General features: G+C 64.8%; 57 protein-coding genes and 3 tRNA genes. 10 read left to right on the plus strand and 50 right to left on the minus strand.

The genetic code is table 11. The features are described 5' to 3' along the window. Positions 1-75 precede the first annotated feature (75 nt). The 42 genes from RBB39_RS18310 to RBB39_RS18515 all read right to left on the minus strand — a co-directional run bounded on the left by RBB39_RS18310 (position 76) and on the right by RBB39_RS18515 (position 35,933). A complete protein-coding gene (locus tag RBB39_RS18310) occupies positions 76-822 on the minus strand; it encodes a hypothetical protein (RefSeq protein WP_306169254.1) in 747 nt (248 codons plus the stop codon). 144 nt (positions 823-966) lie between these two features. Then, positions 967-1,890 carry a nucleotidyl transferase AbiEii/AbiGii toxin family protein gene (locus RBB39_RS18315; RefSeq protein ID WP_045994699.1) on the minus strand — a complete coding sequence of 308 codons (924 nt, stop codon included), beginning with the start codon at positions 1,888-1,890 and terminating at the stop codon, positions 967-969. Continuing rightward, positions 1,880-2,665, minus strand: a complete 786-nt coding sequence (locus tag RBB39_RS18320; RefSeq protein ID WP_045994698.1) for a type IV toxin-antitoxin system AbiEi family antitoxin domain-containing protein — start codon at positions 2,663-2,665, stop codon at positions 1,880-1,882. Before RBB39_RS18320 ends, RBB39_RS18315 begins: the two co-directional genes overlap by 11 nt. 109 nt (positions 2,666-2,774) lie before the next feature. After that, a complete protein-coding gene (locus tag RBB39_RS18325; RefSeq protein WP_052704516.1) occupies positions 2,775-5,702 on the minus strand; it encodes a conjugative transfer ATPase in 2,928 nt (975 codons plus the stop codon). After that, positions 5,702-6,169 carry a TIGR03751 family conjugal transfer lipoprotein gene (locus RBB39_RS18330; RefSeq protein ID WP_371931880.1) on the minus strand — a complete coding sequence of 156 codons (468 nt, stop codon included), beginning with the start codon at positions 6,167-6,169 and terminating at the stop codon, positions 5,702-5,704. Before RBB39_RS18330 ends, RBB39_RS18325 begins: the two co-directional genes overlap by 1 nt. Beyond that, the gene (locus RBB39_RS18335) at positions 6,132-7,574 is read right to left on the minus strand and encodes a TIGR03752 family integrating conjugative element protein (protein ID WP_045994697.1); all 1,443 of its coding nucleotides are present in this window, start codon (positions 7,572-7,574) and stop codon (positions 6,132-6,134) included. Before RBB39_RS18335 ends, RBB39_RS18330 begins: the two co-directional genes overlap by 38 nt. Beyond that, a complete protein-coding gene (locus RBB39_RS18340; protein ID WP_045994696.1) occupies positions 7,571-8,443 on the minus strand; it encodes a TIGR03749 family integrating conjugative element protein in 873 nt (290 codons plus the stop codon). The genes RBB39_RS18335 and RBB39_RS18340 overlap by 4 nt, the downstream gene beginning before the upstream one ends. Then, positions 8,440-9,087 carry a PFL_4703 family integrating conjugative element protein gene (locus RBB39_RS18345; RefSeq protein WP_253028367.1) on the minus strand — a complete coding sequence of 216 codons (648 nt, stop codon included), beginning with the start codon at positions 9,085-9,087 and terminating at the stop codon, positions 8,440-8,442. Before RBB39_RS18345 ends, RBB39_RS18340 begins: the two co-directional genes overlap by 4 nt. Continuing rightward, on the minus strand, positions 9,084-9,467 hold the full coding sequence (locus RBB39_RS18350) for a TIGR03750 family conjugal transfer protein (protein WP_253028366.1): 384 nt from the start codon (positions 9,465-9,467) through the stop codon (positions 9,084-9,086). The genes RBB39_RS18345 and RBB39_RS18350 overlap by 4 nt, the downstream gene beginning before the upstream one ends. Next, positions 9,467-9,826 carry a TIGR03745 family integrating conjugative element membrane protein gene (locus tag RBB39_RS18355; RefSeq protein WP_071211154.1) on the minus strand — a complete coding sequence of 120 codons (360 nt, stop codon included), beginning with the start codon at positions 9,824-9,826 and terminating at the stop codon, positions 9,467-9,469. Before RBB39_RS18355 ends, RBB39_RS18350 begins: the two co-directional genes overlap by 1 nt. 59 nt (positions 9,827-9,885) lie before the next feature. Then, on the minus strand, positions 9,886-10,101 hold the full coding sequence (locus tag RBB39_RS18360) for a TIGR03758 family integrating conjugative element protein (protein ID WP_045994693.1): 216 nt from the start codon (positions 10,099-10,101) through the stop codon (positions 9,886-9,888). Then, positions 10,101-10,454 (minus strand): RAQPRD family integrative conjugative element protein, encoded by a 354-nt coding sequence (locus tag RBB39_RS18365; RefSeq protein WP_052704515.1) that lies wholly within the window; start codon positions 10,452-10,454, stop codon positions 10,101-10,103. The genes RBB39_RS18360 and RBB39_RS18365 overlap by 1 nt, the downstream gene beginning before the upstream one ends. Before the next feature lie 180 nt (positions 10,455-10,634). After that, the gene (locus tag RBB39_RS18370) at positions 10,635-11,327 is read right to left on the minus strand and encodes a TIGR03747 family integrating conjugative element membrane protein (protein WP_045994692.1); all 693 of its coding nucleotides are present in this window, start codon (positions 11,325-11,327) and stop codon (positions 10,635-10,637) included. Position 11,328: 1 nt separating this feature from the next. After that, positions 11,329-11,619: a hypothetical protein gene (locus RBB39_RS18375; protein WP_045994691.1), complete on the minus strand. Its 291-nt coding sequence runs from the start codon at positions 11,617-11,619 to the stop codon at positions 11,329-11,331. Continuing rightward, entirely contained in the window at positions 11,588-13,822 is a 2,235-nt protein-coding gene (gene traD, locus RBB39_RS18380; protein ID WP_045994690.1) for a type IV conjugative transfer system coupling protein TraD, read from the minus strand. The genes RBB39_RS18375 and traD overlap by 32 nt, the downstream gene beginning before the upstream one ends. A 9-nt stretch (positions 13,823-13,831) precedes the next feature. Then, a complete protein-coding gene (locus RBB39_RS18385; RefSeq protein ID WP_306169255.1) occupies positions 13,832-14,308 on the minus strand; it encodes an integrating conjugative element protein in 477 nt (158 codons plus the stop codon). A 273-nt stretch (positions 14,309-14,581) separates the two neighbouring features. Beyond that, on the minus strand, positions 14,582-15,166 hold the full coding sequence (locus RBB39_RS18390; RefSeq protein ID WP_052704514.1) for a transglycosylase SLT domain-containing protein: 585 nt from the start codon (positions 15,164-15,166) through the stop codon (positions 14,582-14,584). A 10-nt stretch (positions 15,167-15,176) separates the two neighbouring features. Continuing rightward, complete coding sequence (locus RBB39_RS18395) at positions 15,177-15,875, minus strand: TIGR03759 family integrating conjugative element protein (protein WP_162197847.1); 699 nt, start codon at positions 15,873-15,875, stop codon at positions 15,177-15,179. 70 nt (positions 15,876-15,945) lie between these two features. Continuing rightward, positions 15,946-16,698: a hypothetical protein gene (locus RBB39_RS18400; protein ID WP_045994688.1), complete on the minus strand. Its 753-nt coding sequence runs from the start codon at positions 16,696-16,698 to the stop codon at positions 15,946-15,948. Then, positions 16,691-17,332: a PilL N-terminal domain-containing protein gene (locus RBB39_RS18405; RefSeq protein ID WP_045994687.1), complete on the minus strand. Its 642-nt coding sequence runs from the start codon at positions 17,330-17,332 to the stop codon at positions 16,691-16,693. Before RBB39_RS18405 ends, RBB39_RS18400 begins: the two co-directional genes overlap by 8 nt. Positions 17,333-17,473: 141 nt before the next feature. Further along, positions 17,474-18,010 (minus strand): hypothetical protein, encoded by a 537-nt coding sequence (locus tag RBB39_RS18410; RefSeq protein ID WP_045994686.1) that lies wholly within the window; start codon positions 18,008-18,010, stop codon positions 17,474-17,476. Between the two features lie 91 nt (positions 18,011-18,101). After that, positions 18,102-18,635, minus strand: coding sequence for an STY4534 family ICE replication protein (locus RBB39_RS18415; RefSeq protein WP_045994685.1), 534 nt, complete (start codon positions 18,633-18,635; stop codon positions 18,102-18,104). 105 nt (positions 18,636-18,740) lie between these two features. After that, positions 18,741-19,016, minus strand: a complete 276-nt coding sequence (locus RBB39_RS18420; protein WP_045994684.1) for a hypothetical protein — start codon at positions 19,014-19,016, stop codon at positions 18,741-18,743. A gap of 811 nt (positions 19,017-19,827) precedes the next feature. Further along, positions 19,828-21,720, minus strand: a complete 1,893-nt coding sequence (locus RBB39_RS18425) for a DNA topoisomerase III (RefSeq protein WP_045994683.1) — start codon at positions 21,718-21,720, stop codon at positions 19,828-19,830. Positions 21,721-21,822: 102 nt separating this feature from the next. After that, positions 21,823-22,047, minus strand: coding sequence for a hypothetical protein (locus RBB39_RS18430; RefSeq protein ID WP_306169256.1), 225 nt, complete (start codon positions 22,045-22,047; stop codon positions 21,823-21,825). A gap of 47 nt (positions 22,048-22,094) precedes the next feature. After that, positions 22,095-22,526 carry a single-stranded DNA-binding protein gene (locus tag RBB39_RS18435; RefSeq protein WP_045994681.1) on the minus strand — a complete coding sequence of 144 codons (432 nt, stop codon included), beginning with the start codon at positions 22,524-22,526 and terminating at the stop codon, positions 22,095-22,097. Between the two features lie 18 nt (positions 22,527-22,544). After that, positions 22,545-23,000, minus strand: coding sequence for a DUF3158 family protein (locus tag RBB39_RS18440; RefSeq protein ID WP_083970629.1), 456 nt, complete (start codon positions 22,998-23,000; stop codon positions 22,545-22,547). 284 nt (positions 23,001-23,284) lie between these two features. Beyond that, positions 23,285-24,034, minus strand: a complete 750-nt coding sequence (locus RBB39_RS18445) for a PFL_4669 family integrating conjugative element protein (protein WP_045994679.1) — start codon at positions 24,032-24,034, stop codon at positions 23,285-23,287. Between the two features lie 82 nt (positions 24,035-24,116). Continuing rightward, positions 24,117-25,475, minus strand: coding sequence for an STY4528 family pathogenicity island replication protein (locus tag RBB39_RS18450; protein ID WP_045994678.1), 1,359 nt, complete (start codon positions 25,473-25,475; stop codon positions 24,117-24,119). Beyond that, on the minus strand, positions 25,475-26,077 hold the full coding sequence (locus RBB39_RS18455) for a DUF2857 domain-containing protein (protein ID WP_023004696.1): 603 nt from the start codon (positions 26,075-26,077) through the stop codon (positions 25,475-25,477). Before RBB39_RS18455 ends, RBB39_RS18450 begins: the two co-directional genes overlap by 1 nt. Then, positions 26,074-27,978 (minus strand): ParB family protein, encoded by a 1,905-nt coding sequence (locus tag RBB39_RS18460; protein ID WP_045994677.1) that lies wholly within the window; start codon positions 27,976-27,978, stop codon positions 26,074-26,076. The genes RBB39_RS18455 and RBB39_RS18460 overlap by 4 nt, the downstream gene beginning before the upstream one ends. Before the next feature lie 75 nt (positions 27,979-28,053). Next, on the minus strand, positions 28,054-28,290 hold the full coding sequence (locus RBB39_RS18465) for a hypothetical protein (RefSeq protein WP_045994676.1): 237 nt from the start codon (positions 28,288-28,290) through the stop codon (positions 28,054-28,056). Next, on the minus strand, positions 28,283-28,663 hold the full coding sequence (locus tag RBB39_RS18470; protein WP_253028365.1) for a hypothetical protein: 381 nt from the start codon (positions 28,661-28,663) through the stop codon (positions 28,283-28,285). The genes RBB39_RS18465 and RBB39_RS18470 overlap by 8 nt, the downstream gene beginning before the upstream one ends. Then, positions 28,660-30,063, minus strand: a complete 1,404-nt coding sequence (dnaB, locus tag RBB39_RS18475; RefSeq protein WP_045994675.1) for a replicative DNA helicase — start codon at positions 30,061-30,063, stop codon at positions 28,660-28,662. The genes RBB39_RS18470 and dnaB overlap by 4 nt, the downstream gene beginning before the upstream one ends. Beyond that, positions 30,050-30,916, minus strand: a complete 867-nt coding sequence (locus tag RBB39_RS18480) for a ParA family protein (protein ID WP_045994674.1) — start codon at positions 30,914-30,916, stop codon at positions 30,050-30,052. Before RBB39_RS18480 ends, dnaB begins: the two co-directional genes overlap by 14 nt. A 138-nt stretch (positions 30,917-31,054) precedes the next feature. After that, positions 31,055-31,130 (minus strand) — tRNA-Thr (locus tag RBB39_RS18485). Positions 31,131-31,202: 72 nt separating this feature from the next. After that, a tRNA-Gln gene (locus tag RBB39_RS18490) sits at positions 31,203-31,277 on the minus strand. Positions 31,278-31,284: 7 nt separating this feature from the next. Continuing rightward, positions 31,285-31,360: transfer RNA gene (locus RBB39_RS18495), tRNA-Phe, on the minus strand. Between the two features lie 95 nt (positions 31,361-31,455). Further along, positions 31,456-31,728 carry an oxidative damage protection protein gene (locus RBB39_RS18500; protein WP_045994673.1) on the minus strand — a complete coding sequence of 91 codons (273 nt, stop codon included), beginning with the start codon at positions 31,726-31,728 and terminating at the stop codon, positions 31,456-31,458. A gap of 164 nt (positions 31,729-31,892) precedes the next feature. Beyond that, on the minus strand, positions 31,893-32,972 hold the full coding sequence (gene mutY, locus RBB39_RS18505) for an A/G-specific adenine glycosylase (protein WP_306169257.1): 1,080 nt from the start codon (positions 32,970-32,972) through the stop codon (positions 31,893-31,895). Between the two features lie 154 nt (positions 32,973-33,126). Continuing rightward, positions 33,127-35,487: an AsmA family protein gene (locus RBB39_RS18510; RefSeq protein WP_222568444.1), complete on the minus strand. Its 2,361-nt coding sequence runs from the start codon at positions 35,485-35,487 to the stop codon at positions 33,127-33,129. After that, on the minus strand, positions 35,484-35,933 hold the full coding sequence (locus RBB39_RS18515) for an acetyl-CoA sensor PanZ family protein (RefSeq protein ID WP_045994670.1): 450 nt from the start codon (positions 35,931-35,933) through the stop codon (positions 35,484-35,486). The genes RBB39_RS18510 and RBB39_RS18515 overlap by 4 nt, the downstream gene beginning before the upstream one ends. A 173-nt stretch (positions 35,934-36,106) precedes the next feature. On the opposite strand from RBB39_RS18515, the gene hisB reads away from it, so the two are divergent. The 4 genes from hisB (at position 36,107) to hisF (ending at position 39,100) form a co-directional block, all read left to right on the plus strand. Then, positions 36,107-36,700: an imidazoleglycerol-phosphate dehydratase HisB gene (hisB, locus tag RBB39_RS18520; protein ID WP_045994669.1), complete on the plus strand. Its 594-nt coding sequence runs from the start codon at positions 36,107-36,109 to the stop codon at positions 36,698-36,700. A gap of 100 nt (positions 36,701-36,800) precedes the next feature. Further along, positions 36,801-37,442, plus strand: coding sequence for an imidazole glycerol phosphate synthase subunit HisH (hisH, locus tag RBB39_RS18525; RefSeq protein WP_045994668.1), 642 nt, complete (start codon positions 36,801-36,803; stop codon positions 37,440-37,442). Positions 37,443-37,576: 134 nt separating this feature from the next. Continuing rightward, positions 37,577-38,317 (plus strand): 1-(5-phosphoribosyl)-5-[(5-phosphoribosylamino)methylideneamino]imidazole-4-carboxamide isomerase, encoded by a 741-nt coding sequence (hisA, locus tag RBB39_RS18530; protein WP_108131090.1) that lies wholly within the window; start codon positions 37,577-37,579, stop codon positions 38,315-38,317. A 9-nt stretch (positions 38,318-38,326) separates the two neighbouring features. Next, positions 38,327-39,100, plus strand: coding sequence for an imidazole glycerol phosphate synthase subunit HisF (gene hisF, locus RBB39_RS18535; protein WP_045994666.1), 774 nt, complete (start codon positions 38,327-38,329; stop codon positions 39,098-39,100). Between the two features lie 107 nt (positions 39,101-39,207). Here hisF and RBB39_RS18540 read toward each other — a convergent pair whose 3' ends face one another. Both RBB39_RS18540 and RBB39_RS18545 read right to left on the minus strand, forming a co-directional pair. After that, on the minus strand, positions 39,208-39,792 hold the full coding sequence (locus RBB39_RS18540; RefSeq protein WP_045994665.1) for a YjaG family protein: 585 nt from the start codon (positions 39,790-39,792) through the stop codon (positions 39,208-39,210). A 124-nt stretch (positions 39,793-39,916) separates the two neighbouring features. Beyond that, positions 39,917-40,210: an MGMT family protein gene (locus tag RBB39_RS18545; RefSeq protein WP_045994664.1), complete on the minus strand. Its 294-nt coding sequence runs from the start codon at positions 40,208-40,210 to the stop codon at positions 39,917-39,919. A 71-nt stretch (positions 40,211-40,281) separates the two neighbouring features. On the opposite strand from RBB39_RS18545, the gene RBB39_RS18550 reads away from it, so the two are divergent. Then, on the plus strand, positions 40,282-40,971 hold the full coding sequence (locus RBB39_RS18550; RefSeq protein ID WP_108131591.1) for a type 1 glutamine amidotransferase: 690 nt from the start codon (positions 40,282-40,284) through the stop codon (positions 40,969-40,971). Here RBB39_RS18550 and mnmH read toward each other — a convergent pair. From mnmH to RBB39_RS18570, 4 genes are all read right to left on the minus strand, one after another. Beyond that, positions 40,968-42,074 (minus strand): tRNA 2-selenouridine(34) synthase MnmH, encoded by a 1,107-nt coding sequence (mnmH, locus tag RBB39_RS18555; RefSeq protein ID WP_306169258.1) that lies wholly within the window; start codon positions 42,072-42,074, stop codon positions 40,968-40,970. The two genes, RBB39_RS18550 and mnmH, sit on opposite strands and share 4 nt — an antisense overlap. After that, positions 42,071-43,108 carry a selenide, water dikinase SelD gene (selD, locus tag RBB39_RS18560; protein WP_045994662.1) on the minus strand — a complete coding sequence of 346 codons (1,038 nt, stop codon included), beginning with the start codon at positions 43,106-43,108 and terminating at the stop codon, positions 42,071-42,073. The genes mnmH and selD overlap by 4 nt, the downstream gene beginning before the upstream one ends. Positions 43,109-43,259: 151 nt before the next feature. Further along, a complete protein-coding gene (gene radA, locus RBB39_RS18565) occupies positions 43,260-44,636 on the minus strand; it encodes a DNA repair protein RadA (RefSeq protein ID WP_045994661.1) in 1,377 nt (458 codons plus the stop codon). A gap of 46 nt (positions 44,637-44,682) precedes the next feature. Then, positions 44,683-45,459: a helix-turn-helix transcriptional regulator gene (locus RBB39_RS18570; RefSeq protein ID WP_213230837.1), complete on the minus strand. Its 777-nt coding sequence runs from the start codon at positions 45,457-45,459 to the stop codon at positions 44,683-44,685. 190 nt (positions 45,460-45,649) lie between these two features. On the opposite strand from RBB39_RS18570, the gene RBB39_RS18575 reads away from it, so the two are divergent. Continuing rightward, positions 45,650-45,919, plus strand: coding sequence for a YiaA/YiaB family inner membrane protein (locus RBB39_RS18575; protein ID WP_045994659.1), 270 nt, complete (start codon positions 45,650-45,652; stop codon positions 45,917-45,919). Between the two features lie 5 nt (positions 45,920-45,924). Then, entirely contained in the window at positions 45,925-46,650 is a 726-nt protein-coding gene (locus tag RBB39_RS18580; RefSeq protein ID WP_108131086.1) for a PspA/IM30 family protein, read from the plus strand. A gap of 152 nt (positions 46,651-46,802) precedes the next feature. Here RBB39_RS18580 and RBB39_RS18585 read toward each other — a convergent pair whose 3' ends face one another. Next, complete coding sequence (locus RBB39_RS18585) at positions 46,803-47,258, minus strand: copper resistance protein NlpE N-terminal domain-containing protein (protein WP_108448385.1); 456 nt, start codon at positions 47,256-47,258, stop codon at positions 46,803-46,805. A gap of 101 nt (positions 47,259-47,359) precedes the next feature. Next, positions 47,360-48,256 (minus strand): AEC family transporter, encoded by an 897-nt coding sequence (locus RBB39_RS18590; protein WP_045994656.1) that lies wholly within the window; start codon positions 48,254-48,256, stop codon positions 47,360-47,362. A 136-nt stretch (positions 48,257-48,392) separates the two neighbouring features. Here RBB39_RS18590 and hisC point away from each other — a divergent pair, with 136 nt between their 5' ends. From hisC to RBB39_RS18605, 3 genes are all read left to right on the plus strand, one after another. After that, positions 48,393-49,448, plus strand: coding sequence for a histidinol-phosphate transaminase (gene hisC, locus RBB39_RS18595; protein WP_306169259.1), 1,056 nt, complete (start codon positions 48,393-48,395; stop codon positions 49,446-49,448). Positions 49,449-49,497: 49 nt separating this feature from the next. Continuing rightward, positions 49,498-49,902, plus strand: a complete 405-nt coding sequence (locus RBB39_RS18600) for a VOC family protein (protein WP_306169260.1) — start codon at positions 49,498-49,500, stop codon at positions 49,900-49,902. Positions 49,903-49,968: 66 nt separating this feature from the next. Continuing rightward, entirely contained in the window at positions 49,969-50,961 is a 993-nt protein-coding gene (locus RBB39_RS18605) for a 2-hydroxyacid dehydrogenase (protein ID WP_306169261.1), read from the plus strand. Positions 50,962-51,446 lie beyond the last annotated feature (485 nt).

The raw sequence follows: 51,446 nt of genomic DNA on the forward strand, positions 1-51,446 counted from the left end.
GCGGAGGTTCTCCAGAAATCAGTGCCCGGATCTCCGGCACTCCAATAGTGTTGCGCTTGTAGGTTGAGACCGCCCCTACAGTGACCCGGTTGTAAGAAATCCCAATGCTTTACCTATTGGGCCAGAAAGCACTTTGTGAAGTCGCAAAGCTCTCGCGGTAAACGCATCCAGCTTCTCTACGAGAGAACCCAGCTTCCTTAGCATAGCTGGGTTCTTTTCCCCTGCTTCGGAAAGGGCATCTTTGTTAACGACAACTGCACCAAGTAGAGACTGTAACGCCTCCTTTACACCCCGACCTCCTTTTATTCGATAAATCGCCAAAGATCTTCGTATCTTTTCGAGCTCTTCTAGAAGCGCCATCCTCAAGGGGATCTCAATATCACCTTGTGATATGGTGGTGAAAAGCTCAGAGATTAGACTATCTACCTCCGCTAAATCCTCATCACTTAACGTCTCCTCCGAGTAATGCCGACCAAGCTCTTCAGCACAAAATTGCAAGCGCGCGAGAAGGTCATCGGAAAGAGCTTGCTGCTGCCCCTGCCAACTTGAGTTCAAGTTCAACGGAAAAATAGCTTTATCAATTCTCTCGTAAGATTTTAGATAAAGTTCATGATTCAGGTCTGGCAACAACTCGATGAGACCCTTCACCTCCTTAGACAAACTGTAAACCTCCACTACACGGCGAGATATCTCAGCGTCATCATTCTCATCACAATCAAGAGCTTTCGCCCACACCTGCCGGACTTTTTGATTTTGTGGTTGAGATTTTGCTTCACCCAGAATACGATATAGTCGCCCGGCCGGATTAGTTTCATCGATCATAATTCATACCCCCGTTTCGATTGCATAATAACAGCTGAACGAACACGCTGCTTTTCCGCCGTGCCCGCTTTTGCCCGACAGAGGCCAGCATAAAAAACTCAATATACACTAACTATTGATTAGCATGCTGTCCAGTGAAAAAACCTACTCATCTCTTAAATCAAACAGCGACTGTCCCAGAGCCTCTAACGATATTTTATTTTTCTCTTCCTCCATCTTCCTGATATTGGCAAGCTTCCACATTACAGCGGGCAGCTGGTCTACATCCGCGATGGGAAATAGCGACCAGTCAGGCTTTCCCTGTTTAAACGAAAGTAGAAAGCGAACATCATCATCGGTGATCAATTGACCCAGCTGTTCCAGCAGCTTATGGCGCACATCCTCCAGCTGCGATAGCGGAATGTCGGTTATGGCCATGCCGACAAACTCCTTGCGGTAAATGGCCTCGAGCAACTTCATCCTCGGGTTGATGACTTCGTTCATGGGCCTTGGGTGCCCGAGCAGGTAGACCAGAAAGCCCTCGAAGACGCTGCGATCCAGGCCGCCTTGATCCAGCAACAGTTTCACATCGAAAAGATCCCGGGGATGCTGACGATCCAGCGCAGCACAGAGCTTGCCGCCATAGAGGTCCGGCAGCGACACAACCTGCACCGAGGCGAAGCCATACTCATCCTCCACCGCCTCGACCACGTCGAGCTGCTGAGGCGGATGCACAGTGCCGCGCAGTACCGGTGATACCTCCACCTTCACTTGGGTGCGGCCGCGACACACCAGGATCCTCAGCTCATCGCGGCGGTTATCCTGGAGCTCGGCCTTAACCCCAGGCAATTGGGTGCCGATGGCCTGTGATAGCCGCTGCAGCGCCTGGCGACAGTGGTGCAGGGCCTCGTCACGTGGCTCCAGCGGCAGGTAGGCGAGGTCGATATCGACAGACAGCCGCGGGAAGGGCTGGACGAAGAGGTTGATGGCCGTGCCGCCCTTGAGGGCAAAGCAGGGCTCGTCGTTCAGAAAGGGCAACAGCGCGACCAGCAGGCGCACCTGTTCGTGATAGCGGGCATCAATGCTCATCCGTGAACGCCTCCGGGACCGTGACCTGATATTCCTTGTCCAACCGCCCTCCCTTGCAGAGCTGCCGCTTGCCCTTCCCCAGGTCGAGGGCATGGGTCTCCAGTCGATGGTACCAGGCGTGGCCGGCATGGCGGGCCAACACCAGGAAAGCGCGCTTGGTCTTCACCGAGTGGCATCCTGCCAGCAATGCCTGTAGCCGGCGCGGGCGCAGCGTATTGAGCCCGGTGAAGGTATCCACCAGCTCGCTGCTGAACAGAAGCTCGTTGGGCGTAATGGCGATCCACTCAAGGATGGCGCGCTCCGGCGTCGAGACCCGAAGGGAAAAACCCACCCTAGGCGGGTTGTAGTCCGTGAAGCTGCCAGGCAGATCCATCGGCAGCCCTTTATCTTGGTGCAGATCGATAGCCCCGGCCCACTCGGCTTTCTCCAGCCATAGTGGCAGCTGGGAGCGGCGCTCCGCCCCATGCAGGTGGATGGTGTCGTGCCCCATCGGCAGGTAGTGGGCAAAGCCCTGCAGGGCCAGGGCGGTCTGGCCACCCGGCCAGAACGGCGGTACCGCGGGGTCGCTGAGCGCCTGCAGCGCGAAGAGTCCGCTCTCCCAGGTCAGCGGGTCGCCCGCCCGGCAGTAGGCACCTCGCCCGAGACGCTTCAACCAGCGGGCCTCTGCGAGCTTGGCAGCATGGTTGGCGCTGATGCCGTGGGACTCCAGCCACGCCGTGGTGACCACGGCGCCGTGGGGGATCTGCTGCCACAGCTGGTTTACTTTCGTCGCCATAGATTGCCCAATCTGCCAACTATGACACTCATCTTAAACCAAAGCGGTTTAATTTTAACGTCTGAAATGGAAGATTAGGCCAATTTTAGCAACTTTTCTAAACCGATATCTACGTCTCGTGCCCGATCCCCCGAGCCTCGTCTAGCCGCTGGGCGATTTCCAACGTGGCCTCGAGCTCCGAACAGCCCTGCTCGCGCATTACCCGCATGCGCTCTGCCTTCTCCTCGCCCTCCGTGCCGGCCAGGGCCAGATAGAGGCTGGGAGGCACCACCCGGAACAGCGCTTCCAGCCGGCCTGACAGCACTACCCCTTCGGTGTACTTCTTCGAGACCTTGGTGGCGGAGGCCATCAGCTTGCGCTGGGTGGCAGTGAGCTCCTTGAAGCGGCTGACCTGCTCGATCTCGTCCGGCGGCATGTAGAGGCACAGCCAGAACTCGATCATGTTGAGCAGCTTGCGGGCTGCGTCCGGGAAGTCCTCGAGGTTCTGGGTGGCCATCCAGATCCAGTGGGAGAGCTTGCGTCCCATCTTGCCCACCTTGACCAGGTAGGGACTGAGCAGCGGGTTGACGGTGAGCAGGTGGCACTCGTCAATGACCTGGACGATGGGCCGCCCGCTGTACTGGTCGCGCTCGGCCAAGTTGGTGATCATGTTGGTCACGCTGATCACCGCCAGGGCGAGCTGGGCCTCGTAGCCCTCCCGGGCGAAGTGGGCCAGGTCGATGATGGTCACGTCGCACTCGGGCCATGCGGTGCCGGGGCGGTTGAACACCTCACCGTCGAAGCCGTCGCAGAACAGCCCCATCGCCTCGCCCATGTCGTAGGCGCGGCGCTGCCGTTCCTCGGGGATCTCCGTGTCGTGTGAGATCCCATAGAGCGCTTCGCGCACGTCCTGGGTCATGCAGTCGCGGCCTTCATCCCTGCAGCGCTCCGCCGCCCGGTAGATGGCGTCGCGCACCATGCGCCGGTCGGCGCGGCGAAACTCCCGCTCCTCCTTGGGGTCGCCGCCGGTGATCATCAGCCGGGCGGTGATCTCCATCTCACCCAGCAGATCACGCTCCTCGTCGGGCTGCTCCTCTTCCTCCTCCAGGGGGGCCTCCTCGAAGGGGTTGGCGTCCTCGACGTCTCGGGCCAGGCGTCGCTCCTCCACCTCGTTCTCCAGCAGCCGCGTGGCCGCTGCGAACGGCGGCAGCCTGGCCCCGCAGCCCGGCGACAGCTTGACCTGGTTGACGCTCATCCCCTTGCGCTCGAAATACTGGCCCAGCAGTCCGAAGCTGTTGCCCACCTCGATGATGAAGAGCCGAGGGCGATGCATGGCCATGACCTGGCTCAGCACACCATTCAGGGTGGCCGACTTGCCGGCACCGGTGGGGCCGAACACCAGCATGTGGGCGTTGGCCGAGCGGTCCTCGAGGCTCAGCGGATCGAAGCTGAAGGACTCGCCACCGCGGTTGAAGAAGGTCATCCCGGGGCGCCCGGTCCCGCGGCCGCGCCCGAACACCGGCGCCAGGTTGGCCAGGTGGTGGACGTAGTTGAACTGGGTGTACCAGCGGTTCTTGCGGTCCTGCTCCGGATCGAAGTTCATCGGCAACCAGCGCAGATAGGTGTTCAGGCCCGCCACCTCGTCTTCGGGGTCCACCGGCGAGAGGTTGACCTGTAGCAGCTGAGTGGCCAGCGCCATACTGCGCTGCTGGAGATCCTGCTCGTCCTTGCCCATCAGGGTGAAGGCCAGGGTGCTCTGGTAGAGCTTGTGGTTCTGTCCCAGATAGCGGCGGGCGGTCTCGCAGTCTTCGCGAACCTGCCGAGCCAGCACGCTGTCGCCTACTGCCTTGCTGTGCAAGCTGTTGATGTGGTCCTCCAGGGGCTCCTGGGGCGTGGCCACGATGGTCAGCACCGCCTCGGTACCCTCGGGCAGCTTGTCCATCAGGGCGTTGCTGGCCTGGCCGTCCGAACGTCGCACCTCACCGGTGAGGTGGCCCACCACCGGCGCCCGGCGCATCTCCTCCACCACCACACAGCACTGGGGCAGACCATCGAACCACCAATACCCGGTCTCGACATCCCCCCGGGGCGAGTTGAAGAGCATTCCCTCGGCCAGGTCATAGTTCCAGGCCACTTCCTCTGCATTCTCGGGGTAGTCGCACAGGGCGTAGAAGCGCGCCGGGTCATCGGGGGCCAGCCGTGGGCGGGGGTTGAAGCGAGGTAGCAGCCAGCGGTGAAAGGCGCGTCCGTCATAACGTTCCAGGCGCAGGCCCGCACCGCTCAGGGCCGCGGCCAGCCGTTCATAGACCTGGTTCGCGGCCTGCTCGGGGGAGAGCCCTCGCTGGCGTTCCCCGGCCTTGCGTTTCTTGCCGAGCCAACGGTAGAGCACCAGGCGCGTGCGGCGGGTCTGGCCCCGCCAGCGGGTCTGGGTCACGCCGTCATCCTGGAATAGCCCGCCGGGCTTGGAGATGGCCTTGAGGTGGGCGGCCATGCTCGCAAGCCAGTCCTGGGTGAACTCGGTTTCCCGGGCTCGCGGCCGCACGTAGTCGCGCATGCGCTCCAGGTCGGGGCGAGGGTCGACCTCATCCTTGACGAAGAGCTGCACCACCCAGGGGTGCTGCTCATACTCGGGCAGGCTGTCCTGAAAGGCGGCCTCGACCTGGTCGCGAATCGCTTCCAGGGACTCCGGTGCGCGCCCCTCGGTGGCGATGGGAAAGACCTCGGCTACCACCCCCACCGAGACCCCATCCTCGAGCAGGAAGCAGCCCGACTCGGGCAGGTACTCCACCCAGGGCAGGTAGTTGCTGAACGACGGTGCCCGACGGAAGTGGGAGCGAAGCTCGGCAACGGAGGGCGCCTTGCCCCGGGGCAGAGCCAACGGCCGCCCCTGGATATCATGGCTCAGGGCAGCGAGGGCATCGGGCTCGATCGACGGGGCCTCATGGTCTCGTGCCTGGGGCGGCGCCGATAGCAGTTCATCCAGCCCCCTCGCCTGGTTGCTGTCATCGGCCTTGGCGCTGCCGAATAGGCGATTCATCAGCGCATCGAACTGGGACATCAGAGGGTCCTCCCGTCGACCCAGTCCGCGGTGGCTCGTGCACTCTCACCGGGCATGGCGTACTGGATGCGTTGGTAGAGGGGAAACACCGTCGAGTAGCCGGGTACCGGCACTTGCTCCGTGCCTGCCAGGTGGGGAAAGACGTACATCACCAGGTCCGGGTTGGGCAGACGGCGGAACTGGCTGTAGATCTCGTTGCCCACATCGCGGCTGTAGCGCAGCTGCTCCGTGACCATATCGTCACTCTTCAGCGGACGGCGCAGCTCGCTGCGCACATCCAGCAGGCGGCGCTCACCGGTGCTGTGGCCGGCCTGGTGCTGCCAGATCTCCATCATGGTGGTGTCGCCCACCGGCATCAGCTCCTCCTGGGAGGTCGCACACCCGGTCATCGTCAGGCTGGTGAACAAGGCCGCCATCGACATGGTGGCGCTACGGCAGATCGAGATTGGCCGCACTCGAGCGGTCATATCGCACCCTCCTTCCTTGGGTTTCATAGTCGATGGGCAGCTCACGCTCGATATGAATGGCGACCGGCTGCCCCGGCGGGACGTAAACGGCGTCGAAGGTCTGGCCGAAACGCTCCTGAACCCACTGGCGCACGTCCGACACACCGCCGGCCAGGGCCTGGCTGGCGGCATAGCGGCCCGAGTCGCCGGTCAGGCCACTCACCACTCCGCCACTGTCCACACTGGTGGTGACCTCGTTCATTGCCATGGCATCGGCCCCGGCCTCGGCAGCGCCCAGGATGAAGCTGGTCAGCAGGAACTGCTGGGCATTGGTCTTGCGATCCCCAGGAATGCAAGGCAGTCCCCGAGGGTCGGAGAGCCAGCCGAGGGTGGTGCGGTTTGAGCCCTCATCCGAGTTGACGTCTTCAGGGGCCGGCAGGGTACGCACGGTGCCGTCCTCGAAGACGAAGGTCATCGAGTTGACCTGGCCGCGCACGCAGGAGAGGGTCCAGTCACCGGTGGCCGTGCCGCTGACAATGGCGCTCTCCACCTCCGGCAAGGTGACACCGTTGGCGGTGAGATTCTCGCGGCCGATCACCACCTTGAACGGATAGGGGTCGTTGACCGTGCCATCGATCGGCACCCGGCCCAGCAGCGCCGTCATGGCCACCGAGCCCATCAAGGTGGAGTTCTCCGGCAGGGTGTAGACGGGCTCCACGGTGGATTCATCGGGACGCCCCGTCACCCGGCTCTCCACCGCGCTGGTGGCACGCTGTGCCGACTCGCTCAGCTCGCCAGCAGCTTCGCCGAAGCGGGTTGGAAAGGTCATCTCGCCCCGCCCACGTTCGTCCTCTTGAGCATCCAGGGGCTCGACCCAGGTCAGCGCATGCTCCGAGCCAGGGCCCGAGTAGGATGTCCCATCAGGGCCACTACCTCCCTCAAGACCCAGGCCGATGGGCAGGTCATCATCACGCTGCCCATCCACCTGGCGGCGCAGTTGGTCCAACTGACGCTGCAAGGTGCCCAGCATGGAACTGTCCGGCTTGGACCGGGCGATCTCCTGACGCAGCCGTTCGCGTTCACGGCGCAGTGCCTCGTCGATGGCACCGTCCACGTCCTTGTGGCGGCTCATCAGCTGCTCGTTCTGATCACGCAGCGCCTGAGTTTCCGCTTGAGCCTGCTCCAGGTCACGGCGCATGGCCTGGACGTGCCCCACCAGGGTGGCCACGGTATCCCTCGGAGTATCGCCCTCGATGCCGAGCGCCTTCAGCTCGTCGTCATTCAAGGTCAGCGTCGGGTCTGCCTCGGCCATCTCGGCATCCGTGCCGGCATTGTCGCCGCTAAGGCCGCGTACCAGGATCAGCAGCACGATCACCAGCAGCGCCGGGACCAGCACCTTCAGTAGGGTATTGCTGCGCAGCGTCATGAGGTGCCCTCCTCGGTCTCCTCCGGCGCCTCCAGCGGGATCAGCGCCCTGTCCAGACCGCCACGCCGAGTGACCAGGAAGACCGTAGTGGTGTCCTCCGTGGAGCCCCGCGGTGCCAGATAGGGGTGCATGAAGGTTGCCGAGTAGAAGTCTCCCTGTAGCCAGCGCGGATCCAGCTCGAAGGCTCGGCGCCGATCGTTGTTCTCCAGCTTGACCGCGGTGACCGTCCAACCATCGAGCCGCCAGGCGCCCAGGGGCGTAGCAGTCACCGGCAGTGACGGCAGCAGGGTGCTCAGCGACTCGGGCAGCCGCATGGGCACGCGAGTCGCTCCGCGCAGGGGCTCGATGGTCCGCTGCGGTGCGTAGAGGGACTGGGCCGCATGCCGGGTCAGCAGCACCGGCACCGGCGTGGAGGAGGCCTGTTGGGCGTCACCTCCAGGCGATTGCGCCGACGATGGCGGGGTCGACACCGTCTTCGCCCCGCCGCTGCCCGAGGAAGCGCTGGTCGGGGATGCCTTTCGGCTATCCACCACCAGGATCTCCTCGCTACTCACTCCCTCCCCGGCCGACAGGTCCAGCAGCAGCACATCCCCGCTCTCCACGTCCTGCACCCGCACACGCTGCGTCTCGAAGGCGTCAAAGGCCTTCAGGTAGAGCACGCCACCGGCGCTCTGGACGCGCAGCACGTCGGGGTTGGCCAGCGCTGGCGGCAGCCCCACGCGCACGTTGCGGTCCAGGGTGACGATGCGCTCTTCATTAACCGGCAGCGGTATCTCCAGGGGGCGTCGCTCCCAGTGCATGACCTCCACTGCCATGGCCTGACTGATGAGTAACACACTCGCCAAGCCCGCCAGTATCACCCGCTTCATGAGGAGCCTCCTTGCGTCACGGTTTCTGGGACCGATAGGCGCTGGGGAATGCCATCGAAGCAGTCCACCTGAAGTCCCCAGGGGTTGCGCTGTGGATCCACGTCGGCCCTCACCACCCGCAGTGGGTAGCGAATGAACAGATCGCGAACCGGCGTGCCGGCGTACTGCTCGTCGATGGCCATATCCAGGGTGACTACCCAGGCGTCGCGACTGAGGATCTCCACGGCTTCGGGACGGTAGCCCCTGCCGGGAATCTCATAGATGCCGCGCACCCTGCCGGAAAGCTCCTGACGACGGTCGCGATCCTCGTAATCCTTGGCCAGATAGCGTTGACAGGAGGGGGTGAGAAAGGCGGAGTAGGCCCGCAGGTTGCGGCGGTAATCGGCCTGGCCATCGGCGGGCCAACGATTGATCTGCTGCCAGACATAGAACCCGAAGGCGTAGACGCTCGACGGGTCGACCTCCCACCAGGCGCGAGTACTGCCCGAGCGCAGATCAGGCGGGTTGTGGATGGTCAGATTCTCCGGGGCGGACTTCCAGCCCCACCATAGGCCGGCGCAGAGCAGGGCCAGCACCGCGATGACCAGGCGCAGAGTGGTGATATGGGCATCTCGGGCGCTCAGGGCGTGACGAAAGCGACTCATGGCCGACCTCCTGGCTGATGCCGCATCCGGCGCCGCGAGTAGGGACCGGAGTGGGTGATCAGGGTCTCGCCGCCCCATAGCCGTATGCCCTGCCGGGCCAGACGGAACTGCAGGCTGCGATAGAGCCAGGCGGCGGGACGGCCACGTCGCAGCCGCCGCATCACGGCACCACCGACGTAGAGCGCCATCCCGGCGCTGGCGAAGGCCACGGTCGGCACCATGGCGATGGCCCCCAGCAGCCAGGCGCCGATCACACCCGGCAGCAGGCCGACGACCAGACCGCCCAGGACCATCATCCCAACCTCGTGCCCGGTCATGCCCCGAAACACCACCGGCGCGGCGTTCAGGCGGGTCGGCAGAAAGTCGAGACGGCTTGCCATCAGAGGATCTCCGCGGCCTTGGTCGCCAGCCAGATGATGGCCACGATCAGCACCACCCCCACGACGACCACCACGCCGAACTTCGACCACTCGCCGCGAACCCGTGCCTCGTTGAAGGTGGCGATGGATGCAATGGCGACGATGATGAACGCCACCGTGGCCAGGATGAGACCGCCAAGGGCGCCGAAGTCGTAGAGGTAGTTCTGCAGCGTCTCGATCAGGCCACTCCCTTCACCACGTGAGGGTGCCTCCATGGTGGGCAGACCCTGCGCCATGACCTGCGGCACGAGCCCCGCCGTCGCCGAGGCGGCGAGTCCCCGGATACGGGCACGAGAGAAGAGTGAACGCACGGTAGTCATAACAAGCTCCTTCTTGAGTGACGAATTGCTGAATGACGCAGAGTGCGAGGCCGGTGACCTCAGAGGAAAATCCAGAACATCACCACGACCAGGAAGACGGCGCGCAACGCGGCAAAGCCGAAGTCATCGCCGCTGACGCGCCCCTTGGCGTAGCCTCGATATGCGGATATGGCGCTCCAGCACGCCCACAGCAGCACCACGGTGCAGCCCACCCCGGCGACCAGGACACCCAGGGGTGGCGCCTCGAAGCCGGCACCGGCGGCGAAGGCCTCCATCAGCGCAGCTCCTGCAGGTAGTCCCCGGCGAGGGGCACCGGCTGGCGGGGTGGCAAACGAGGAGGCGCGAGCACGTCATCGATGCCCTTGTCCACGGCCTGGATATCGCGGCGCAGGCGCGGCACATCCACGAAGACACGGGTGGTCTCAGGGTCGAACTCCCCCACGCGGCTCTCGAGCCGATCCACGATGCGCTGTATCTGAGCCAGCTGATCCTGGATCAGGGCCAGGTCCTGGCGGGCGATCTCATCGCGAACGCCGTCGCGCTCGGCGGCATGGGCAGCACCGACCTGAGTCGTCAGCAGCGTCAGGAGCAGGGGCGACAGGGCCCGGGGGAAGCGGCAAAACGACATGGCGAGACAGTCCCTCCATTGGCTGGGATTGCCGTCATCCTGTCGCCCACCAAGCTGCAGCGCAGCAGGAAACCATAAGCGCCGCACACCACGTTTATCTGTGCCGGCTCAACCGGATAGGGACACAAGTGCCGGAGCCGTACAGGCTCCGGCCAGCGGCGACACCTCCGCTTCGAGGCTTCAGAGATACTTCTTGAAGCTACCCGTGGCGATGCTGACCAGCAGACCAAAGAGGGCCGCGCAGGGCAGCAGGAAGGCGTTGGGGTGAATGGCGAAGGGCACGCTCAGGTAGAGCAACCAGCCCACCACGAAGACCGGAGTGATGGCCCGCTTGGCATGGTGGTAGATGAAGGCGGACTCGCGTCCGGCGCCGAAGCGGCGCAGGTCACGACGCACCAGACCGTCGACGAAGCCGACCAGGGCCGCCAGGGCGAAGAGCGGCGACGTCAGCAGCAGGATGACCACCCGGGTCAGGGTCATCAGCGTGACGTAGAGCGCCGCCTGTACGTAGACATGCAGGGTGCCGAGCCAGCCACCCTGATGGGCGCTGGTCGCGAGCCAAGCCGACACCCCGCTCTTCACGAACAGCCATTCGTGGGCGCTGGTGACGGCTCGGGTCGCCAGGGCGACCGGATCCGAGACCAGCAACGAGCGTGTGAAGGTGGTATCCAGCCGGGAGACCTCGGCTTCCAGGGTCTCCAGGGCATGCTGGGCCCCGGGCTGGCTCCACCACTGCCAGTGGATCCCCGCCCACTCGACCAACACCGACATCAGCAGGGACACCACCAGCACCGCCATGATCTGAAACGGCAGGCCAAACAGCGTAGTGAGCCAACCTCGCCGAGTCTCCTGGGCGCGTTCCGCCGTGGCCATCTCAGTGCACCCTTACCGGGGTCAGCGAGCAAAGCAGCGACCAGCGGCGATCGTGGTAATGCAGGATCAGCCGCCCCTCATGGGGGTGTTCGCCCTGCTCCCACACTGGCGAGAGCCCCTTGCGATAGGCGCGCTGGGTCAACTCGACGCGATCGATACCGATGACCACGTAGTCGAGCAATCCGAACAGGGCCTGAGGCAGCTCACTCAGGGAACCACTCTCCAGGGCGACGCTGGAAACGATGGCAGTTGCCGCCGCGTCACCCGTCACGGGCGCTGTCTCGAGGTTCATCACGATTCTCCATTGCTTGATCCGGCGACCCTGCTGCCTCCAGCGGTGATGCCGCCATGGCACCTGGCTGCCGCGCCGAGACGTCATTACCCATGACGGCGAACTCGGCCCCCAGATCGCTCAGCTCCAGGTTCACCGGCGGCGGCATGACCGCCGTCCACCACTGCTCGCCGGTGGTGTAATCGCGCTTCATACGTTCGGCGAGCTCGGCGATGCTGCCGGGAATGTCCTCATCCTTATCGGGTAGCGGTAGCGGCATGCGGACCTTCCAGAGCTGGCCCCCTTCGAGCAGGGCGAAGGCCTGCCCCTTCGGCAGCGAGACCACGTCGGCCGGCTCGATCATCGGCACCTGCACGGTACTGATGCGGTCGCCACCACTGCTGGTGAAGTCGATGTCGTTGGCGATATCGCTGGAGTCGGAGGCCATGCTGACCAGCATGCGGGTGGCCACGTTGACCTGGCGCAGCTGCCGAGTCAGCAGCTCGGCGGTCCTCTCCTCGCGAACTCGCAGCATCACCAAGTTGTTGAAGTTGCCCACCACCTGACCAGCCTTAGCCGCATTGCCGATGCGCGCCTCGATGTCGGAGAGGGTCTGGGTGTAGGCGGTGACCTGGATGCCGGCGCCGCCCCCCTTGTTGATGAGCGGGATGAACTCGTCACCCATCAGCTCGTTGAACTCGTCGCAGTGCAGGTTGATCGGCACCTTGCCCATGCGCTTGCCGTTTACCGCCGGCAGACCGTCATCGATGCCGTGCTTGTAGATATGGCCGGCCACCGAGACCAGGTCAGCGAACATGGAGTTGCCCACTGCCTGGGCCACCTCGAAATCAGACATGGCATCCAGGCCCACGTAGACGATGCCGCGTTTGCGGATGATCTGCTGCCAGTCGATGATCGGCCGGGGGTCTTCGATGTCGTCGTAGTCCGGCGAGAGCAGCTCGGCGATGCGCCCGGTGGTCAGCTTCTCCAGCAGCGGCAGCAGGCTCGCCACGATCTTGTCAAAGTAGGTCTTGTCGTAGCGCACGGCGCTGCGTAGCCCCTCGAGCACGGCGTCCACCACCTTGACCTGCTGCAGGTACTGCTCGATGGCCACCACCCGCTTGTCGCGGCCCTGAAACTGGCGAGGGATGTTCTTGTCGTTGAGCTTGCCCTCGATGGTGGTAATGCGCTCCCAGGCGTGCTGGTCGTGGCGGGTCAGGGTCTGCTGGGCGTACTCGATCATCAGGCCGTCGATGTTCACCACGTCCGAGAGGATCTGCTCGTAAGTGGGGCGCTGCCCCAGGGCATGACGGGCCCGGGCCACGATGTTGACGAAGCGCCAGGCGAACTCGCGGAAGGCGGCACTGTTGCCCTCTCCTGAGAGCTGGCCGGCGAGCCGGGTCGCCACCTCGGAGATGCGCCCGAAGCGCCCCACGGCGTTATAGCGCGCCGAGATATCCGGCCAGCCCAGGTGGAAGACGTAGAACTCGTCGCCGCGACCTGCGCGCTGTGCCTCGGCATACATGCGGATCATCAGGTCGGCGTCGCCCTTGGGGTCGAAGGCGATCACCACGTCGCCGCGATGGATGTCCTGGGTGATCAGGATCTCGGCGAGCCGGGTCTTGCCGACCCGGGTGGTGCCCTCCACCAGGGTGTGACCCACCCGCTCCCCCAAGGGCAGGTAGACATCGCGCTCCCTCCACTCCACGGCATGCAGTGCCGCCATGCCGCCTACCGGCGGCAGCGGGCGCAGCGGGTTCCAGGGCACGTCCGCGGCGAGCAGCTTCACCAGCGGCCGGCCGACAGCATGGCGCTCCAGCAGGTTCTCCAGCCCTCGGGCCACGCGGTAGGCAGGCCCCGGGCGCAGATAGCGCTGCACATGAGGCTGCTGGCTCTCATGCAACCGCTGGGTGTGGCGCGCCTCCCACTTGAAGCCCTTGCCCATCCACAGCAGCCGCTGACTGACCGGAATCTGCCGGCTGCGCAACGCAAAGCGCGGCAGGCGCTTCATGTTGCGGCGGTAGCGCAGCACCACCCAGGCCTGTCGGGCACGCCACACCCCGAAGGCAGCAAAACCCGCCGCCATGCCGTAGCCCACGCTGGGTGACAAGGCCAGTGACCAGGGCGCCATAATGCAGAGCACCGCACAGGCTACACAGACCAAGGCAGTGTTGAGCTCTACCGCAGGGCGCAGCAGCGCTTCCAGAGGGTGTGACTGGCTCATCGCTCGCTCCTACTGCTCCAGCCCCTGAGCCGTCACCAGCATCGGGTAGTGGGCAAGGCCCAGCCGACCGGCCAGGTCGTCCCCCGGTGTGGGGCGCAGCTCGAGCCCCGGCACCGCCTCGCGCAGGCGCTCAAGCCCCTCGGGTGTGGCCACCTCGACGACCAGCCCCACGGCGTTAAGCTCGCGCAGGATCTCTCCGCGGGCCTCCAGCCAGCGCAGCGATAGCGGGTCGTCCCCGACCAGGAAGAAGGGCGTCATGCGGCCCGGGAGCTCGAGCGGGCGAAAGTGCACCTCGCCGGGCGACAGCCGCTCACTGGTCACCGGCAGCATATCCGCCTCGCTGAATGCCACCGGTGCGCGCGAATCAGGCGCATAGCCCTGCTCCTCCGCCACGCCGGCCATCCCGATGGCGACGAAGTAGGGGCGTGCCGGCTCTCCACCATGATCGGCGAGCACTTCCAGAGCAGGCCGATCGGTGAGTGGCATTCGGGGCAGCGTCTCGGCCTGGACACTCCCGGCAAGCCCCCCGACGAGCCCAACCAGGGCGGCTAACGCCCTGCGGCAGTGATCACACGTCACCATCAGCGTCCCCTCCAAACGCATCCTCATAGCACTCCTCTAGGTACTCCTCCCGGGAGCCATGGGCATCACCATGGCAGTAGTCCATCGGGGGCTCGATCTCGCGGGGCTCTCTCCATGCCGGTGCCCCGCAGTAAGGGCAGCGATAGGGGGCAGAGTGAATCATCGGTGGAACCTCCCTTAGTTGGCCGCCAGCTGCCGCTGGCGAGACGCCTTCAACCGCTCGAGCTCGGCGGCCACGAGGCGGCGATAGCGGGCCGCCGGCTCACCCCCGGCGGGACGGTGATAGCGTCCGGCCGCCTGCACCCAGTCGCCGGCGGCATCAAAGTGGCCACGCAGCAGGCGTGCCGCCTCCTCCAGGTTGGCGTAGGGATTCAAGGCATCGCAGGGTTGCGCGAAGCGTTTACCAGCACCGAACAGCTGCGGCTGCCAGCGAACATTGAGCTGGGCGATGCCCACGTCCACGAGGCGGGTCTCCTCAAGAGCCAGCAGCAAGGCGTCGCAGGCCGCCTGGCGGGTCGCGAAGTGGAAGCCCTCCCCTGCCACGTTCAGGGTCCAGGGCCAAGGCCGGTGCCCCACCTTCAGGCTGACCGCCGACTCGGCCGTGGCTACCGCATAGAGCACTTCTGGTGGGACCTGGTGCAGGCTTGCGGCGTCGAAGTAGGCCGGCGGTACCGCGGTGGCATTCGCCAGCGATGACAACGCCGCCAGGCTGCAGCCGACGGCACAGCCCATCACCAGGCGCCGATACGCTTTCAGCCCCATATCGTCGCCCTCATCTCGGGTAGACCTGAGGCAGCGACCCCACGGCGATGCCACGCTCGGGGTCCGACTGGCCGTGATTCAGGGTAATGTCTCGTGCGCGCACGCGGTCGGCCGGCACCCCCACACGTCGCGCCCAGTCACGTATCACCGAATCGTCTCCGTCACTGTCGAGCACGAAGATGTCCATCTGGGTGCCCTGGGCCAACAGCTCGCGGACGGTGCTGTCACAACGCTCGCAGCCGTTCACTGCCACGTGCACCGTCAAGCGCGCCTGCAGCGCGCCCTCGTCGGTGAAATTGAAGGCATTGCGTGGCCTAAGCGTGAACTCATCCACCGGCATCTCGTTGGGGTAGAGGCGCTGCCAGGCCGCGTCATAGGCCCGCTGGAACGCCAGCTCACGCTCGGTGCGGGCGCGCTCCACCTCCACCAGCAATTCAGCATAGCGGCGACGCTCCTCGGCGGTGCGCGCCTCGACGCCAAGGGCGGTGATCGGGTCGAGGTTGGGCGACCAGATCCCTCGTGGCCCCTCCATCAGGGACTCATAGCGCTCCCAGTCGCGCTCGGTCAGTTGCCAGGCCTCGGCCTGCTCGGTGCGCGTGCGGGTGCGCTCGCTCTCGAGCCGCTGCAGGGCCTCATGCATTACGTCAGAGGCGTCAGAGCGGCTCTCCGGGGTGGGCTGGGCATTGGCCAGGGTTCCCAGCAGCGTCATGGCAAGGGCCATTGTCACAACCGGCAGGACAGCAGGTTTCGAGGTGATCATCGCGAGATCTCCGGTGGCATCAGGGAATCTGGACGTCGACCGAACGGCCGTTGCGACTGAAGACGGCATGGGTGCCACGAATCGCCGTCAGTTCCCAGCCATCCTGGCGATCCCCGACACCCAGCAGATGGACGTCACGCAGGCTCGACAGGCCGTTGGGAGAAACACCCACGTAGGGACGACCACCACGAGACTCGGCGCCGGTGACCTGAAACCGGGGAGACGGCGGGGCCACCGGCCGCCGCGTCTGGCGGGCAGGAGCCGGACGTGGCGCCGTCTGCCGGCTCTGCTCGAGGCGCTCCTCCAGCGCCAGGATCTGCTCGTTCTGAGCGGTGACGCGCAGGTTGAGCCCGCTATCCAGGCGGTTAAGGTCCTCCGCCAGCCCGGCCATGCGTGGCTCAAGCTGCTCCAGCTGCGCTTGCGTGGCCGTGATGCCGGAAGCACTTTCCTGCACGCGCTGCTCGGCCCGTTCGAGACGCTGATCCAGCTTCGTCAGGCGCTGCTCCAGCGCCGCCTGCTGTGATTCCACTCGGGCAAGCGTCTCCTCCAGGGGCATCACGGCCTGCTGCACCTGGGACTGCACCAGGGACTCCATCGGCACCTCCTCGGGCACCGGCCTCAACAGCAGCGCCCCTGACACCACGGCGCCGGCCAGGCTGACCGCCAGCAGGCCGTAGAGGGCCTTCCTGCCGCCCTTCCCTGCCCCGCGCTTGCGGCGATGCTGCGGCTCTGCCTGCTTCTGGTCGGGCGACAGCTCGGTGGGCTCACGCATCGCTCACCTCCGCCACCGCTGCAGCGCTCTCGTCACGGCTGTTGTCGTGGTCAGGCACATAGCGAATATCTCGCACCTGGTAGCAGACCTCTCTTGCCACCGGGTCGACCTCCAGCTCCCAGGCATCTCCGCCCAGCACCTGCAGGGCTTCGCGGAGCGGCATGGGCCCCAGCCGGTAGTGGGCTGCCGGCAGCGGCTTGCGGTATAGGGTGCGCTGGGCGGGACCGGGTGCGGGGCAGAGCGAATAGCCGGTATGGCGCAGGGTGTGATGCAGCGCGTCCTCCACTGTGGTGATCATGGATGCCGGAATGCGCACATCGATGGTCTGCTCCAGGAGGTAGCGCTGACCCAGCGAGGCCTGAGTGGCCACCAACTGGTAACGCCCAGTGCGAATCACCTCGACGGAGGGCAACTCGTCGCTGTAGATGTCCGGGGTCACGGCCTCGGTCGTCGGCGGATTGGGGCCGGTGACCACGGCCCGATGCCGCTCGCCGTCTACGTCGAAGTACGGCAGCGAGAGCACCAGAGGGTCGGCATTCGAGGGCTCGGGAGTCTGTTGAGACTGATGAGCACAACCCGCCAGCAGCGTGGTGGCGATCAGCGCAGCGGTCGAGAGGGTGGGAAGGTTGAGCATGAGTTGCCTCAAGGGAGTCCATTCAATGGTGTTGAGGCAGGAGGTTCTCGGGTTTGCGGGGGCGGGTCGATTGGAAAGCGTAATCAGGCGGGGAAAGGAAAAACGCCCCGGGGTGGGGCGTTCTTCGCGGGTTGGGCATCGTCAGTGCCTTGGCATGACGCTGAGCGCCTCGAGCTCTCGGCGCACATAGGGTCGATAGTAGTGGTCCAAAGCCAGCTGCAGCCGCAGGCCTGCTGCCTGCTCGCGAAGCCAGCGCGCTGCGCTGACGTTGTCTGCCAAGGTAATCTCCTCCCTGGCCCGCTGCTCCAGTGCCTGCTCGCGCTCGCGTAGCGCAGACGCTTCCTGAACGGTGGGCGGCATGAGCCACGCGAAGGCACCCGCCGTAAAGCGTGCTGCTGCCACAAGGCGCCCATACCGGTCTCGCACCTCGGCATGAGACAGCATGACCTCCGGGCCGATATGCGCCAGAAGGTCGGGCTCTGCATGAACGATCTCGGTGACCGTCGCAAAGCTGCCAGCGTCGATAACCGTCGTCACCTCGAACCAGGGATCCGAGGGCTCGGTGTCGTCATACTCCCAGCGCGTGCCGTGTACCGTGAGACGAAACTGCTCGCGCAGCACCGCCTCCCGAATCAGCGCACCTTCGACCGCATAGGGGTTGGGGACAAAGTGTTCCATCATGGTTCTCCCGTTCATGGCAACGCCGGGGAGAACCTTCCCAGCTGGGAGGCGTTTCCCCGGCTGGGTGGTTGAATGGAAACGCTGTGGATCAGTGCATGGCCGGCGAATCGAAGGAGCCGGCCGCTTCTCCCGCGTGGGCAGCGGCGTAGCCATTGCCGGCTTCAGACGGCTCCGCTGAGGCAGCGGATCTGTCGTTGCCGGCACCCTGCTCGTCGCGGCGGTGCGCCTGGTAAACCATCTCGCCGTTTACCTTGATCCAGCTGATGAACAGCAGGCGCGCCTTGAGACTGACGCCGGTCTGGCCGGCCTTGTCCCCCTTGGAGTAGACGAAGGTGTCTGTCCAGAGGTCGCCCAGCTTGAAGCCCACCAGCACCTTGCGGCCCTGGTACACCGCCTGACGGCAGCGTTTGACGAGCGCTTCGGCATCGCGGCCGCTGATCCGGCAGTCGAAGCGGGTGTAGCCCACATCGTCTGCGGGGCCATTCAGGGCCGCGATATCGCAGGCCCAGAACGCGTCTCCGCGCTTCGGCTTCACCTCACGGATTCGATTGAGGTAGCCAAGGCCGGTGATATGCAGGTCGAAGAAGCCAGTATTGGCACTCGGGTGAGTGGTGACCGTCATAGCGTGTCTCCTCGGTGGGTTGCAGTTTGCACCCGGGAGACACTCGCCCCCTGCGGGAAGTCGAGTGGTTTCCCGGGTGGGCAAAGGGTGGATTCAGACGCTGGCTCAGCCCATCAGCACGCAGTGGTGCCGAGCGCCCGCCAGGTGGGTGTGGCAGCAGTCGCAGGATGATGTCGAGAATGCTTCGTCGTGCTCGCTATCGCCGACGACGAGGGTGTTCCCGTCACGCTGCACTGCGTAGATGGACTCACGCACCTCCCTTTCGCGGGCGGCAGCGCTCTCCTCATCCAGGAAGTGATCCAGCCCGGTAGCATCGTCATTGGCGATGATCATCAGGCAGTCCTCACAGACCATGACATGGTCGTCGACAATCGTGGCCATGGGGCATTCCTCCAGGTTCCAGGGGGTCCGCCCCCTGGGGAGGCATCTCCCCGAATGGGTGGTAACAGTGGCATCCAGCCCTGATGGGCGGCCTCGTCTCGGGATGCGCGAGGCCTTGGGAGGCGGCATACCGCCAAGCGGCGCACCCTTGAAACGCCTGGGTGCCTGGGGTGTCTCGGTTGGAGCCGGTCGAGACCACCGGGCCGCCAGCGGCGGCACTTGCCCACTGGGAGGCTGCTCACTCCTTCGGCAGCGTCTCCTCGATATCCCCACTCGCAAGACGCGGCACGCCACGTCTTGGGATTGAAGACCATAGAGGGCATCAACAGGGTCGTCGCCGTATCGACAAGTACCAGGATGTCCGCCATGCAATTGGAGCCAAGGCATGTCCCCGTTGCCATGCTTCGCTCACGGTGGCACCCGAATCTCTTCGCGGACGCATTCGGTCGATCAAGCACAGATCCCTGTACAAAGGGCTCCCGTTGGTGATGCGGCGGGCTCCGCAGAAGGGCAGGCGTTTCCAGTCCGGAAACGTCAACCGGCCTGCCGGCTACCCTGGGTCAAGGTAGCCGGCAGGCCGGTCGTCGTATGAGACAGGTGGCCAACCAACCAAGCTGGCCTGGGACTAATGAACCTCGAACCCCGACTGTTGATGATGCAGTGTGAGCCGTATAGGCGGGATGGGGCGTATTCGTCTCGCGAGGTGCGAATACTTTGGGGGATTGAGCGTTGGCGCTCAAAGGGCGTTGCGTGATGACCGTCAGCAACCAACGGGGTACGGCTCTCATTATTGAGCCTACCCCTCCTAGGGTCAAGATGATGGCGCCTTGCGCCGGCTGCCGGCATCTTTTCCTGGCGTCTTGCTCTTCGACTGAGGCATCGTCACCGTGGACTCCCGCGCATGCTGCACCAGCTTCTCCACCATGCCGGCCTGACGTGCCATAAAGTCATGCAGTTCCAGCCGCCCTGCCGCAACATCATCCAACGCCTGCTCCCAGAGCGCTGTCATGCCGGGATTGGTGATGACAGAAGGAAGCACATCGATTAGCTGCTGGCCGGTCGGCGTCGAGACCAGGGCGCGCTTCTGCCGCTTGATGAAGCCCCGCTTCAGCAGCGTCTCGATGATGCCGGCCCGGGTTGCTTCGGTACCGATCCTGGCCGTCTCCTTGAGGCGAGCCTTCAGGCGCTCGTCTGTCACGAACCGGGCGGCATGCTTCATGGCGGCGATCAGGGTGCCCTCGGTGAAGGGCTTGGGGGGTGTCGTTTGTTTGGCCAGCACTTCAAGCTGCTTAGCCTGGCAGGATTCGCCCTCGCTTAGCGGCGGTAGCGGAGTCGCTTCCCACTCCTCCTCGTCGCCCTCTCCAGCCGCCGCCCGGGGAAAGAGTGCGCGCCACCCTTCCTCACGCACCTGCCGCCCTGAGGCCACGAACGCTTCGCCCTCCAGGTCTACCCGCACTTCGGTCTGGTCATACTCGTGGGCTGGCAGAAACTGGGCCAGGTAGTGGCGACGAATCAGGTCGTAGACGTTGCGCTCGTCATCGCTCAACTTGGCCAGGTCGCAGGTCGCGGTCGGGATGATGCCGTGGTGTGCGGTAATCTTGCTGTCGTTCCAGACACGGCTCTTGCGGCTCGTGTCCAGGCGCTGGCGAAGCGGTGACAGCGCCTCATCCGAGTGCAGCAGCATCGTCACGATGCGCTCGGCATCATCGCACTGCGACTCCGGCAGATACCGGCAGTCAGTGCGGGGGTAGCTGGTCGCCTTGTGGACTTCGTAGAGCGCCTGGGCGATGTCCAGTACCTGCTGGGCACCATAACCAAAGCGGCGCGATGCCTCCTGCTGCAGCGATGAGAGATCCATCACCAGTGGCGCCGCCTCTTTCTTACGGCTCGTCTCGAGGTGGCTGACACGCCCCTGCTGCCCGGTGATTCGCTGAGCCAGCGACCGAGCGGCTTCCTCGCTGATACAGCGCCCAGCGGCATCCTGGATCGAGGCATCACCCGGCCGCCACTTCGCCTGGAAGGTACCACTCGACGCCTGCAGATGCGCCACGACTTCCCAGAAGGGCTGGGGGACGAAGTTGGCAATCTCCCTGTCGCGATCCACGACCAGCCGCAGCGCGGGGGTCTGCACACGTCCCACTGAGAGCACCCCCTGATGCCCCTGTCGCTGGGCCAGCACCGTGTAGGCCCGGGTCAGATTCATCCCGACCAGCCAATCGGCCCGGCTACGCCCAAGCCCAGCCAGGTATAGCGGGTAGGTCGCCTCGCCGGGCCTGATGCCGGCCAGCGCCTTGCGGATCGAGGCGTCGTCCAGGGCCGAGAGCCACAGGCGGGTGACCCTCCCCCGATAGCCGCAGTAATCCAGCAGCTCACGGGCGATGGCTTCCCCTTCCCGGTCGGCGTCGGTAGCCACCACCACCTCGGTCGCCTGACCCAGCAGTTTCTTCACCACCCCGAACTGCTTGCGGCCGCTCTTCTTGATCTCCATCTTCCAGGTCGAAGGCAGAATCGGCAGCATCTCCAGCGACCAGCGCTTGAGCGCCGGGTCGTACTGCTCCGGCGGGGCCTGTTCGAGCAGGTGGCCGAACCCCCAGGTCACCACACACCCCTCGCCCTTCAGGAAGCCCTCACTGCGCTGGCCGGCACCGATCACGCGGGCAATATCTCGGGCCTGCGAAGGCTTCTCGCACAGGAATAGACGCATTGACACACCTCCCTCATAAGCGTGGAGGGCAGCATGGCAAGGCAGTGGGAGGGAGCGAAGCAAGAATGGGAACGACAGCGAAACGGCTTTGCACCGTCGTCTTTATGGGTTGGCCATCAGCTCGGCAACGTCCATCACGTCGCCCAGGAGAAACAGCATCTGGGTGCCGGACGAGCCGGCGCCTCTGGCAATGGGCTGGGGTGGCGCATGGCCGCGAAGATCGCGGCCATACCGAAGGGCATCCTTGAACTCGGTCACACGAACGCCCAGCAGCTGCGCCGCGTGGCCAATGCCGATCCGCTCTTTTCTCAGCGCTGGCGATGTCACCGAGAGCCCTCCTGTCTGCGCTAACGGAGCGCCATGCGGAAACGCTACTAGGCGTAGCCTTCCTGGCTGGCTCCCGGGCCGCTGGCATACTGCTCAGCCGGCTGCTGATGGCTATGGGGTGTATCCATGATTACCTGACCCACCCGGTGAGGCAAGATAGCGACCCGGTCCGCCTGCACCTTGAACGCCGTTCGCGTCTCGCCGTTCTGCTCCCAGCTGTCCTGGACCATCTTTCCTACCACCACTACCCGCATGCCCCGCTGGTACAGTCGCGACCAGCGCTCGGCGTCCCGGTGCCACCACTCCACATCGGCCCAGAAGCCTCCCCGGTCCACGACCTCTCCATCCTTGGGGACCAGGTTATCGAACCGCACATTGAGCCTGAGCAGCGTGCGGGGCGGCTGGTTGTCACGCACGGGGAAGGTCCGCACCTCCGGATCGCTGCCGATATTTCCCTCACCGTAGAAGCGTGTGCCCATGGGTCTCCTCCTTGGTCGTTATCGCTGAAATGAGACGGCATGCTCGATATCGGCCAGCGCCTTGCCGATTCGCTTGATCGACCAGTTGATCGTGGCCGCCTTGGCATTGAACACGCAGCGCTGCACCTCGAGATCGATGACGGGCTGCCGCATCGCCTCGGATATGTCGTCGCGAGACAGGAACGTTTCCAGCAGCCACAGCCCCATGCTCCTCTGCCTGTTATCGCGCCACTGCAGCGTTCTGGCAGGAACGCCTGATTTACCCCATGGGGTCAGCCAGAGGTCGGTCGACTTCAGCAACCCCCCATTCGCCTGCGAGGCTATATCGATCGCCTCTTGCCGCGCCGCCCTTGCCGACTCCTCCAACTCATCGCGGAGCCGAATCAGCTCCCCCTTACCCTTAAAGGGTTTTAAAAAACCCTTTGCGTAGCTGTTGAATGCGTCGTTGCCATAGCTATTCGATGCGGTATCCAAGCTGCCCCCTCATGCACTTGCCGTGATTCCACTGGAATCACCTCGAAGACCTCCTCGGCACCGCCGATCAAGTGATTCCACTGGAATCACCTCGAAGACCTCTTCAGCACCGCCGCCCAGGTGATTCCACTGGAATCACCCCCGGAGCCCCCTCCGGCACCGCCGTCCAAGTGATGCCACTGGCATCACACCAGAGGCCTCCTCGGCACCACAGCCCAGGTGATTCCACTGGAATCACCCTCGGAGCTCTCTCCGGCACCGCCGATCAAGTGATTCCAGTGGAATCACGTCGAGGGAGCGTCTCCTGGCTCCCCAGCGGAAGGCGGTGAGTCTCCTTTCGACTCGCCGTCGCTGCCGGCCCTTCCGGCCTCGGCCGGCTTGGCAATTGGCGGAGCAAACTCGCTGCGCCGCTTGCCGGAGAGCACATCGTCAGGGAGTGCGCCGAACTTCTCGATGGCGTCTCGAGCCTTGGCATTGTTGGCGGCAAAGTCGTCCCGGGTGGCACCGCTGAAGCCGGGGTACTTCTGGGTGCTCGCGCACAGGCTGCGCAGGAGGTGACCACCCACCCGGACGTATTCCTCCATCTGACGCCGGCCAATCAGGGCGATATGGTGAGCAAGCATGACGCGCCTGACGAAGCGGTCGAAGTCGATCAGCAGGCGCAGAGCGAGCCAGCCGTGTTGGCCGCCCGTATAGACGGGAATCTTGAGGGGCTGCTGGTTGAGATTCTCTTCCACGTCCAGCTCTGGCGGCAGCTGAGCCAGCAGGTTATCCAGCTCATGGAGACGCTGGTCCAGCTGAGTTCGCGTTTCGGCGAGCTTGGCATCCAGCTGAAGCAGCCAGTGATCCGCGTAGGGGTCATCCTTGGCGGCGTTCTGTTTGATCGCGCCGCAGATCAGCAGAAACTGCCGCATGCCGATAATCTGCGGACGCCCTGTCTCGACGCCTCGCCCCTTCCAGACCCGTGCTGCGTGATGGGTGTGTAGCGTCAGCTCGATCTTGCTGCGCAGTGCTCCCAGGCGATCAACGGCCATATCGCGTTGCCCTCATGCTGATGTGTGTCCGCGGTACGGCAGGCACTGTCAATCAGTTGATGCGGGGAAGACAGGGGAATCGTTAATGGCCGCTGAGTGGGTTTTTCCCGGCCGATGGCCACAACCCCAGCGAGCGCAGACACTGCTCTCGGGCGGCTTGGGCTTCCTCGGGCGAGGTGGTGCTCGGCTCGGCAATCGACGGCTCCGCTGTACGGGTGGGGGACGGCGGCACGCTTCGAGCTGCCGGCTGCTCGGCGGCAGCGGAAGACCCCTGTGGCGCCCTCCCCACCCGGCGCTTCGCCTGAGCCTGGGCATAGCCGGTCGCCACGAACTCGCCGCCGATGGCTCGCTTGATCAGCCCTCGCAGGAAGCCCTTGGGGTTTCGCACCGAGCCACCGCTCACGCGCCCTGCCGCCTCGTCGAGAATCGCCTGCTGGGTGTCGCCGGCCAGCTCAGCCATCAGCAGCTGAGTCGCCTGGCGTTCGCTCTCATCCATCGAGAGACATGCCGGCCAGTGCAGGTTCACGGCTGAAGTACCTGTAGGTTTTACACAGTGTGAAGTACGTACTGTACGGGAAGAACTGCCCGAGTTTTCATCGAAAACTGCCTCGACAGCCCGGTAAGCCTTTGACTCCAGACTTGGTTCTCTCTGAAAACCAGGGGAGTTCTCTCGGCACACTCGGCCGGGTTCTCGCTGAGAACTCGGCTGCCTGCCCTGGTTCTTCTGGTCAGTCACGGTAGAGAACTGGGCAGCGTCATGCCTGTCAGGCGACCGGCGCTGGGCCTGCCTGGGCCGAGAGGCCATGGTATCGAGACGCGTCGGCAGCTCATGCAGGGCTCCCGCCTCCTGGAGCTCCTCGAGCACCATGGCAGCAACGGCCTTGACCACCTTGTTCTGGTGATCCAGGCAGCGACACACATACTCCACGTAGTCGGCATCCAGCACCGAAGCTTCCGCGGGCGAGAGCGGCTCGTCGTGCAGGATATAGACGTTGCCGATAATGCGGCCGTTCTGCTCGTTGCGCGCCCGGTGCCCGAGGCTGACCCAGCGGGTCAGGCGAAGCACAGCGATAACGCGGGCGACCGTGGCCCTCGATGCCTTCTGGCCCGGCGCCCCCCGCAGCAAGGGCTGCAGCTCGTCATAGGTCGGCACCGCCGTGGTTCGGTCCGGATTGACCAGCATCCGCATCATCTGCCAGCCAAGCTTGTCGACGTGCCCGAGGCGAGGATCCAGCAGCAGAGACCGCGGCACGGTCTCATGGGGGTTCCCGAAGAACAGCAGTCCATCGAGGCCCGAGGATGCGGCTTCTCCAGACTGCGCAACCTCACCGTTCACAACGGAGGACGCCGGGGACTCGCCCCGGCGCTGGGTCATCTCGGAAGCCGCCTGGCCAATCAGGCGATCCAGCCTCTTCCGAGTGGCATCGCGAAGCTGCACCATCACCGCTCTCCTTCAGGTGACGCCCACTCTTCGGCCGGCGGCGCCGTGCGCGGCTGGCCGGGGTCGACCCACTGCTTGACCAGGTGCCACACCACCGCCAGCGGGATATCGGTCTCCTCGGCGAGGGTCACCATACCCTGCAGGTCATCGGTCGCCTTGGGGTCCAGGGCGATATGCTGCCAGCGCTCCCAGGCATCGTGCTCAGCCTGCTCCGACGGCATCGCCAGCCGCCCCTGGCGCGGCGCGATGCCCAACAGCTGACGGCGCGTCGAGCAGTCGTTGCCGGTCAGGCCGAAGAACGCTCCCATCATGCTGACGCTGGCCCCCAGCCTCAGGCAGCGGTCGATCAGAGTCTCACGGTCCTGGTCACGATCGATGCGCGCCAGGACGCCGCGCAGTGCGGCGTGATCCACCGAGAAGCGCGCTACCACCGGCCCTGCGCAGGCCAGCGAGTCGATATCGCTCGCTCTCAGCCGCCGCAGGGTCCGCAGCTCATCCTCACTGAAGCCGAGGGCCAGCGCACGGCGCATATTGCCCTCACGAAGAAACCCCATGACCTGGCTGAGCAGCGCCTGATTCAGGTTGGCGGATGAAGAGCTCATGACTGGGCCTCCTGTTGTCCCTGCAGGTGTTCACGAAGGCGGCGAATCAGCCGCACCAGACGGAAGAAACGAAGCAGTACCGCATCGTCCCAGGCGCTCTCAGCGCCCTCTTCCCGATGGGTGCCCAGCAGCGCTCCCCACAGGGTGGCATCGGCGGGGTACTCGGGATTGAGCTCGCCGCGCAGGCTGGCCAGCGCCTGCCAGGCGAAGCGTGCACGGCGGTCGGCCGACTCGGGCAGCGGGTTTAGGTCGAAACCGATGCCGTCGTCATCGGCGATCACCACATCGCTGCCGCCGAAGCCGCCCCAGCGGGCGATGACCTGCACCAGTTCCCGGATACGAATATGCAGTGAGCGAGGCTCATCCTCGACGCCTTCGATAAACCAGACGTCGGCAATGGGCGGGGTGGTCTCGCCGGAGAGCACCGGTACCGCCAGGGGGGCCAGCTGCTCGAAGTCGAAGCTGGGCACGCCGAGCTCGCTGGCCAGATGGTGACGGTAGCCGCGCTTCCCCGGAGTCTCTTCCCAGCGGGACTGGGTCAGCCCCTCGAGGCGGGCAGCCCGCTCGGCCTCCGTCCGCGCAGCACCCTCTGGCCAGTCACACGCCTCCTCTGCGGGTGCCACCATGGGCCCTGAGTCAGCCTCCGATGCCGGCTCGCTGAGTACCGGCGCCATGGGAGACGGTGACTCGCTCTGCTGCTGCTTTTCGCGCTCCAGCGCGGCAACCTGCTCACGCAGCCGGATCAGCTCGGCGCTCTCTGCTCTCTCATCGTCGGTAGGCGCATCTCTGCTGAGGGTGCGAGGCGATGGCAGCTGCTCGGCCTGGGAGTCGGATTGAGGCTGAGATTGAGGCTCACGGCCAGGATCAGAAACGGGCCCCTTCGCCACCGGCGCGCCGCCCGTGGCGGGCTCGGGCAGCGGCGGATAGAGCGAGGGCGGCTGGGCGTTGGGGTCGCGCATCTGCTGCAGCTCTACATCCAGGGCTTCAAAAGCCTGATGCTCTTCCAGGTCCCAGCGGCGCTTGCGGTAGGTGACGATGTTATCGAGGGTCAGCTCGCAGACGTTGAAGTGCACCCCTGTGTGGTCCGCCAGCATGCCGCACAGCCGGTCCACCACCATGCTCCAGTTCATCTCGGTCTGGCCCTCGTCATCGAACCAGGCCATGGTCTGGTGCCACGCCTCGCCAAAGCCCTCGAGCGTGACCTCCTCGGTACAGCGCTCCCAGAGCAGTCGGCAGGCTTCCCGGTAGCTGATCAGCTTCTCGACCTGTGGCCGCCCCAGGCCGCTGTAAAGGCTGTTGGGCAGGGTGGGCAGCAGATGCTCGACGGTATAGAGCATCTTGCTGATATGGCTCTGGGCGACCTGGTAGCCGTCCTCGGCCAGACGCTTGACCAGCTCGCGCTGCGAGAGCGTGTTGCCGCTCTCCTCTTCATACATCGCCTTGGCGTCCACCACGCCCTTGGCACGCTCGATCCAGAGCAGCTGGCCGCGGTTGTCGTTCTCGCTGAGGTGCCCGGTCAGCATCTTCACTTCCGACTGCCAGGGTCGGTACAGGGCATAGAAGGCGTGGAAGCGCGACTCGCCGGTCTCTTCATAGAGCTCGCGCAGGATTTGCAGGCGGGTATTGCCACCGTCGCAGATGGTGTAGTGCTGCTCCCCCGGCCGCTGGGTGACAGGGGGCTTGTGCTTGAGGCCCGCGGCACGGATCGACGCCTTGATCTCCTCGTACTTGGGGTTCTGAACCTGCCGGGGGTTGTGCTCGTAGGGCTTGAGCATGTCCAGGGTGACCCAGACGGCCATCTCCTGATCGGGCGGGGTCACGGCATCCACGGGCTGCCCCTGACGCTTGGGGCCGGGCTGCATCAGGCGCTCGCGAAGCTGCTGGTCGGTCGGGCGTTTCATCGGCGGTATTCCTCGGTGACGAAGCGGGCAGAGAGGGCGCCGGCTAACGGCGCCTGGGTGCTGATGACAGTGGCATCACTCGTCATGGCGGCCCCTCTGCTGCCCCTCCGCCCGGCGCAGCTGCGAGCGTGCATTGAGCTCGGCACGGCGGTCCTTGGTGGTGAAGGAGGTGAAAACCGGCGCACAGCCGGGCTTGCTGAACCTCAGGTGCCCACCGCTCGTACGCTGCACCTCCCACCCCCGGGTGGCGGCATAGCGCAGCAGGCGCTGCATCCCCTTGCACCCTCGTGCTGCCGACAGCGACTTACTCATCGTTGCCCTCCTCGATCTCCCAGAAGCGTTTCAGCAAGGCATCACCGCCCTCGATGAAGGTGTGGATCTCGTGGCCGCTATAGGTGGCCATCTGGATCACCGCGAGGGCGCCCTCCTGCAAGTCAGGGTCGAGCCCGCGAAGCCGCTGCATCTCAAAGGGCCAGCGGTAACCGTTGTAGAGCCCGAGCAGGAGGCGGCGCAGGTGGTGGGACTGGCCGCTGTGGCCCTCGGCCACGCGGATCAGATGCTCAAGGGCTGGGAGCCCTTCCTTCTCAGCCTCAAGCTGACGCTGGCGGGTTTCGTTCATGACCTGAGCCAGAGCCTGTGAAAGTCGGGAACGGGGTTCGGGTGTGTGCACGCGATACTGGCTCATGGGGTCACCTCCTGATGCTGCCAGGCCAACGGCTTGAAGCGCGCCGACTCCCCCTGAAACGCCAGGTGCACGGTGCCGGTGGGCCCGTTGCGCTGCTTGCCCAGGATCAGCTCGGCCAGGCCGTGGCTCTCTTCGTTGTCGGGGTGATAGACCTCGTCGCGGTAGATGAAGGCAATGACGTCGGCATCCTGTTCCAGCGCGCCGCTGTCGCGCAGATCGGCCATGCAGGGGCGCTTGTTGGGGCGGGTCTCCAGGGAGCGGTTGAGCTGCGACAGCGCAATCACCGGAGTGCGCAGCTCCTTGGCGGTTTCCTTGAGGATGCGGCTGACCTTGCCCACCTCGAGGGTACGATTCTCGCTGCCCGGCTCCTGAAGCAGCTGCAGATAGTCCACCAGGATCATGGAGGGGCGCCCGAAGCGCCGCGTCATGCGACGAGCGCGGGCCTTCAGGCTGGAAGCGGTGATGCCCGAGGCATCATCGATCAAGAGCTTCCCGTCCAGCTGGGTGAGCCGATTAACCGCGGCGGTTACCTTGGGCCAGTCCTCATCTTCCATCTTTCCGGTGCGCAGCTTCTGCAGGGAGACATTGCCCAGGCTGGCGATCAGCCGCAGCATCAGCTGCGACTCGGGCATCTCCAGGGAGAAGATGAACACCGGACCGGCAGCCTCCTCTGCCATCAGGGCATGCTCCGCAAAGCCGAGCCCCATGGCGGTCTTGCCCATGGAGGGGCGGCCGGCCAGGATGATGAGATCCCCCGGCTGCCAGCCCGCGGTCATGGCGTCCAGCTCGCTCAGGCCGCTCGGGATCCCCGTCACCCCACCCTGCGCATTGAAGGCCTGATCGATGACGTTGATGGCCTCCCCCAGCATCTCCTTCATGGAGCTCAGCCGCTCATGGCGTTCCTCCGTCAGGGCGAAGAGCTTCTGCTCGGCCTCCTCGATCAGCTCGGCGGCTGTGCGGCCCTGAGCATTCAGTGCCTGCTGGTTCAGCGTGAAGCAGGTGTGGATCAGCTGACGCAGCGCATGGCGGTCCTTCACGATCTCGGCATAGGCCGCCACATTGGCCGCGCTGGGCGTATTACGGGCCAGCTCTGCCAGAAAGGCGAGCCCCCCCACCTGATCCAGCTGGTGGGCTTCCTCCAGTGCTTCGGAGACCGTCACCACGTCCATCGGCTGGTCGCGCTCGGCCAGCCCCTGGATCGCCTGGAACACCAGACGATGAGCCTGCTGATAGAACATGGCAGGGGCCAGGCGGTCGGCGACCTCGTCCCACATGGCGTTATCCAGCAAAAGACCGCCCAGCACCGACTGCTCCGCCTCCAGGCTGTGCGGAGGCAGATAGCCGGCTTCCGGGCGCTCTTCTGCCACCCGGAGTTCGACCAGATTCTCAATGGCACTCATCGTGGCAGCCTCCCTGCATAGCGGTGGTGCTAACCATGGCGTCGATCAGCGGCTGCCAGTCGGGGTTGAGCTCACGGGCCATCGCCTTGACCTGGTCGGCAGCAGAAAGTGACTTGCGGCCGGCGGGCTTGCGCGGCTCGAACTGGTGAGCCGGCAGGCCGGCGCTGGCCGCCTGTCGGAAGGCGACACCAGCGCGGATGGTGCTCTGCATGACGGTGACGCCTTGCTCACCGGCGGCGAACATTTCTGCCAGGGTCTGGTGGATGCCCCGCGCATCGGCGGTTTCATCCAGGCGATTCACGAGTACGGAAACGGGGGGAACGGAGAGGTGGGTGAACTGGCTGAGCGCTTCAAGATCGCGCAGCAGGCCAACGGTGCCGCGCACGAACTCGCGGGCGGAGAGCAACTCGGGGGTGATGGGAGAGAGAGCGTGATCGGAGGCGAGAACCGCCATCTCCAGGGTGATGGAGCGTGCGCCCTGGGTGTCGATCAGGATGAGGTCATAACCCGACAGGTTGGAGAGCAGCTGAGCTAGCCGGAAGCGGCCATCCGGGGCGTTGAGCAGCAGCTGAGGGAGCTGGCCGGCGTGATCGTTGGAGATCACCACATCCAGGTTGGGATGGGCCGTCTGCGATATGACGCGATCGGGCGCCGTGTCGCTGAGCGCGATCAGCTCGTAGGTGCCGCCGGGGGCTTCGGTACGAAGGGGGTAGTAGCTGGAGAGCGTCGGCTGGCTGTCCAGGTCGATGAACAGGACCTTGAGGCCCGCATCGGCCAGGAGGCCGCCCAGATTGGCAGTGACGGTGGTCTTGCCGACCCCGCCCTTGGTCGAAATAACAGATACAACGCGCATAACCTCACCTCGGTTCCAGATGGAAACAAGTGTGAGGCTGATGATCTGTCTCTATTTCACGAAGCTGTCAGGACTACTGACACGCCAGGTGGGGATTCCACTCTTGCTCGTAAGTAGCTGATTTTGCACTGCTTTAGATGGTGCCGGCACCAGGAGTCGAACCCGGGACCTACTGATTACAAGTCAGTTGCTCTACCAACTGAGCTATGCCGGCTCGGGCCGACCGGAAGGTCGCTTGCTGCTCTGGTGTTACGCCTTGGGCGTCTCACCCGAAACGGGGTTGGCGTGGCTGGGGTAGCAGGATTCGAACCTGCGCATGCCGATACCAAAAACCGGTGCCTTACCACTTGGCGATACCCCAGCAGAGTTGGTGGCCAGAGACGGAATCGAACCGCCGACACGGGGATTTTCAATCCCCTGCTCTACCAACTGAGCTATCTGGCCCCTTGCCAACGCGACGTATTAAACCAATTCCTCCGTTTTCCGTCAACCCCTTTTCTTTCAAAATGATGGCGAGCGCTTTTCAAGGCGTCGCAAGGCTAGGCGTCACGCGGAACATAGCCCTCGGCGCGGTCGGTCTCTTCATTGTCGAAGAAGCGTTCCATCTGCTCCATCAGGTACTCGCGGTTAGCCGGGTCCATCATGTTCAGATGCTTCTCGTTGATCAGACGGGTCTGCAGCGCCTGCCATTCTTCCCAGGCCTGGCGTGACACGCTCGCCTGGATTTCCTGCCCCTTCTTGCCCGGCAGCGGGGGGAAGGGCAAGGCGTCGAGCTCCTTCTGGTACTTGCGGCAAAACACGGTCTGACTCATGGCGGTCTCCTTTCTATGGTACGGCCTGCTGGCTACGGTGTGGCCTGCTGGCACGAGGATAGCAGTGTGCCCCGCCCAGACTTAAGCGTTCTGTTGCTGCAGAGCCGTGGCGCTCGTCCCAGGCTCCCTGTGCGCCAAGATCAGCGCGGGGGGCAGCACCGACGTCAACGCGACGGTGGCTGGCTCAAGGCAAAGGGAGCAAGTGAGGCGAGCAGCTTCTTTACCGGTGCGGCAAGTCCCACCGACTCCGGCGCCAGGGGGTCGTACCACAGCCGCCCCTCGGCGACGCCATCGACTCGCCCGCCACGTGCCGGCACCGGCGTGATTTCCAGGCGAAAGTGACTGAACACATGGACGAAGCTCGACCAAGGCTCGTCTCGCTCGGCTCCTGGCGCGTGGGTATCGAGCCAGGCATCGATCTTGGCGTCGCTGTCGAACTGGGGAAGCCCCCACAGCCCGCCCCACAGCCCCTGGGAAGGCCGCTGCTCCAGCAGGATGCGCCCGGCCTCGTCGCTCAGCACCAGCATGCGGGTATGGCGCAAGGGGATCGCTTTCTTCGGCTTGGACTCCGGGAAGCGCTTTTGCTCCCCTCGGGCGCGGGCCACACAGACATCGGCGAACGGGCAGCGCTCGCAGTCCGGCTGGCCACGGCGGCACAGTGTCGCCCCAAGGTCCATCATGCCCTGGGTGAAATCCACCACTCGCTGTTCCGGCGTGTAGTGCTCGGCCAGGTGCCAGAGCTCGCGTTCCACCGCTGGCCGGCCGGGCCAGCCTTCCAGCGCGTGCAGGCGCGTCAGTACGCGCTTGACGTTGCCATCCAGAATGACGGCTCGCCTACCGGTGCTCTGGGCGATGATCGCCCCGGCGGTCGAGCGGCCAATACCTGGCAGCGCGGCCATGGCATCGAGGCTGTCGGTGGGAAACTCGCCTGCATGCTGTTCCACCACGACTCGGGCCGCCTTGTGCAGATTCCGGCCTCTGGCGTAGTAGCCCAACCCGGTCCACAGATGAAGGACCTCATCCTGGCTGGCCTCGGCGAGGGCCTTCACATCAGGAAAGCGCTGCATGAACCGCTCAAAATAGGGAATGACGGTAGCAACCTGGGTCTGCTGCAGCATGATTTCCGAGACCCACACCCGGTAGGCAGTACGATCATGCTGCCAGGGAAGATCGTGGCGACCGTGCACATCGAACCAGTCGAGCAGGCGCCGCGAAAACACCTCTGTACTGAGCAGCGGCGACACTCGACCGCTATCCTTGTCGCCTTTCGCCCGACTGTCAGGGCCAGAGACTTCTGATAAATATTTCATAAAACCAATTAGTTATCATCACTCAAAAGTCAGACACGAAAAAAAGCGCCGACACGGAGGTCGGCGCAGTGACTGGCTTGCTTGATGCTCAATTAAATAGACCACGGACGGCGTCACGAAGTTCCTTGCCCGCCTCTTCTCCGATGCGTTCGTCGAGACGTTCGAGCTCCTTGCCCAGCCGCTCCTCGACTTCCTCGTTGACGCGGGAGCGGGCCTCTTCGGCGACCAGCTCGCCCAGATTGGCCTTGAAGGCGTCGGCGTCAAAGCCGCACCACTGGCTGCTGTCACCCTCCAGGCTGCCTTCGCAGCGCACCGGGAAGGGCACCTTTTCGAGACGCCGATTGACGCTGCAGGCGGCATCGGCGGTGTCGACAAAGCGCGCCGCCCCGTCGGCATCGAAACGCTGGCTGCCCAGATCGAGCTGGCCACCACCACTGACCTCGATACCCGGCAGGGTGATCAGCAGGTCGTCGTTCTGGGCGACGCCGTCACGGATGGTGAAGCGCGCGCTGATGTTCTCGAAGCGGGTGTTCTCGCTCCACTCGCGGGTGGTCTGCTCGCCTTCGAGGCGCGCCACGGCGGTACACAGCTGACGCGAAATATTGGCGCGGGGAATGCTGCCCTCGTTGATCCGCGTGTCCAGGGTGCCGTTGAGGTTACGGGTCAGCTCATGGCGAGCGTTGCCGCGGGTGGTCAGTTCACCACTGGCATGCAGCGAGCCGCTGAGCGGGGCGGGCTCCTGCCCAAGCGATGTCAGCAATGACTCCAGACGCACGCCCTCGACCTCCGGCGCCAGCTGCCAGGCGAGGTCATCGCCGCTGGCGTCTATCACCCCGGTGGCCTTAAGCCGACCTTCATGGAAGCCCGCTTCGAAGCCGGTCAGACGATGCCTGCCACCCTCGCCCTGCATGCTCAAGGACACATCCTGGTAGCGCTGGCCGCCCAGGATCAGCTGACCCAGCGCCAGCGATACGCTCTCGTCCAGCCCGGCCAGAAAGCTTTTCGGCAGGATCGCCGGTGCGCCGTCCTGGTCCTGGGCCAGCGCCGACGCGATACCGGGAATGCCGTTGGCGGCGGTGTCCTGCTCGGGCGGCGGCAGATAGCTGTCGGCGTCGAGGCGGTCGCCTTCCAGATCGAGATCGACCCGGGTGCCATCGAAGCGTGCGCCGAGGGAACCGGAGAAGGTGTTGTCATCGAGCACCAGCGTCAGGCCATTGAGCGAGAGCTGCTCGAGGGTGCCTTCCACCGGACTGGTCAGCGCCACTTCCGACAGCGCCTCGTCGCTGGACATGCTGGGCATGGCGTCCATGCGCGCAAGCCAGGCACGCAGCGACAACGGTGCCAGACGCACCTGGCCGTCATAGCGTGGCGCCGAATTCAGCTCTTTCAGGTTGAGATTCCCCTTGATCGACAGACCTTCGGGGCCGCTCAAGGCGATATCGCGCAGCTGAGCGGTACCGGCGCCGAAGTCCGACTCCAGCTGGAACGAAAGCGTCATGGCCACACGCTTCTCGCCTAACTGGGGTGCCAGCAGGCTGGCGTCCAGTTGACTCGGCGCCATGTGCAGACGCTGCTCGCCAAGGTTCAGCACCACCTCGTCGCTGGTCAGGGTCGCCTCCTGGGGTTCCGAGGCACCGGCCAGCAGAGTACTGGTCTCCAGCGTCACGTCGCTGAGCACGTGGCGGCTGTCGGCGAGACCCAGATTGACGTCGCTCTCCAGGGTGACATCGCTTTGCAGGCCAGGGGTGCGCTCTTCCGTTGTTTCGCCCTCACCGCCGCCATCGAGCTGGTCGAACACCTTCAGCTGGAAGGTGGAGCTGAGCGGAAAGGCGGTATCCGGATTGACGTTGCTACCGTTGATGGTGAGCTTCTCGGCCTGCCACTCGCGGCCGGCCTGATGATCGACCAGGCTCAGATGGCCCTTGGTCACCTCGACGCTGGCGATGTTCAGGGCCACCGACAGACCGCCTTCATCATCCGGGTTGGGGCCTGCGCTGGCCGGCGCCAGCGCCTTTTCGGCGTCATCGGCCCTGTTTTCGAGGCGTTCGAGCAGCGCCTCCCAATTGCCGGTGCCATCACTGTCGCGCTCGAGATTCAGCGACAGTCCATCCAGGGTCAGGCCATCGATGGCGATTTCGCCGCGCAACAGCGGTGTGAACGCCAGGCTGACCGAGGCCTCGGAGAAGGCAGCAAAGGCCTGGGCGTCATCCGCCTGATCCGGCAGGCGCGCTTCGGCCTCGGCCACGCTGACACCAATGCGCGGATAGAAGGACCACTCCAATGGGCCTTCCAGCGACAGTTCGAGCCCGGTGTGCTCCTTCACCACGGACACCAGCCTCGGCTTCATGTCCTCGGGGTTGAAGAAGGTGGTGACGTAGACCACCGCGCCCACCGTGACCAGGGCGAGGACGCCGACGACCGCCAGCAGGGTTCTTACGAGTCGTTTCATTTGCCACTTTCTCCGGTGGGCAGATCGAGTTGGAAATCATCGCCGCTTCGCGTCAGTTGATAGCCCAGACGCTTTAGCAGCATCTGGTCGGCCAGGGTCAGCTGCGAACCGGCCACGCTCAGCGCCACGCCGTCACGGTTGGCGGCAGCGCTGATCAGCGCCAGCAGGCGCGAGCCCACGCCGCGCCGGCGAGTGGTCTTGCGAACACAGAGGTCGAACATGCGCCAGCGCCCGTCACCAGGACTGACGGCGACGGCGCCGAGCAGGCGATCATTGAAGCGCGCCGCCCAGAAGAAGCCATGTTCAAGCTGGCGGGTCACGTAGGCTCCCGGCGGGAGCTTGATGCGCTCCTCCGGCGCATCGGCATAAATGCGGGTCAGATCGATCCGCACCTGTTCATCGGCGTCCCAGACATCCTGGTCGACGCGAAAGAGGGTCACCGGCATACGCTGTCTCCCTTGGCCGGAGGGCGGCGACGGCCGCCACTGGAATGGCTGCATTGTAGCGGATGGGGGTGCCGATTCACTATAATGGCTGTCTTGTGCGCCTAGCACCGCGACCGGCCCACCTTAGAAACAAGGCCCCCAATTCCGACATGCGCGTGAGCGCAGGAGACGACATGTCCGAGCGTATTGCCACGGTCAGCCGTGACACCAAGGAAACCCAGATCAGCGTCACCCTCAACCTCGACGGCGAGGGCAACCTCAAGGGTGAAAGCGGGGTTCCCTTCCTCGACCATATGCTCGACCAGGTGGCCCGCCACGGCATGGTCGACCTGGACATCAGCGTCAACGGCGATTTGCACATCGACGACCACCACACCGTCGAGGACCTCGGCATCACCCTGGGACAGGCGTTTAACCAGGCCATCGGCGACAAGCGCGGCATCTATCGCTACGGCCACGCCTATGTGCCGCTGGACGAGGCACTGTCCCGGGTGGTCATCGACTTCTCCGGCCGTGCCGGCCTGTCCATGAACGTCGAGTTCACCCGCGCCACCATCGGGCGTTTCGACACCCAGCTTTTCTGGGAGTTCTTTCAGGGCTTCGTCAATCACGCCCAGGTCACGCTGCATATCGACAACCTGAAGGGCTTCAATGCCCACCATCAGGCGGAAACCATCTTCAAGGCCTTCGGCCGCGCCCTGCGCATGGCCGCCGCCGAGGACCCCCGCATGGCCGGCAAGCTGCCCTCCACCAAGGGTAGCCTCTAACGCCGCCGGCTGCGGTCCAACAGCAACAAGACGACAAGACACCAAGCGAGGCGGTCGCCGGCAGCGGCGCCCCTCCGGGCCAACCACCAAGGAGCGCTTCATGACCATTGCCGTCATCGACTACGGAATGGGCAACCTCCATTCCGTCGCCAAGGCACTGGAACACGTCACCCACGAGAACGTGCTGGTGACCCGCGACGCTCGCTCGATCCAGGGCGCGACCCGTGTCGTGCTACCGGGACAGGGCGCCATCCGCGACTGCATGGGCGAACTGGAGCGTACCGAGCTCAGCGGCCTGGTTCGCGAGCTGCTGGCCAGCCAGTCCAAGCCGCTGCTGGGCATCTGTGTGGGTCAGCAGATGCTGATGGACCACAGCGACGAGAACGGCGGCATCGACTGCCTGGGCCACCTCGCCGGTCAGGTGAAGCGGTTTCCGCTGGACATGCAGGACAGTGACGGCGCTCGCCTGAAGGTCCCGCACATGGGCTGGAACCTGGTGGCGCAGCCCAACGCCCACCCGCTGTGGGAGGGTATCGAGCCCGGCTCGCACTTCTACTTTGTGCATAGCTACTATGTGGCCGCCGAGCATGACGCCGAGGTCTTCGGCACCACCGACTACGGCAGCGTCAGCGCCCATGTGGCGGTGGGTCGTGACGCCACCTTTGCGGTGCAGTTCCACCCGGAAAAGAGCGCTCGCGCCGGCCTCAGGCTGCTCGAGAACTTTGTCCAGTGGAACCCCTGACCCAGACCTGAGCGCCGGCTGGGCAGGCGCTCGCTTGCCCTGGCCGCCGCCCGACATCTGCATCGGCACGGCCTACGCCCTGCCTGCATCGATCACACTGGCACGCCCCTGAAAAGGCACCCCGAGGACACAACATGCTGGTAATTCCCGCCATCGATCTCAAGGACGGACAGTGCGTTCGTCTCAAGCAAGGCCGCATGGACGAGGCCACCACCTATGGCGACGACCCCGTCGCCATGGCCGCTCGCTGGGTCGAGGCCGGCGCGCGGCGCCTGCATCTGGTCGACCTCAACGGCGCCTTCGAGGGGCGTCCGGTCAACGGCGAGGCGGTGACCGCCATTGCCCGCCAGTACCCCGACCTGCCGATCCAGATCGGTGGCGGCATTCGCAGCGCCGAGACCATCGAGCACTACCTCAAGGCCGGCGTCTCCCAGGTGATCATCGGCACCAAGGCGGTCAAGGAGCCTGACTTCGTGACCGAAATGTGTCGCGCCTTCCCCGGCCATATCATCGTCGGCCTCGACGCCCATGATGGCCGCGTGGCCACCGACGGCTGGGCCGAGGTGTCCGAGGTGATGGCGGTGGATCTGGCCAAGCGCTTTGCCGACGACGGCGTCTCCAGCATCGTCTACACCGATATCGCTCGCGACGGCATGATGAACGGCGTCAACGTCGAGGCCACGGCAGCCCTGGCCCGGGACGGTGGCATTCCGGTCATCGCCTCCGGCGGCGTGACCAACCTCGATGACCTGCGCGCCCTGGTGGCGGCTGGCGAGCCGGGCATTCTCGGCGCCATCACCGGACGCGCCATCTACGAAGGCAGCCTGGACGTCGCCGAAGGGCAGCGCCTGTGCGACGAACTGACCCAAGGCTGAGGAGGCTCCATGGCTCTTTCCAAACGCATCATCCCGTGTCTCGACGTCGACGCCGGCCGAGTGGTCAAGGGTGTCAACTTCGTCGGCATCCGTGACGCCGGCGACCCGGTGGAGGTGGCGCAGCGCTACAACCAGCAGGGCGCCGACGAGATCACCTTTCTCGACATCACCGCCAGCCACGAGGACCGCGACACCACGGTGGAGATGGTCGAGCGCATCGCCGGCGAAGTGTTCATCCCGCTGACGGTAGGCGGCGGCATCCGCACCTGCGACGATATCCGCACCATGCTCAACGCCGGCGCCGACAAGGTCTCGATCAATACCGCAGCGGTGACCAACCCTGAGTTCGTACGTGAAGCCGCCGAGCGCTTCGGTAGCCAGTGCATCGTGGTGGCGATCGACGCCAAGCGCGTCAGCGAGGAAGGCGAAGCCCCTCGCTGGGAGATCTTCACCCACGGCGGCCGTCGTCCCACCGGGCTCGACGCGGTGGAATGGGCCAAGAAGATGGTCGAGTACGGCGCCGGCGAACTGCTGTTGACCAGCATGGACCGCGACGGCACCAAGGCCGGCTTCGACCTGGGCGTCACCCGCGCCATCAGCGATGCGGTGGCGGTGCCGGTCATCGCCTCCGGCGGTGTCGGCAACCTCGACCACCTGGTCGAGGGCGTGACCGAAGGCCACGCCGATGCGGTGCTGGCGGCCAGCATCTTCCACTTCGCCGAGTACACCATCCCCGAGGCCAAGCGCTATATGGCCGACAAGGGCATCACCATGCGCCTCTGACCGACGCCTTTGGCTGGCTCTTCAGCCAGGGCTTGCAGAGCCAGCAACCAACCACCCCCGCCGGGTAGCCCGGCGGGGGTGGTCGTTTGTACGGACTGAAACCGACCTCAGTCCAGGGTCAGCCCCAGATTGCTGACACCACCGTTGCGTCCGAGCTTTCTCAACGCCTTGACGTGCTTCTTGCTCGGCTCTTCCTCGGCCGCCTCCAGCGCCGCATCCTGAAAGTCGTTCTCGTCTTCCATCAACGGGTGCTGCTTGACCAGTTGCGCGAGCTTTTCGGCGTCATCCTCCCCCTCGGTCAGCTCGATAAAGGAGCGCACCGCCGCCTTCGAGACCTTGCTGACCTCAAGCACCGCGTCCGGCGCATCGCCTCTCAGGGTATCGAGGATCGCCGATAGCGCGACCACCGCATCGAGGGCACGACGGGCGCCGAAGCTGTCGTCCTGTTGAGGAGGCTCCAGCTCGCCGAGCTTTTCGGCCTGGAGATCGAAGTCGATCTTGGCGTCCTTGACCGTCAACTGCTCCCACACCAGGTCGAGGATCGCCCTCATGCCCGCCAGATCCCCGTGACCGCTGGTATCGGCGTAGAGCGCATAGTTGGGCAGCATGCGCTCGGTCAACGCGGCCATGAAGGCCTGTTGCTGACGTAGAGTCAGCGCCTGCAGGCGCTGGTGAAATCCTGGCTTTGCCATGATGGCTCCTGTGCTGGCAATAAACGGGCTGCCGGTCCCTTTATTCAAGGTTCAAGGGGCGAGAGTCGAGGGTCGCGTGTCGAATGTCGGGAAAACGGCGATGGCCGAAAGCGGACTGGGCGACTCAAGGCCAGAAGCGCTCCTGGGCGATCCGTCCACGCTCATCGAAGGCCACACCTTCATCGATCAGACGCTTGCGCTGCTCGTCGGCTCCGCCATGGTCGGCGAGCTTGCGCGAGGCCGTCACCACCCTGAACCAGGGAAGCTCATGCCCCGACGGCAGATCGCGCAGCGCCCGCGCGACCATGCGTGCGCTGGCCCCATCGGTCATGGCGGCGATGCGTCCGTAGCTGGTCACCCGCCCCGAAGGAATCTCGCTGATGATGGTAAGAATCTGTTCTCGGACGTCCGGATTCATGTAACCTTTCGTTCTGGTTGCATTTTCATCGAGGGATGGCGCCGCCCACCCTCAGTCTGAGCGAGGCCCCCATGCACCTTCATCTGCTCAAGCACCATCCTGACCTGGGCCCCGCACGCATCGGCGACTGGCTTGCCAGCATGGGCCACAGCTTCACCGTCTTCCACCTCTACGACGGTGAGCTGGTGCCGCGCCCCGGGGACTGCGACGCCCTGATCATCCTCGACGATCTCGAGGACCGCGACCAGGCACCCTGGCTCAAGGCCGAACGCAAGCTGATCGACCAGATGCTCGACGGCCACAAGCCGCTGCTCGGGCTCGGCGCCGGCGCCCGGCGCATCGCCGAAGCGCTGGACGCTCCGGTGGGCCGTGGCACCCAGGCCGAAGCCGGCTGGCAGACCGTCAGCCTGGCCGACGACAGCCCCTTCGACCTGCCCGACGACTTCCCCGCCCTGCTGTGGCATCGCCAGGTGTTCGGACTACCCGATGACGCCCTGCCGCTGGGCGGCACGCCGACAAGCCCGGTACTCGGCTTCGCCTGGGACGCCGGCCGGGTGGTTGGCCTGGCCTGCCACCTGCATCATCACCAGGAGAGCCTGACGGCCTTTCTCGAGACGATGCCGTTGCCACAAGGCGCCGACGCAAGCCCCAGGACCCAGTCGCCAGAAACGATCCTTGCCGAGGCCCGGCGACTGGATACCCTGGCGCCGCTGCTGGATCGCCTGCTGAGCCAGTGGCTGCGCACAGCACCGGACGTCTAATTCGCCACCGCGTCCCGCTGCTGCTGGCTCCAGGTCTTGGCGAACTCGAGGCAGCTGTCCCAGTCACCGACATGCAGGAAGCGACGCTCGGAGTGCTTCTCCAGCTGGTAGCGGTACATGGGGTCATAGTACTCGGTAAGCAAAGGCGCCAGCCAGGCCTCATGGGCCTGGCGGTTGCCGGCCTCGTGCTCGCGGAAGGCCAGCGCCTGCAGCCGCTGCAGGCGGGCCAGTCGCGCGCTCCCCAGGCGCTTCTTCAGTCGCCCCAGCGCCGTCGACAACTGCTTGCGCATCAGTGACCAGCCGAGGCGCTCACCGAACTGATGGCGATAGATCGTCCACAGGTCGTCGATGTAGTCCTTGTGGATCTGGTTGAGGCGCCAGTCCAGCGGCATCTCGACGCGGATCCTCGGCGCCGGCTCCATTCCGCGCCAGAACTCGAGCGGTATATTGGCCGCGCCGATGTGGCGCGACTCGTCTTCCAGCACCAGCGGCCCGTGCAATGACAGCAGTCGCAGGCCCATGGCGTGCTCGAAGTCGATCTGGCTGGGGGCGATCAGTGGATGGCGGCCGAAGGCCGAGCCCTTGTGACGGGCGCAGCCCTCCAGATCCAGACCGTTGTCCAGGGCCTGCACGATGGACGTCTTGGCGCAGCCGGTCAGGCCACCCACCACCAGCATGGGCTGGGCGGCGGCGTCATCGATGCGTGCGCACAACGCCTGGCGCATGGCCTTCCAGCCACCCTCGATGCGCGGTCGTTCGACGCCGGACTCAAGCAGCCAGCGCTGGGCGATCTGCGAGCGCAGCCCACCCCGAAAACAGTAGATGATGGCGTCCGGGGCCGCCTCGAGCTGGCGCTTCCAGGCCTCGATGCGTGCGGCCTTGATCTCGCCGGACACCAGCCGCTCGCCCAGGGCGATGGCGGCCTGCTGGCCGGACTCCTTGTAGGCGATCCCGACCTGATGGCGTTCCTCGTTGTTCATCAGCGGCAGGTTGACCGCCCCGGGCAGGCTGCCCTGGGCGAACTCCACCGGCGCCCGCACGTCGATCAAGGTGCGCCCCTCGACCAGCAGGGCGGGATCCGCCGGGACCAGCGGCAACTTCATCCGCGCACCTCGATCAGCGCCTCACCGCTGGCCTCGACGACCTCGCCGAAGGGTGCAAGCTCGATACCGAACTCGCGGCCGACCCGCTCGACATCGTCCTCCCAGGACGGGTGTACCGAGATCAACAGACCGCCCGAGGTCTGCGGATCACACAGCCACTGCCAGTGGGCCTCATCCATCTGCGGCAGGCTGGCCCCCAGGGCGTCACGGTTACGACGGGTGCCGCCGGGTACCGCGCCCTGGCGCCGGTAAGCCTCGGCCTCGGCCAGGCGCGGCAGGCGGCGAAAGTCAATGCGAGCCGCCACGCCACTGGCCGCGCACACCTCGGACAGGTGGCCAGCCAGGCCAAAGCCGGTGACGTCGGTCATCGCACGCACCCCTTCGATGCGCGCAAGGGCGGCACCGATACGGTTGCTGATCAGCATGGTTTCCCGCGCCAGGCCATGGTGACCGCTTTCCAGAAGCCCCTGCTTCTCCGCCGTGGTCAGCATGCCCACCCCCAACGGCTTGGTCAGGAACAGCAGATCGCCGGGCTTGGCGCCCTTGTTGAGCTTCAGGTGCTTGAGTTCCACCAGACCGTTGACCGCGAGACCGAAGATCGGCTCCGGGGCATCGATGGAGTGGCCGCCCGCCAGCGCCAGACCCAGCTCACGACATACCGCCTGAGCCCCGGCCACCACGTCACCGGCGATGTCCGCGCCCAGCTTGTCCAGCGGCCAGCCCAGAATGCCCAACGCCATCACCGGGTCACCGCCCATGGCGTAGACGTCGCTGATGGCGTTGGTGGCGGCGATGCGGCCGAAGTCGAAGGGGTCATCGACGATCGGCATGAAGAAGTCGGTGGTGCTGATCATGCCGCGCCCGTCGCCCAGGTCGAAGACGGCGGCGTCCTCGCGTCCCTGGTTGCCGACGATCATCTTCGAGTGGCTCGCTCCCGGACCGGCCTTGGCCAGGATGCTGTCGAGCACATCGGGGGCGATCTTGCAGCCACAGCCGGCACCGTGACTGTATTGGGTCAAGCGGATGGCGCTCATGGAAGTCTCCTTGGCAATGATGGGCCCATTCTACACCAGCAGGACCGGCGGAATCGGCACGGCGCAGTCACCATCGTCCTGATCACATCCCGGGTAACAGGCTGTGATCAGGGTATGGTCTGGCGCCCTGGTGATCAGTTCATGGATGGAGTTACAGCACTTCGAGGGCGTCGGCGAGCTTGTCCACCGCCACCACCTCCATCCCCGCCGGTGAGTTCTTGGGAGCGTTACCCCGGGGCACGATGGCGCGGGTAAAACCGTGCTTGGCGGCCTCGACGATACGCTCCTGGCCGCTCGGCACGGGGCGAATCTCCCCGGACAGGCCAACCTCGCCGAATACCACCAGCTCGCGCGGCAGTGCCCTGCCCTGCAGGCTCGACACCACCGCCAGCAATACCGCCAGGTCGGCACTGGTCTCCAGCACCTTGACCCCGCCGACGACGTTGAGAAAGACGTCCTGGTCGCCGGTAAACAGGCCACCGTGACGGTGCAGCACCGCCAGCAGCATCGACAGGCGATTGGCATCCAGCCCTACCGCGACGCGGCGCGGGTTGCCCAGCGCCGACTCATCGAGCAGCGCCTGCACCTCCACCAGGATCGGCCGGGTGCCTTCCCACACCACCATCACCAGGCTGCCGGGGGCCTGCTCCTGCTGACGCGAAAGGAAGATCGCGCTGGGGTTCTTCACCTCCTTCATGCCGTGTTCCAGCATGGCGAAGACGCCCAGCTCGTTGACCGCACCGAAGCGGTTCTTCTGGCCGCGCAGGGTACGGAAGCGGGAATCGGCGCCGCCTTCCAGCAACAGGGAGGCGTCGATCATGTGCTCGAGCACCTTGGGCCCGGCCAGGCTGCCGTCCTTGGTGACGTGGCCGACCAGCAGCAGCACCGTGCTGGACTGCTTGGCGAAACGGGTTAGTGCCGCCGCGGATTCGCGTACCTGGGCCACACCACCCGGCGCCGACGAGATGTCCTCCAGATGCATGGTCTGGATCGAGTCGATCACCAGCACCTCGGGGCGCTCGCGCTCGGCCACCGCCAGGATGGTCTCGACGCTGGTCTCCGCCAGCATCTTGAGTCCCTGGGTCGGCAACTGCAGGCGGTGGGCGCGCATCGCCACCTGGGACAGCGACTCCTCGCCGGTGACGTAGAGTACGCTGCGCTCCTGAGCCAGCTTGCAGGCGGTCTGCAGCAGCAAGGTGGACTTGCCGGCCCCGGGGTGGCCGCCCAGCAGCACCGCGGAGCCCGGCACCAGACCGCCACCGAGTACGCGGTCGAACTCGGCAAAGGTCGACGACAACCGCGGCACCTCCGACAGATCCACGTTGGCCAGATCCACTACCTCACGCGACAGGCTGCCGGCGTAGCCACCGCGCGCCGTCGCGCCGGCGCTCGACCCGCTTCTGGCAGGCGAGGACAGACGCACCTCGGTCAAGGTGTTCCACTCCTGGCAGCTGGAACACTGCCCCTGCCATTTGCGGTACTCGGCACCGCACTCGGTGCACACGAAGGCGCTCTTGGCCTTGGCCATGAATCCTCTCTCTATCGGTTCAATCGGGTTCGTTCGTCAGCGATGGTCAACACTGCGGCTTGCCGCCGTGTCCCGGGTAGCACTTGTCGTCCTCAACACGGCGGTAGCGGCGAAACACCTCCATCTCCCAGGGGCGCATGGCGATCATCAGGCTGACACCAAAGCGCTGCTCGAGCGGCAGCGACAGATCTTCCTGATGACAGTGGCGAAGGTCCAGCGCCAGCCGCCGAAGCTTCTGCTGCATCACCTCATTGGAGCGCACCGACAGCATGCCATTGACGAACAGTCTTATCTCGCCCGGGCGATCGAAGCGACACGCCAGGAAATCCTCCTGGACCCGGGACTCGAAGAAGCGCTGGATAGGCCCTTGCGGCTGCCACTGGAAGTCATAGCTGATCAGCAGCTTGATGCGATTGCCCGGCAGCAGCTCGATCAATCCCATACGATCGAGCCGCACCAGGTGCGTTATCACCTGAGGCTCGCCGAGCGAATAGGTCGCACAGATATCTTCAAAGCGCCAGCGATTAAGCGCACAGAAGGCCACCAGCAGCAGCGACATGTCAGAGACCAGCTCCTGCTCAAGCTCTGGGGCGATCGCGTCGACCAGCGCCTGGGGCTCCAGCTGGCGTACAAGGTCTGTGATCTCGAGACCGACCAGGGCACACACCTGATCCAGGCGCTGCAGCGAAAACTGGCGCTCGGCGAACAGCCGCTTGACGCTGGCCTCGGACAGGCCAAGCGCCGCCGCCACCTGCTGATAGGTGACGCCATTGGCCCGCAGTGCCGCCTTGAGCGCATCCACAATCGCCACCGTCTGCGCCATGACTCACATCCCTCATCGCCGAAAGCCCCGGCCAAGGTAGCAGAATACGCGACTCACGGCTCAACAACACGCTACCTTCCGGATCCTGCTGGCGTACCGCGCCCCGACCTCGCCATAGTGCCATCGACGCCGCGCTCGCCACACCCTGTAGGCGATGTCGGCTCCACCACCCAGCAAGCAGGAGATCTCCATGGAAAATGAAGCGAGCAACAATTCGTCAGGCTGGCTGTTCTTCGTCAAGGTCACCTTTGCCATCGCGCTGGCCGCCATGGCGGTCGGTATCGTGATGGCGCCCATCGACCTGCTGGTCAAAGGCTATCTCGGCGTGTGTTCACTGTTTCTGGTCTCCACCACCATCACCCTGTCCAAGACGCTACGCGATGACCACGAGAGCCGGCGCTTCCACAACCGCATCTCCGAGGCCCGCACCCAGCAACTTCTCAAGGAATACACGGAGTAGCCACCATGTCACTTTGGACGAAACTGCACACCCTGGTTCGGGCGACAGCTCACGAACCGGTAGAGAAGCTGGTGGATGCCAACGCATTGCGGATCATGGCCCAGGAGATCCGTGAGGCCGAGCAGGCCTTGCACCAGGCACGCCTCGATCTCGCCGGCCTGATCGCCGAACGCAGACAGCTCGAGCGCCACAACCAGCAACTGGCCGAGCAGCTCGAAGCCAGAGAGCACCAGGCTCGCGCGGCCCTCGAACAGGACGATGAAGCGCTGGCCTTGGCCGTGGCCAGCCGCATCGCCGAGGTCGAAAGCCAATTGACCTCACAGCGACAGCACGCCGAGGCCTTGTCGCGACAGGAACAGACCCTGCGCGAGGAGCTCGGGCAAGCGGCCCAGTCACTGCGCCACTACCAGCGCGAAATGAAACTGGCCAAGGCGCGAGGCGGCAATGCTGGCCTTGGGCGGAAGCTGGGCGCTTGCAGTACCGGGCTCCAGCGACACATGGACGAAATTGCAACCAGCTACGAACGCATCCGCACGTCCCAGCAACACCAGGCAGAGGTCACGACGGCCCTCAAGGAGCTGGATGAAGAGGCCAGCGGCCAGGATCTGGATCGACGCCTCAGGACGTCGGGTATCCTCGAGGGATCGATGGACGCCAGGAGTGTGCTTGCCCGGCTGAAGGCCCAAGGGAGCGCGGCTGCCGTTCCAGGCGAATCGCCCAGTGGGGCATGAGCCCTGCGATCAGCGCGAGCACCGCCAGCGCTTCGAAACAGCCTCCAGGCGGTGCCGAGCGAGCCTGTCGGCACAATACCATCACGTCAAGACGCCAAAGGGCGGCCCACCTGGGGCCGCCCTTTGTGTTCGACACTTGCATGCCGTTCGACTTACTGCTGGCGGGTCAGCTGCAGCATGTCGTTGTTCTGGAAGCGACGACGCTGGGGGTCGATCAGCTCCAGAGTCTGCGGATTGACGCGCATGAAGTAGTAGGTCTGGCCTTCACCGTTGGGGACCAGCTCGTAGACGGTGGCCTCCGGATTGTCGGCGGTACCGGTCAGCACATCCCAGTTGCCGGAGTAGTTCTCGTTCGGCGGATTCTGGGGATGGTTCTGGTAGGCCGCGGTCAGATCGAAGGTGCGCTGCGCCGGGGCGCTCTGGTCTTCACCTTCCATGGTAACCGTCAGGGCGATGCCGTCGCAGTTACGGCACGGCAGGGTCCCCTGGTAGGTCGCCGAGGTCGCCTGGATGGCTTCACCACCGGTTCCCTCGTCGCTGGGGCCACTCGCACAGCCGGCCAAAAGGGCGAGCATGGCGGATCCCGCCAGCAAAGTCCTGAGTTGCATATTAGTCCTCCTAACCATTGAGCATGGAACCGACGAATCGGCAGCCTGCCGACAGCATAACCTCCCAGCTTCGTTGCGCACAGCCCTGTATCGCTGCCGGCTCACGACACCGGTGGCATCACGTGGGCGAACACCAGGCCAAGCACGATCGGCATCACGATCAGACTACCGAGGTTGCCGATCAGCACCAGCGACGCCACCGAATGCGGCTGCTGACGATACTGCTCGGCCACCAGGTAGTTGAGCACCGCCGGCGGCAGGGCAGCGAACACCCACAGCGACGCGGCCTTGAGCCCCTCTAGTTCAAGCAGCATGATCAACGGCCAGGCCAGCAATAACCCGGACAGCGGGCACAGCACCGCCCCGAGCAGCCCGGTCTTCCAGTCGCCGAAGTCGATGTCGAGCATCCGCACGCCCAGGGCGAACAGCAACAGCGGGATGCATACACCACCCAGCATATGCATCGCCTCCAGCAGCCAGCCCGGTAGCGAAAGCCCGGACAGATTGACCGCCAGGCCAGCGAGGCTCGCCAGCACGATGGGCATGCGCAAAAGGCGCCACAACGGCGTATGGGGACTGAGCATCTTCAGTCCCAGCGAGAAGTGCAGCAGCATTTCGACGATGAACAGCACCACTGCCGCCGGCAGCGCCTGCTCGCCGAAGGCCAGGATCAGCAGCGGGATGCCCATGTTGCCGGAATTGTTGAACATCATCGGCGGCACAAAGGTCTTCGGCTCGAGCCTGAGCCACTTCACCACCGGCCATACCAGCAGCCCCGACCCCACTACCACCACGGCGCCGGCCAACGCCAGCCAGGCGTAGTCCTCAAGCGGCGCCTGGCGGTCGGCCAGCACCACAAATACCAGCATGGGCACGAACAGCTCCATGTTGAGGGTGTTGAGGCTGCGGATGTCGGGAGAGCGCAACTTGCCATAGAGGGTACCGGCCCCCGAAATCAGAAATACCGGTAGCAGAGTGGCGAGGATCTGAGCGGTCATGGAGTCTCTTAGGCGGCAAACGGTCAGCGCTCGCAGCCTAGCACGTCAGCGACTTGCGCAGGGCTCTGGCAGCGGTCACCATGACCAAAGTGGTAATCAAGCCTTCGATTCTGCCAAGCCTGCCAAGCGAGAGACCATGAGCCAGTTGTGGAGTCCCAACGTTCGGGAACTGACCCCCTACGTGCCGGGCGAACAGCCCCGCGAGAAGCTGATCAAGCTCAACACCAACGAGAACCCCTACCCGCCCGCGCCTGGCGTGGAACGGGTCCTGCGCGAGTTCTCGGCGGACCATCTGCGGCGCTACCCGGACCCCACCTCGAGCGCCCTGCGTGAGGCCCTGGCACAGGCCCTCGGCACGACCTCCGCCAACGTCTTCGCCGGCAATGGCTCCGACGAGGTGCTGGCGCTGGCCTTCCAGGCCTTCTTCCGCCAGGACAAGCCGCTGGCGATGCCGGATATCTCCTACAGCTTCTATCCGGTCTACTGCCGCATGTACGACATCGACAGCCAGCGTTTCGCGCTGGACGATCAGTGGCGTGTCGACCTGGACGCCCTGGCCAGCGACAGCGGCGGCGTGATCTTTGCCAACCCCAATGCCCCCACCGGTCACGGCCATGGCCGCGAGGCCATCGCGGCCTTGCTCGACAAGGTCACCGACCGCGTGGTGCTGGTGGACGAAGCCTACGTGGACTTTGGTGGCGAGAGCGCCGTCCCCCTGGTCGAACGCTACCCCAACCTGCTGGTGACCGGCACCTTCTCCAAGTCGCGCAGCCTGGCAGGGCTTCGTCTTGGGTATGCGGTGGGCTCACCGGAGTTGATCGAGGGTCTGACCCGGGTGAAGGACTCCTTCAACTCCTACCCGGTGGACGCCCTGGCCAGCGCCATCGGCATCGCCGCACTGGAAGACGGCGACTACTTCGAGGCCACGCGTCAGGCGGTGATCACCACACGCGAACGCACTCGCCAGCGTCTCGATGACCTGGGCTTCGAGGTGCTGCCGTCACAGACCAACTTCGTGCTGGCGTCACACCCCAAGCACGACGCAGCCCAGCTTTTCGTCGGTCTGCGCGAGCGCGGCATCCTGGTACGCCACTTCAATACCGAGACGCTGCGCGTTCATCTGCGTATCTCCATCGGCACCGATGACGAGATGGACTCGCTGATCGAGGTGCTCAGCGACCTCTGTCGCTAGGCCACAACATCGGGCGCCGCGCGGCGCCCCTTCTTTGCAAGAGGCCCCCATGAGTGAGCGTCTGCCGTTGACCGGAGTGCACCACGTCGCCCTGATCACCGCCGACTACGAACGCGCCCGGCGCTTCTATATTGAGGTGCTCGACGCCCGCATCCTCAACGAGGCCTACCGCCACGAGCGTGACAGCTACAAGCTGGACCTTGCCCTGCCTGGAGGCATCCAGCTCGAGCTGTTCTCTTTTCCCTCTCCGCCGCCTCGGCCAAGCTATCCCGAGGCCTGCGGTCTTCGTCACCTTGCCCTGGCAACATCAGACCTGGACGCCAGCGTCGCGTTGCTGAAGCGGCGTGGCGCGCGACCCGAACCTATCCGAGTCGACGAGTTCACCGGTGCCCGCTTCACCTTCTTCGCAGCCCCTGACGGAACACCTATCGAACTCTACGAGACGCAAGCCTGACGTCACCGCAACCACACAGCGCTTCAGCCGATTCCGCCACTGTCCCTGACCCGCGAGGCAAGCACCATGCTCAAGGTAGGCTTCTTCAGCTCTCAGCCCTACGAACGCCCCTTCTTTTCCGATGAGCATCACCCGCAGCTGAGTATCGTGCACTTCGAGCAACGCCTCAGCACCCGCACCGTGACCCTCTGCCAGGGACTCGATGCAGTGTGCGTATTCGTCAACGATGAGCTCGATCGCACCGTGCTCGAGCGTTTGGCCGTGGTAGGGGTACGCCTGGTCGCGCTCAGGTGCGCAGGATTCAATAACGTTGACCTCGACGCCGCTCGCCGGCTTAACATCCAGGTGTGTCGCGTACCGTCCTACAGCCCCGACGCCGTTGCCGAGCACTGTGTCGCTTTGATGCTCACGCTCAGCCGCAAGATCCACAAGGCCTACAACCGGGTGCGTGAGGATAACTTCGACCTCAATGGCCTGCTCGGCTTCAACCTCGCCGGCAAGACCGTCGGGATCGTCGGCTTCGGCCAGATCGGCCGCTCCCTGGCGGGTATCCTGAGCGGCTTTGGCTGCCGCGTGCTGGTCACCGACCCAGCCCCCATCCGCATCCCCGACCAAGCCGACATCGCGCAGGTCGAGTTCTATGAATTGCTGGCACACAGCGACATCATCTCGCTGCACTGTCCGCTCACCCCAGACACCCACCACCTGATCGACGAGTCGGCCTTTTCCCGAATGAAGGACGGGGTGATGCTGATCAACACAAGCCGCGGCGCCCTGGTCGACACACGCGCCTGTATCGAGGCACTCAAGCGTCGCAAGCTCGGTTACCTGGGTCTCGACGTCTACGAGCAGGAAGCCGGCATGTTCTTCGAGGACCGCAGCGACGACATCCCGCTGGACGACGTCTTTGCCCGCCTTATCAGCTTCCCCAATGTCGTCGTCACCGGCCACCAGGGCTTCTTCACCCGGGAAGCCCTGAGCGAGATCGCATCGACCACGCTGGAAAGCCTCGCCGCCTTCGAGGAAGGGCGTTCTCTCGATCAGCACTGTCAGCTCTAGAGAGTCGACGCTGCCCTGAACAAAAGAAGCCCGACTCCTCTTGGAGTTGGGCCTTCTTTTGAATAGATACCTGACGATGACACTTAGACAGCAAGGTCGCTCGCATGGGGGTGAGTCACCCCAGCGCTCTTTACAAGGGCTGCGGCAACGCCGCAAGGGGGGGACGAACGACGCGAGCCCGCCCTTGAGAAGAGCCAGGCCGGACCGCGCCGAGGGGGCGGCGGCCCGGCCCCACATATAAAGAGAGGGGCTGAACTTGTAGAGAGCCATGCATGCGCTCTTTACAAAACGAAGGCCCGACTATCTCTCGATAATCGGGCCTACTTCTGAATAAATGCCTGACGATGACGCTTAGACAGCAAGGTCGCTCGCATGGGGGTGAGTCACCCCAAGGTTTGCAGCGAAGCTGCAAGGGGTGACGAACGACGCGAGCTTGCGAGCGGCCGGACCGCACGCAGTGCGGCCCCACATATAAAGAGAGGGGT

The sequence above is a fragment of the Halomonas sp. MMSF_3323 genome (genome assembly GCF_030733595.1).
GTDB classification, from domain to species: domain Bacteria; phylum Pseudomonadota; class Gammaproteobacteria; order Pseudomonadales; family Halomonadaceae; genus Halomonas; species Halomonas litopenaei.

What these genes read in the sequence shown, in the direction of transcription:
- RBB39_RS18455 (WP_023004696.1), bottom strand. Translation starts at nt 26,077, where the DNA reads ATGAGCTCTTCATCCGCCAACCTGAATCAGGCGCTGCTCAGCCAGGTC.
- RBB39_RS18315 (WP_045994699.1), bottom strand. Translation starts at nt 1,890, where the DNA reads ATGAGCATTGATGCCCGCTATCACGAACAGGTGCGCCTGCTGGTCGCG.
- RBB39_RS18465 (WP_045994676.1), bottom strand. Translation starts at nt 28,290, where the DNA reads ATGAGTAAGTCGCTGTCGGCAGCACGAGGGTGCAAGGGGATGCAGCGC.
- RBB39_RS18605 (WP_306169261.1), top strand. Translation starts at nt 49,969, where the DNA reads ATGCTCAAGGTAGGCTTCTTCAGCTCTCAGCCCTACGAACGCCCCTTC.
- radA (WP_045994661.1), bottom strand. Translation starts at nt 44,636, where the DNA reads ATGGCCAAGGCCAAGAGCGCCTTCGTGTGCACCGAGTGCGGTGCCGAG.
- RBB39_RS18435 (WP_045994681.1), bottom strand. Translation starts at nt 22,526, where the DNA reads ATGGGCACACGCTTCTACGGTGAGGGAAATATCGGCAGCGATCCGGAG.
- RBB39_RS18500 (WP_045994673.1), bottom strand. Translation starts at nt 31,728, where the DNA reads ATGAGTCAGACCGTGTTTTGCCGCAAGTACCAGAAGGAGCTCGACGCC.
- RBB39_RS18545 (WP_045994664.1), bottom strand. Translation starts at nt 40,210, where the DNA reads ATGAATCCGGACGTCCGAGAACAGATTCTTACCATCATCAGCGAGATT.
- mnmH (WP_306169258.1), bottom strand. Translation starts at nt 42,074, where the DNA reads ATGAAGTTGCCGCTGGTCCCGGCGGATCCCGCCCTGCTGGTCGAGGGG.
- RBB39_RS18320 (WP_045994698.1), bottom strand. Translation starts at nt 2,665, where the DNA reads ATGGCGACGAAAGTAAACCAGCTGTGGCAGCAGATCCCCCACGGCGCC.
- hisH (WP_045994668.1), top strand. Translation starts at nt 36,801, where the DNA reads ATGACCATTGCCGTCATCGACTACGGAATGGGCAACCTCCATTCCGTC.
- RBB39_RS18400 (WP_045994688.1), bottom strand. Translation starts at nt 16,698, where the DNA reads ATGCGTGAGCCCACCGAGCTGTCGCCCGACCAGAAGCAGGCAGAGCCG.
- RBB39_RS18445 (WP_045994679.1), bottom strand. Translation starts at nt 24,034, where the DNA reads ATGGCCGTTGATCGCCTGGGAGCACTGCGCAGCAAGATCGAGCTGACG.
- RBB39_RS18450 (WP_045994678.1), bottom strand. Translation starts at nt 25,475, where the DNA reads ATGGTGCAGCTTCGCGATGCCACTCGGAAGAGGCTGGATCGCCTGATT.
- traD (WP_045994690.1), bottom strand. Translation starts at nt 13,822, where the DNA reads ATGAGCCAGTCACACCCTCTGGAAGCGCTGCTGCGCCCTGCGGTAGAG.
- RBB39_RS18390 (WP_052704514.1), bottom strand. Translation starts at nt 15,166, where the DNA reads ATGGGGCTGAAAGCGTATCGGCGCCTGGTGATGGGCTGTGCCGTCGGC.
- RBB39_RS18330 (WP_371931880.1), bottom strand. Translation starts at nt 6,169, where the DNA reads ATGACCGCTCGAGTGCGGCCAATCTCGATCTGCCGTAGCGCCACCATG.
- RBB39_RS18575 (WP_045994659.1), top strand. Translation starts at nt 45,650, where the DNA reads ATGGAAAATGAAGCGAGCAACAATTCGTCAGGCTGGCTGTTCTTCGTC.
- RBB39_RS18515 (WP_045994670.1), bottom strand. Translation starts at nt 35,933, where the DNA reads ATGCCGGTGACCCTCTTTCGCGTCGACCAGGATGTCTGGGACGCCGAT.
- RBB39_RS18310 (WP_306169254.1), bottom strand. Translation starts at nt 822, where the DNA reads ATGATCGATGAAACTAATCCGGCCGGGCGACTATATCGTATTCTGGGT.
- selD (WP_045994662.1), bottom strand. Translation starts at nt 43,108, where the DNA reads ATGAGCGCCATCCGCTTGACCCAATACAGTCACGGTGCCGGCTGTGGC.
- RBB39_RS18340 (WP_045994696.1), bottom strand. Translation starts at nt 8,443, where the DNA reads ATGAAGCGGGTGATACTGGCGGGCTTGGCGAGTGTGTTACTCATCAGT.
- RBB39_RS18600 (WP_306169260.1), top strand. Translation starts at nt 49,498, where the DNA reads ATGAGTGAGCGTCTGCCGTTGACCGGAGTGCACCACGTCGCCCTGATC.
- RBB39_RS18370 (WP_045994692.1), bottom strand. Translation starts at nt 11,327, where the DNA reads ATGGCCACGGCGGAACGCGCCCAGGAGACTCGGCGAGGTTGGCTCACT.
- RBB39_RS18395 (WP_162197847.1), bottom strand. Translation starts at nt 15,875, where the DNA reads ATGACGCTGCTGGGAACCCTGGCCAATGCCCAGCCCACCCCGGAGAGC.
- RBB39_RS18540 (WP_045994665.1), bottom strand. Translation starts at nt 39,792, where the DNA reads ATGGCAAAGCCAGGATTTCACCAGCGCCTGCAGGCGCTGACTCTACGT.
- RBB39_RS18420 (WP_045994684.1), bottom strand. Translation starts at nt 19,016, where the DNA reads ATGGCCACGATTGTCGACGACCATGTCATGGTCTGTGAGGACTGCCTG.
- hisF (WP_045994666.1), top strand. Translation starts at nt 38,327, where the DNA reads ATGGCTCTTTCCAAACGCATCATCCCGTGTCTCGACGTCGACGCCGGC.
- RBB39_RS18335 (WP_045994697.1), bottom strand. Translation starts at nt 7,574, where the DNA reads ATGACGCTGCGCAGCAATACCCTACTGAAGGTGCTGGTCCCGGCGCTG.
- RBB39_RS18590 (WP_045994656.1), bottom strand. Translation starts at nt 48,256, where the DNA reads ATGACCGCTCAGATCCTCGCCACTCTGCTACCGGTATTTCTGATTTCG.
- RBB39_RS18360 (WP_045994693.1), bottom strand. Translation starts at nt 10,101, where the DNA reads ATGGAGGCCTTCGCCGCCGGTGCCGGCTTCGAGGCGCCACCCCTGGGT.
- hisB (WP_045994669.1), top strand. Translation starts at nt 36,107, where the DNA reads ATGTCCGAGCGTATTGCCACGGTCAGCCGTGACACCAAGGAAACCCAG.
- RBB39_RS18405 (WP_045994687.1), bottom strand. Translation starts at nt 17,332, where the DNA reads ATGCTCAACCTTCCCACCCTCTCGACCGCTGCGCTGATCGCCACCACG.
- RBB39_RS18355 (WP_071211154.1), bottom strand. Translation starts at nt 9,826, where the DNA reads ATGACTACCGTGCGTTCACTCTTCTCTCGTGCCCGTATCCGGGGACTC.
- RBB39_RS18580 (WP_108131086.1), top strand. Translation starts at nt 45,925, where the DNA reads ATGTCACTTTGGACGAAACTGCACACCCTGGTTCGGGCGACAGCTCAC.
- RBB39_RS18585 (WP_108448385.1), bottom strand. Translation starts at nt 47,258, where the DNA reads ATGCAACTCAGGACTTTGCTGGCGGGATCCGCCATGCTCGCCCTTTTG.
- RBB39_RS18460 (WP_045994677.1), bottom strand. Translation starts at nt 27,978, where the DNA reads ATGAAACGCCCGACCGACCAGCAGCTTCGCGAGCGCCTGATGCAGCCC.
- RBB39_RS18385 (WP_306169255.1), bottom strand. Translation starts at nt 14,308, where the DNA reads ATGCCACTCACCGATCGGCCTGCTCTGGAAGTGCTCGCCGATCATGGT.
- RBB39_RS18470 (WP_253028365.1), bottom strand. Translation starts at nt 28,663, where the DNA reads ATGAGCCAGTATCGCGTGCACACACCCGAACCCCGTTCCCGACTTTCA.
- RBB39_RS18375 (WP_045994691.1), bottom strand. Translation starts at nt 11,619, where the DNA reads ATGAACCTCGAGACAGCGCCCGTGACGGGTGACGCGGCGGCAACTGCC.
- dnaB (WP_045994675.1), bottom strand. Translation starts at nt 30,063, where the DNA reads ATGAGTGCCATTGAGAATCTGGTCGAACTCCGGGTGGCAGAAGAGCGC.
- RBB39_RS18365 (WP_052704515.1), bottom strand. Translation starts at nt 10,454, where the DNA reads ATGTCGTTTTGCCGCTTCCCCCGGGCCCTGTCGCCCCTGCTCCTGACG.
- hisC (WP_306169259.1), top strand. Translation starts at nt 48,393, where the DNA reads ATGAGCCAGTTGTGGAGTCCCAACGTTCGGGAACTGACCCCCTACGTG.
- RBB39_RS18425 (WP_045994683.1), bottom strand. Translation starts at nt 21,720, where the DNA reads ATGCGTCTATTCCTGTGCGAGAAGCCTTCGCAGGCCCGAGATATTGCC.
- RBB39_RS18480 (WP_045994674.1), bottom strand. Translation starts at nt 30,916, where the DNA reads ATGCGCGTTGTATCTGTTATTTCGACCAAGGGCGGGGTCGGCAAGACC.
- RBB39_RS18570 (WP_213230837.1), bottom strand. Translation starts at nt 45,459, where the DNA reads ATGGCGCAGACGGTGGCGATTGTGGATGCGCTCAAGGCGGCACTGCGG.
- RBB39_RS18350 (WP_253028366.1), bottom strand. Translation starts at nt 9,467, where the DNA reads ATGGCAAGCCGTCTCGACTTTCTGCCGACCCGCCTGAACGCCGCGCCG.
- RBB39_RS18325 (WP_052704516.1), bottom strand. Translation starts at nt 5,702, where the DNA reads ATGTCCCAGTTCGATGCGCTGATGAATCGCCTATTCGGCAGCGCCAAG.
- RBB39_RS18510 (WP_222568444.1), bottom strand. Translation starts at nt 35,487, where the DNA reads ATGAAACGACTCGTAAGAACCCTGCTGGCGGTCGTCGGCGTCCTCGCC.
- hisA (WP_108131090.1), top strand. Translation starts at nt 37,577, where the DNA reads ATGCTGGTAATTCCCGCCATCGATCTCAAGGACGGACAGTGCGTTCGT.
- RBB39_RS18410 (WP_045994686.1), bottom strand. Translation starts at nt 18,010, where the DNA reads ATGGAACACTTTGTCCCCAACCCCTATGCGGTCGAAGGTGCGCTGATT.
- RBB39_RS18550 (WP_108131591.1), top strand. Translation starts at nt 40,282, where the DNA reads ATGCACCTTCATCTGCTCAAGCACCATCCTGACCTGGGCCCCGCACGC.
- RBB39_RS18415 (WP_045994685.1), bottom strand. Translation starts at nt 18,635, where the DNA reads ATGACGGTCACCACTCACCCGAGTGCCAATACTGGCTTCTTCGACCTG.
- RBB39_RS18345 (WP_253028367.1), bottom strand. Translation starts at nt 9,087, where the DNA reads ATGAGTCGCTTTCGTCACGCCCTGAGCGCCCGAGATGCCCATATCACC.